At 59.9% G+C, this 57,671-nt stretch carries 56 protein-coding genes (2 of these 56 running past the window's edge); 49 read left to right on the top strand and 7 right to left on the bottom strand.

Going from position 1 to position 57,671, the window contains the following annotated elements; genetic code table 11:
* From QP994_RS02635 to QP994_RS02570, 14 genes are all read left to right on the top strand, one after another.
* Positions 1 to 1,221 carry the 3' portion of a replication-associated recombination protein A gene (locus tag QP994_RS02635; RefSeq protein ID WP_284865272.1) on the top strand. The gene continues 150 nt to the left of window position 1, outside the view, so 1,221 of the gene's 1,371 nt are visible here — the last part of the coding sequence; the start codon falls outside the window, past its left edge; its stop codon occupies positions 1,219 to 1,221.
* Between the two features lie 100 nt (positions 1,222 to 1,321).
* Positions 1,322 to 3,991 carry an alanine--tRNA ligase gene (gene alaS, locus QP994_RS02630; RefSeq protein WP_284855640.1) on the top strand — a complete coding sequence of 890 codons (2,670 nt, stop codon included), beginning with the start codon at positions 1,322 to 1,324 and terminating at the stop codon, positions 3,989 to 3,991.
* Between the two features lie 153 nt (positions 3,992 to 4,144).
* A complete protein-coding gene (gene ruvX / locus QP994_RS02625) occupies positions 4,145 to 4,675 on the top strand; it encodes a Holliday junction resolvase RuvX (protein ID WP_284855638.1) in 531 nt (176 codons plus the stop codon).
* 18 nt (positions 4,676 to 4,693) lie between these two features.
* Complete coding sequence (mltG, locus tag QP994_RS02620; RefSeq protein ID WP_284855637.1) at positions 4,694 to 5,848, top strand: endolytic transglycosylase MltG; 1,155 nt, start codon at positions 4,694 to 4,696, stop codon at positions 5,846 to 5,848.
* A 17-nt stretch (positions 5,849 to 5,865) separates the two neighbouring features.
* Positions 5,866 to 6,738 (top strand): shikimate dehydrogenase, encoded by an 873-nt coding sequence (locus tag QP994_RS02615; protein ID WP_284855635.1) that lies wholly within the window; start codon positions 5,866 to 5,868, stop codon positions 6,736 to 6,738.
* A 39-nt stretch (positions 6,739 to 6,777) separates the two neighbouring features.
* Positions 6,778 to 7,233, top strand: coding sequence for a prepilin peptidase (locus QP994_RS02610; RefSeq protein WP_284865271.1), 456 nt, complete (start codon positions 6,778 to 6,780; stop codon positions 7,231 to 7,233).
* A 31-nt stretch (positions 7,234 to 7,264) separates the two neighbouring features.
* Positions 7,265 to 8,485: a chorismate synthase gene (gene aroC / locus QP994_RS02605; protein WP_284865270.1), complete on the top strand. Its 1,221-nt coding sequence runs from the start codon at positions 7,265 to 7,267 to the stop codon at positions 8,483 to 8,485.
* Positions 8,478 to 9,080, top strand: coding sequence for a shikimate kinase (locus tag QP994_RS02600; protein ID WP_284855631.1), 603 nt, complete (start codon positions 8,478 to 8,480; stop codon positions 9,078 to 9,080). Before aroC ends, QP994_RS02600 begins: the two co-directional genes overlap by 8 nt.
* An 81-nt stretch (positions 9,081 to 9,161) precedes the next feature.
* Complete coding sequence (aroB, locus tag QP994_RS02595; RefSeq protein ID WP_284865269.1) at positions 9,162 to 10,232, top strand: 3-dehydroquinate synthase; 1,071 nt, start codon at positions 9,162 to 9,164, stop codon at positions 10,230 to 10,232.
* A gap of 14 nt (positions 10,233 to 10,246) precedes the next feature.
* Positions 10,247 to 10,678, top strand: coding sequence for a type II 3-dehydroquinate dehydratase (gene aroQ, locus QP994_RS02590; protein WP_284865268.1), 432 nt, complete (start codon positions 10,247 to 10,249; stop codon positions 10,676 to 10,678).
* Complete coding sequence (locus tag QP994_RS02585) at positions 10,678 to 11,769, top strand: M24 family metallopeptidase (protein ID WP_284865267.1); 1,092 nt, start codon at positions 10,678 to 10,680, stop codon at positions 11,767 to 11,769. The genes aroQ and QP994_RS02585 overlap by 1 nt, the downstream gene beginning before the upstream one ends.
* Before the next feature lie 90 nt (positions 11,770 to 11,859).
* Positions 11,860 to 12,423 carry an elongation factor P gene (efp, locus tag QP994_RS02580; RefSeq protein ID WP_284855627.1) on the top strand — a complete coding sequence of 188 codons (564 nt, stop codon included), beginning with the start codon at positions 11,860 to 11,862 and terminating at the stop codon, positions 12,421 to 12,423.
* Between the two features lie 79 nt (positions 12,424 to 12,502).
* Positions 12,503 to 13,102 (top strand): transcription antitermination factor NusB, encoded by a 600-nt coding sequence (gene nusB, locus QP994_RS02575; protein ID WP_284855626.1) that lies wholly within the window; start codon positions 12,503 to 12,505, stop codon positions 13,100 to 13,102.
* Between the two features lie 22 nt (positions 13,103 to 13,124).
* Positions 13,125 to 13,973, top strand: a complete 849-nt coding sequence (locus QP994_RS02570; RefSeq protein ID WP_284865266.1) for a PPK2 family polyphosphate kinase — start codon at positions 13,125 to 13,127, stop codon at positions 13,971 to 13,973.
* Between the two features lie 16 nt (positions 13,974 to 13,989).
* Here QP994_RS02570 and QP994_RS02565 read toward each other — a convergent pair whose 3' ends face one another.
* Positions 13,990 to 14,160: a hypothetical protein gene (locus tag QP994_RS02565; protein WP_284865265.1), complete on the bottom strand. Its 171-nt coding sequence runs from the start codon at positions 14,158 to 14,160 to the stop codon at positions 13,990 to 13,992.
* 197 nt (positions 14,161 to 14,357) lie between these two features.
* Between QP994_RS02565 and QP994_RS02560 the strand changes: the two genes are divergently transcribed.
* From QP994_RS02560 to QP994_RS02540, 5 genes are all read left to right on the top strand, one after another.
* Positions 14,358 to 15,050: a hypothetical protein gene (locus tag QP994_RS02560; RefSeq protein WP_284865264.1), complete on the top strand. Its 693-nt coding sequence runs from the start codon at positions 14,358 to 14,360 to the stop codon at positions 15,048 to 15,050.
* A 79-nt stretch (positions 15,051 to 15,129) separates the two neighbouring features.
* Positions 15,130 to 16,128 (top strand): substrate-binding domain-containing protein, encoded by a 999-nt coding sequence (locus QP994_RS02555; protein ID WP_284865263.1) that lies wholly within the window; start codon positions 15,130 to 15,132, stop codon positions 16,126 to 16,128.
* Positions 16,125 to 17,177, top strand: a complete 1,053-nt coding sequence (locus QP994_RS02550; protein WP_284865262.1) for an ABC transporter permease — start codon at positions 16,125 to 16,127, stop codon at positions 17,175 to 17,177. The genes QP994_RS02555 and QP994_RS02550 overlap by 4 nt, the downstream gene beginning before the upstream one ends.
* Positions 17,178 to 17,180: 3 nt before the next feature.
* A complete protein-coding gene (locus QP994_RS02545; protein ID WP_284865261.1) occupies positions 17,181 to 17,939 on the top strand; it encodes an ATP-binding cassette domain-containing protein in 759 nt (252 codons plus the stop codon).
* 195 nt (positions 17,940 to 18,134) lie between these two features.
* Complete coding sequence (locus tag QP994_RS02540; protein WP_284865260.1) at positions 18,135 to 21,590, top strand: Cna B-type domain-containing protein; 3,456 nt, start codon at positions 18,135 to 18,137, stop codon at positions 21,588 to 21,590.
* A gap of 265 nt (positions 21,591 to 21,855) precedes the next feature.
* Here QP994_RS02540 and QP994_RS02535 read toward each other — a convergent pair whose 3' ends face one another.
* Genes QP994_RS02535 through QP994_RS02525 form a run of 3 tightly spaced genes read right to left on the bottom strand, consistent with a single transcriptional unit; the run spans position 21,856 to position 23,128 of the window.
* Positions 21,856 to 22,176, bottom strand: a complete 321-nt coding sequence (locus tag QP994_RS02535; protein WP_284865259.1) for a hypothetical protein — start codon at positions 22,174 to 22,176, stop codon at positions 21,856 to 21,858.
* 15 nt (positions 22,177 to 22,191) lie between these two features.
* Complete coding sequence (locus QP994_RS02530) at positions 22,192 to 22,656, bottom strand: YbjN domain-containing protein (protein ID WP_284865258.1); 465 nt, start codon at positions 22,654 to 22,656, stop codon at positions 22,192 to 22,194.
* Position 22,657: 1 nt separating this feature from the next.
* Positions 22,658 to 23,128 (bottom strand): YbjN domain-containing protein, encoded by a 471-nt coding sequence (locus QP994_RS02525; protein ID WP_284865257.1) that lies wholly within the window; start codon positions 23,126 to 23,128, stop codon positions 22,658 to 22,660.
* Between the two features lie 199 nt (positions 23,129 to 23,327).
* Between QP994_RS02525 and pyrR the strand changes: the two genes are divergently transcribed.
* The 13 genes from pyrR to metK all read left to right on the top strand — a co-directional run bounded on the left by pyrR (position 23,328) and on the right by metK (position 37,619).
* Positions 23,328 to 23,879 (top strand): bifunctional pyr operon transcriptional regulator/uracil phosphoribosyltransferase PyrR, encoded by a 552-nt coding sequence (pyrR, locus tag QP994_RS02520; protein WP_284865256.1) that lies wholly within the window; start codon positions 23,328 to 23,330, stop codon positions 23,877 to 23,879.
* Positions 23,879 to 24,826 (top strand): aspartate carbamoyltransferase catalytic subunit, encoded by a 948-nt coding sequence (locus tag QP994_RS02515; protein ID WP_284865255.1) that lies wholly within the window; start codon positions 23,879 to 23,881, stop codon positions 24,824 to 24,826. Before pyrR ends, QP994_RS02515 begins: the two co-directional genes overlap by 1 nt.
* Entirely contained in the window at positions 24,804 to 26,114 is a 1,311-nt protein-coding gene (locus tag QP994_RS02510) for a dihydroorotase (RefSeq protein ID WP_284865254.1), read from the top strand. The genes QP994_RS02515 and QP994_RS02510 overlap by 23 nt, the downstream gene beginning before the upstream one ends.
* A 2-nt stretch (positions 26,115 to 26,116) precedes the next feature.
* On the top strand, positions 26,117 to 26,620 hold the full coding sequence (locus QP994_RS02505; protein WP_284855610.1) for a carbamoyl-phosphate synthase domain-containing protein: 504 nt from the start codon (positions 26,117 to 26,119) through the stop codon (positions 26,618 to 26,620).
* Between the two features lie 23 nt (positions 26,621 to 26,643).
* Positions 26,644 to 30,015: a carbamoyl-phosphate synthase large subunit gene (gene carB, locus QP994_RS02500; RefSeq protein WP_284865253.1), complete on the top strand. Its 3,372-nt coding sequence runs from the start codon at positions 26,644 to 26,646 to the stop codon at positions 30,013 to 30,015.
* The gene (gene pyrF, locus QP994_RS02495) at positions 30,016 to 30,852 is read left to right on the top strand and encodes an orotidine-5'-phosphate decarboxylase (protein WP_284855608.1); all 837 of its coding nucleotides are present in this window, start codon (positions 30,016 to 30,018) and stop codon (positions 30,850 to 30,852) included.
* A 236-nt stretch (positions 30,853 to 31,088) separates the two neighbouring features.
* Positions 31,089 to 31,409, top strand: a complete 321-nt coding sequence (gene mihF, locus QP994_RS02490) for an integration host factor, actinobacterial type (RefSeq protein ID WP_284855607.1) — start codon at positions 31,089 to 31,091, stop codon at positions 31,407 to 31,409.
* Positions 31,410 to 31,421: 12 nt separating this feature from the next.
* Positions 31,422 to 32,003, top strand: a complete 582-nt coding sequence (gmk, locus tag QP994_RS02485) for a guanylate kinase (RefSeq protein WP_502869994.1) — start codon at positions 31,422 to 31,424, stop codon at positions 32,001 to 32,003.
* Positions 32,004 to 32,009: 6 nt separating this feature from the next.
* Positions 32,010 to 32,318, top strand: a complete 309-nt coding sequence (gene rpoZ, locus QP994_RS02480; RefSeq protein WP_284855603.1) for a DNA-directed RNA polymerase subunit omega — start codon at positions 32,010 to 32,012, stop codon at positions 32,316 to 32,318.
* 387 nt (positions 32,319 to 32,705) lie between these two features.
* Positions 32,706 to 33,338 carry a DUF3558 family protein gene (locus QP994_RS02475; RefSeq protein WP_284865252.1) on the top strand — a complete coding sequence of 211 codons (633 nt, stop codon included), beginning with the start codon at positions 32,706 to 32,708 and terminating at the stop codon, positions 33,336 to 33,338.
* Positions 33,339 to 33,449: 111 nt separating this feature from the next.
* Complete coding sequence (locus QP994_RS02470) at positions 33,450 to 34,964, top strand: hypothetical protein (RefSeq protein WP_284865251.1); 1,515 nt, start codon at positions 33,450 to 33,452, stop codon at positions 34,962 to 34,964.
* 33 nt (positions 34,965 to 34,997) lie between these two features.
* Positions 34,998 to 36,314 (top strand): bifunctional phosphopantothenoylcysteine decarboxylase/phosphopantothenate--cysteine ligase CoaBC, encoded by a 1,317-nt coding sequence (gene coaBC, locus QP994_RS02465; protein WP_284865250.1) that lies wholly within the window; start codon positions 34,998 to 35,000, stop codon positions 36,312 to 36,314.
* Positions 36,315 to 36,404: 90 nt separating this feature from the next.
* Positions 36,405 to 37,619, top strand: a complete 1,215-nt coding sequence (gene metK, locus QP994_RS02460; RefSeq protein WP_284855598.1) for a methionine adenosyltransferase — start codon at positions 36,405 to 36,407, stop codon at positions 37,617 to 37,619.
* A 3-nt stretch (positions 37,620 to 37,622) separates the two neighbouring features.
* Here metK and QP994_RS02455 read toward each other — a convergent pair whose 3' ends face one another.
* From QP994_RS02455 to QP994_RS02445, 3 genes are read right to left on the bottom strand one after another with little or no spacing between them, the layout of a single operon-like run.
* Positions 37,623 to 38,528 carry a hypothetical protein gene (locus QP994_RS02455; RefSeq protein WP_284855596.1) on the bottom strand — a complete coding sequence of 302 codons (906 nt, stop codon included), beginning with the start codon at positions 38,526 to 38,528 and terminating at the stop codon, positions 37,623 to 37,625.
* A 2-nt stretch (positions 38,529 to 38,530) separates the two neighbouring features.
* Positions 38,531 to 38,917 (bottom strand): hypothetical protein, encoded by a 387-nt coding sequence (locus QP994_RS02450; RefSeq protein WP_284855595.1) that lies wholly within the window; start codon positions 38,915 to 38,917, stop codon positions 38,531 to 38,533.
* A gap of 54 nt (positions 38,918 to 38,971) precedes the next feature.
* Positions 38,972 to 39,826 carry a polysaccharide deacetylase family protein gene (locus QP994_RS02445; protein ID WP_284865249.1) on the bottom strand — a complete coding sequence of 285 codons (855 nt, stop codon included), beginning with the start codon at positions 39,824 to 39,826 and terminating at the stop codon, positions 38,972 to 38,974.
* 147 nt (positions 39,827 to 39,973) lie between these two features.
* Between QP994_RS02445 and QP994_RS02440 the strand changes: the two genes are divergently transcribed.
* The 17 genes from QP994_RS02440 to tpiA all read left to right on the top strand — a co-directional run.
* Entirely contained in the window at positions 39,974 to 41,995 is a 2,022-nt protein-coding gene (locus tag QP994_RS02440) for a primosomal protein N' (RefSeq protein WP_284865248.1), read from the top strand.
* Positions 41,996 to 42,026: 31 nt separating this feature from the next.
* Entirely contained in the window at positions 42,027 to 42,536 is a 510-nt protein-coding gene (gene def, locus QP994_RS02435; RefSeq protein WP_284865247.1) for a peptide deformylase, read from the top strand.
* A 39-nt stretch (positions 42,537 to 42,575) separates the two neighbouring features.
* The gene (fmt, locus tag QP994_RS02430; RefSeq protein ID WP_284865246.1) at positions 42,576 to 43,502 is read left to right on the top strand and encodes a methionyl-tRNA formyltransferase; all 927 of its coding nucleotides are present in this window, start codon (positions 42,576 to 42,578) and stop codon (positions 43,500 to 43,502) included.
* Positions 43,499 to 44,917, top strand: a complete 1,419-nt coding sequence (locus QP994_RS02425; RefSeq protein WP_502869993.1) for an RsmB/NOP family class I SAM-dependent RNA methyltransferase — start codon at positions 43,499 to 43,501, stop codon at positions 44,915 to 44,917. Before fmt ends, QP994_RS02425 begins: the two co-directional genes overlap by 4 nt.
* A gap of 109 nt (positions 44,918 to 45,026) precedes the next feature.
* A complete protein-coding gene (gene rpe / locus QP994_RS02420) occupies positions 45,027 to 45,689 on the top strand; it encodes a ribulose-phosphate 3-epimerase (protein WP_284865244.1) in 663 nt (220 codons plus the stop codon).
* On the top strand, positions 45,690 to 46,709 hold the full coding sequence (gene ribD, locus QP994_RS02415; protein WP_284865243.1) for a bifunctional diaminohydroxyphosphoribosylaminopyrimidine deaminase/5-amino-6-(5-phosphoribosylamino)uracil reductase RibD: 1,020 nt from the start codon (positions 45,690 to 45,692) through the stop codon (positions 46,707 to 46,709). It begins immediately after the preceding gene.
* Entirely contained in the window at positions 46,709 to 47,311 is a 603-nt protein-coding gene (locus tag QP994_RS02410) for a riboflavin synthase (protein ID WP_284865242.1), read from the top strand. Before ribD ends, QP994_RS02410 begins: the two co-directional genes overlap by 1 nt.
* The gene (locus tag QP994_RS02405) at positions 47,308 to 48,555 is read left to right on the top strand and encodes a bifunctional 3,4-dihydroxy-2-butanone-4-phosphate synthase/GTP cyclohydrolase II (RefSeq protein WP_284865241.1); all 1,248 of its coding nucleotides are present in this window, start codon (positions 47,308 to 47,310) and stop codon (positions 48,553 to 48,555) included. The genes QP994_RS02410 and QP994_RS02405 overlap by 4 nt, the downstream gene beginning before the upstream one ends.
* A 26-nt stretch (positions 48,556 to 48,581) precedes the next feature.
* Positions 48,582 to 49,079 (top strand): 6,7-dimethyl-8-ribityllumazine synthase, encoded by a 498-nt coding sequence (ribH, locus tag QP994_RS02400; protein ID WP_284865240.1) that lies wholly within the window; start codon positions 48,582 to 48,584, stop codon positions 49,077 to 49,079.
* An 89-nt stretch (positions 49,080 to 49,168) separates the two neighbouring features.
* Positions 49,169 to 49,705, top strand: coding sequence for a PH domain-containing protein (locus tag QP994_RS02395; RefSeq protein ID WP_284855580.1), 537 nt, complete (start codon positions 49,169 to 49,171; stop codon positions 49,703 to 49,705).
* A gap of 4 nt (positions 49,706 to 49,709) precedes the next feature.
* Positions 49,710 to 51,794 carry an excinuclease ABC subunit UvrC gene (gene uvrC / locus QP994_RS02390; protein ID WP_284855579.1) on the top strand — a complete coding sequence of 695 codons (2,085 nt, stop codon included), beginning with the start codon at positions 49,710 to 49,712 and terminating at the stop codon, positions 51,792 to 51,794.
* A gap of 39 nt (positions 51,795 to 51,833) precedes the next feature.
* A complete protein-coding gene (gene rapZ / locus QP994_RS02385) occupies positions 51,834 to 52,709 on the top strand; it encodes an RNase adapter RapZ (RefSeq protein WP_284855578.1) in 876 nt (291 codons plus the stop codon).
* 66 nt (positions 52,710 to 52,775) lie between these two features.
* A complete protein-coding gene (locus tag QP994_RS02380) occupies positions 52,776 to 53,777 on the top strand; it encodes a gluconeogenesis factor YvcK family protein (protein ID WP_284855577.1) in 1,002 nt (333 codons plus the stop codon).
* A 35-nt stretch (positions 53,778 to 53,812) separates the two neighbouring features.
* The gene (gene whiA / locus QP994_RS02375; protein ID WP_284865239.1) at positions 53,813 to 54,784 is read left to right on the top strand and encodes a DNA-binding protein WhiA; all 972 of its coding nucleotides are present in this window, start codon (positions 53,813 to 53,815) and stop codon (positions 54,782 to 54,784) included.
* Between the two features lie 139 nt (positions 54,785 to 54,923).
* Complete coding sequence (gap, locus tag QP994_RS02370; RefSeq protein WP_284865238.1) at positions 54,924 to 55,934, top strand: type I glyceraldehyde-3-phosphate dehydrogenase; 1,011 nt, start codon at positions 54,924 to 54,926, stop codon at positions 55,932 to 55,934.
* Between the two features lie 136 nt (positions 55,935 to 56,070).
* Positions 56,071 to 57,291, top strand: coding sequence for a phosphoglycerate kinase (locus QP994_RS02365; RefSeq protein ID WP_284865237.1), 1,221 nt, complete (start codon positions 56,071 to 56,073; stop codon positions 57,289 to 57,291).
* Positions 57,292 to 57,319: 28 nt separating this feature from the next.
* Positions 57,320 to 57,671, top strand: partial view of a triose-phosphate isomerase gene (tpiA, locus tag QP994_RS02360; RefSeq protein ID WP_284855572.1) — the beginning only. 434 nt of this gene lie beyond the right edge of the window; the window shows 352 of its 786 coding nt (coding positions 1–352); it begins with the start codon at positions 57,320 to 57,322; its stop codon lies off the right edge, out of view.

The raw sequence follows: 57,671 nt of genomic DNA, 5'->3' as shown, positions 1-57,671 counted from the left end.
CAGCATTTGCTAGGCCCGGGCCGTCCGCTACGCCGTTTGGTGGAAGGTTCCGGCGATGCGTCGGTAATTCTGTACGGCCCGCCGGGAACTGGTAAGACAACGATTGCTTCGCTCATCGCGCAGGCAATGGGGCAGAATTTCGTAGGCTTGTCCGCATTGTCCTCCGGCGTCAAGCAGGTCCGTGAGGTCTTGGACGCTGCGCGCCGTGATCTCGTGCGTGGCCAGCACACGGTGTTGTTCATCGATGAGGTCCACCGCTTTTCTAAAACTCAGCAGGATGCGTTGCTCGCCGCGGTGGAGAATCGCACGGTTCTGCTCGTTGCGGCCACGACGGAGAACCCGTCGTTTAGCGTGGTCGCGCCGTTGCTCTCACGTTCGTTGCTGTTGCGCCTGGAATCGCTGTCCGACGCAGACATTGCCACAGTGCTTGAGCGCGCAGTCACGGATGAGCGAGGGCTCAAAGGGGCAGTGTTGCTTGACGACGCGGCACGGGACCAACTCGTCCTCCTCGCCGGCGGCGATGCCCGCCGGGCGCTGACTTACTTGGAGGCTGCGGCCGAAGGCGCAGAGGATGGCCGTATCACCACCGAGGTGATTGAGCGCAGCGTGGACCGTGCTGTTGTGCGCTATGACCGCGATGGGGACCAGCACTATGACGTGATCTCTGCCTACATCAAGTCCATTCGCGGCTCTGACGTAGACGCAGCGTTGCACTACCTTGCCCGCATGATTGAGGCGGGGGAGGACCCGCGCTTCATTGCCCGACGTTTGGTCATCCACGCGTCGGAGGACATCGGCATGGCTGATCCTACGGCACTGCAGGTGGCCACGGCAGCGGCGAACGCCGTGCAGTTTATCGGTATGCCGGAAGGACGCCTACCCCTGGCGCAAGCCACCATTCACCTTGCTACCGCGCCGAAATCCAATTCCGTGTACACAGCAATTGATGTCGCGCTGGCGGATATCCGCAAAGGTCACGCCGGTACTGTCCCACCGCACTTGCGCGATGGACATTATGAGGGGGCGAAGGCCGCGGGCAACGCGGTTGGCTACATCTACCCCCACGATGATCCGCGCGGTGTGGTGCAGCAACGCTACATCCCCGAAGGTTTGGATGACGCCCGCTACTACACCCCCAGTGGCCACGGCGCGGAAAAACGCATCAGTGAATACGCCGAACGCCTGCGCCGAATGGTGCGGGGTGATGGGGCTGGGCAGTAGGCGCGCACAAGCATTACGGGCAAAGCGGGTAAGGTGATGCGCGTTAAGTTTTGCCCTAGCCAACGTTTTAACGTTCATTGCATCTTGTAAGGATTCTTTCGTGCAAACTCATGAGATCCGCGACCGGTTCACACAGCACTTCGTCGATGCGGGCCACGTGCCCGTCCCCAGCGCATCGTTGATTCTGGACGACCCGACGTTGCTGTTTGTGAACGCCGGTATGGTGCCCTTCAAGCCGTACTTCCTGGGCCAGCAGAATCCGCCTTTTGAAAGCGGAACCGCAACCTCCATCCAGAAGTGCGTGCGCACCCTGGATATTGAGGAAGTGGGTATTACCACCCGCCACAACACCTTCTTCCAGATGGCCGGTAACTTCTCCTTCGGCCAGTACTTCAAGGAAGGCGCTATCACGCTGGCGTGGGAGCTGCTGACGAAGCCACTGGACAAGGGTGGCTTCGCACTCGATCCGGAGCGCCTGTGGGTGACTGTGTTCACTGAGGACGATGAGGCAGCGGAGATCTGGGAGAAGAAGATCGGTGTGCCGGCTGAGCGTATTCAGCGCCTGGGCATGGAGGACAACTTCTGGTCCATGGGTGTGCCGGGCCCGTGTGGTCCGTGCTCCGAGATTTACTACGACCGTGGCCCTGAGCACGGTAAAGAGGGCGGCCCGATCGCTGATGACAACCGCTACATGGAGATTTGGAACCTCGTGTTCATGGAGTCCATCCGCGGTGAAGGCGATAAGAAGGGTGGCTTTGATATTCTCGGCGAGCTGCCGAACAAGAACATTGATACCGGCTTGGGCATTGAGCGCCTGGCTTGCATCCTGCAGGGCGTGGACAACGTCTACGAGACTGACTTGCTCGCCCCGGTGATCGCCACCGCGGAGAAACTCACCGGAACGAAGTACGGTGCGAACCAGGAATCGGACGTCCGCTTCCGTGTCATCGCTGACCACTCCCGTACCGCGATGATGATCATTCTTGATGGTGTGACCCCGTCCAACGAGGGCCGTGGTTACATCCTGCGCCGCCTGCTGCGTCGCATCATTCGTTCCGCGCGTCTGCTGGGTGCACAGAGCCACACCATTGAGCAGTTCATAAACACGATCATGGACACTATGACTCCTTCCTTCCCGGAGATTGCGGACAACCGCGAGCGCATCCTGCGCGTGGCCGTGGCGGAAGAGAAGACCTTCCTGAAAACCCTGGAGTCCGGCACCCACCGCTTCGACGAAGCAGCTGCACACGTGAAAGAATCCGGTGCTGCGGTTCTGTCCGGCGAGCAGGCCTTTGAGCTGCACGACACCTATGGTTTCCCCATCGACCTCACCCTGGAGATGGCAGCTGAGGCTGGTCTGGACGTGGACATGGATGCCTTCCATGCCGCGATGGAGGAGCAGCGTAACCGCGCGAAGGCCGATAGCAAGGCGAAGAAGACCGGCAACATCGACGAGTCCCTCTACCGCGAGTGGGTTGATGCGCACCCGACCGAGTTCGTTGGCTTTGAAGAACTCGAGCACGAGTCAAAGGTCCTTGGCCTCGTCCGTGGTGGCGAGAAGGTCGGCGAGGTTGCCCAGGGCGATGAGGTTGAGGTCATTCTGGATGTCACCCCGATGTACGCCGAGGGCGGCGGACAGCTGGCTGACCGTGGCCGCATTGTCATCGGTGACACCATTCTGACGGTCCACGACGTGCAGAAGGTGGGTAATAAGAAGCTCTGGGTGCACAAGGCAACCGTGGAAAACGGTGGCTTGGATGTGGGGCAGGTTGTGCGTACGGAGGTAGATCCGAAGTGGCGCCACGGCGCACGCCAAGCGCACACCGCTACCCACCTGATCCACGCTGCTCTGCGTCAGGTGCTGGGCCCCACAGCTGTCCAGGCTGGTTCCATGAACAAGCCGGGCTACCTGCGCTTTGACTTCAATTACACCGAGCAGCTCAGCCCGGCGCAGTTGGAGGAGATCTCCCTCATTGCCAACCAGGCAGTGGACGCGGACTTTGCCGTCAATACCTTTGAAACCTCTTTGGCGCAGGCTAAGGAGATGGGAGCGTTGGCACTGTTCGGCGAGAACTACGGTGACCAGGTGCGCGTGGTGGAAATCGGTGGTCCGTTCTCCATCGAGCTGTGTGGTGGTACTCACGTGGAGCACTCCTCCCAGATCGGTCCGGTGGCAGTGCTGGGTGAATCCTCCGTTGGCTCCGGTGCGCGCCGTATTGAGGCGTACTCGGGCATGGATTCCTTCTCCTACTTTTCCAAGGAAGCCGCCATTGCCAACGCATTGGCAGGGGAGATGAAGGCCCCGTCCGATCAGCTGCCGGAGCGCATTGCTGCACTGACTGAGCGCCTGCGTGCTGCTGAGAAGGAAATTGAGAACCTGCACAAGCAGCAGCTGGCCAACCAGACCGGTGAGTTGATTAACAACGCGGAGACCATCGGTGACGTGAAGTTCTTGGGTGTCAAGCTTCCGGATGGTGTTGGCGGCGGGGACTTGCGCACCATGGCGCAGGATCTGCGTGGCCGCTTCGGTGAGACCGCAGCTGTCATCGTCCTGGCTTCCGACAACGGCGGCAAGGTCCCGTTCGCAGTGGCAGCAACCCCGGCGGCCGTGGATAAGGGCATCAAGTCCGGTGCTTACGTTGGTCTTTTCGGTGGCTACATCGGCGGCAAGGGCGGCGGCAAGCCGGACCTGGCACAGGGTTCCGGGTCGGATGCTGCTGGCATTGATGCCGGTTTCAACGCTGTGCGCGAGGAGCTCAGCCGGCTCTAACCGGTTTTAAGCTAGAGTGCTTCCAAGGTCACGAAATGATTACGTGACACGCCCTACAACGGGTCTGTGACAGTGCCTTCACCAACTACCGTGGGTGAAGGCACACGCGCAGGTGCCACACATCCGACACACAGTTGAGGTTCACGCGAGTAAATGAAGGTACATCCTGATACGCCTGGGGTTGATGATCCCGGGGTTGGTCGCCGCATCGGCATTGATGTGGGCACCGTGCGTATCGGCGTGGCTTCCTCTGACCGCGATGGGCTTCTAGCCACGCCCGTGGAAACTGTGCCTCGCGTGACCGGTTTCAAAGACCGTGATGGTGAGGATATTGAGCGGCTGCTGGAGATCATTGAGGAGTATGAGGCCGTTGAGGTTGTCGTGGGGCTTCCGCGGGACCTCAAGGGCAACGGCTCTGCGAGTGTGAAGCATGCCAAGGAGATCGGGTTCCGTATCTCCCGCCGCAGTGATGTTCCAGTGCGCTACGCAGATGAACGTTTGACCACGGTCGCTGCAACCCATGCCTTGCGTTCCTCCGGTGTATCGGAGAAGGCAGGCCGCGCGGTGATTGACCAAGCAGCTGCGGTGGCCATTCTGCAATCCTGGCTTGATGGCCGCGCCAACGCGCTAGCCACGCAGCAGGACCAGCACCCAACGACCGCTGACCCCTGTTCAGTTGAATAACCCCAAGGAGATCTAATCGTGAGCACGGCACAAACCTCGCAAGGCCGCACCCGCGGTGTCGCGGTACTCATCGTGTCCATTCTTCTGATCCTCGGAGCAGTGGTGTACATCGGCGTTGCCCGTTCGACCTCCTCGGGGGCGGATTTTAGCGGTGACGGTAACGGTCAGGAGCAGATTGTTGAGATCCCGGAGGGCTCCAACCTGACCGCGCTAGGCCCGACACTGGAGGAGCTGGAGGTTGTGCGGTCGAACCAGGCATTCCAGTCTGCTTTAGCGTCCAACCCGGATGCGGATAATATCCAGCCTGGCTTTTACCGCCTGCAGAAGAAAATGAGCGCGAAGTCCGCGGTTGCTGCGCTGCTGGATCCGGCCACTCAAATTGAGATGTTGAAGATTCCAGGTGGGCAGACGCTTAACGACGTCCGCGTGGTCGGCGGCGACGTTCGCTTTGGCATCTTCTCTAGCATTTCCCGCGTGACGTGTGGTGAGGATGGCAAGGCCGAGGGCTGCATTCACGTTGATGAACTGCAGGACGTCGCGGCCCAGACGGATCCGTCTGAGCTTGGTGTGCCGGAATGGGCACTGGGCCCCGTTAGCGCACGCGAGGGTGACCCTAAGCGCCTTGAGGGTTTGATTGCCCCGGGTGAGTACGTGGTCAACCCGAATGCTGATGCGAAGGCGATTTTGACTGATCTGATTACGCGTTCGGCGAAGAAGTACAACGCCACCGACATCGTCGGCCGTGCACAGGCCATTGGCGTGAGTCCGTATGAGCTTCTTATTGCAGCATCCCTTGTGGAGCGTGAAGCGCCGGCAGGGGAGTTTGACAAGGTGGCCCGTGTGATCTTGAACCGCCTTGACGCACCCATGCGCCTGGAGTTTGATTCCACCGTGAACTACGACCTTGAGTCCGTTGAGGTGGCTACCGGCGATTCGGACCGCCAGCGTGAGACCCCGTGGAATACCTACGCCAAGGATGGTCTGCCTGATACGCCGATTGCTTCGCCTTCGGAGGAAGCGATCCGTGCGATGGAGAACCCTGCTGAGGGTGAATGGCTCTTCTTCGTCACCATTGACAAGGACGGCACCACGCTGTTCACCAACACCTTCGAGGAGCACCAGGAAGCAGTCCAGCGGGCGTACGAATCCGGGATTCTGGATTCCCAGCGCTAGACAAGGAGCTTGCTGGCATGACCGTGATCAATCACCGCGCGGCGGTGCTGGGCAGCCCGATCGCGCACTCACTGTCACCGGTGCTGCACTCAGCCGGCTATGAGGCGGCTGGCCTTGATGGCTGGGAGTATGAGCGTATTGAGTGCACAGCTGAGCAGCTGCCAGACATCGTTGGCAATGCCGATGAGAGCTACCGTGGCTTTTCTGTCACCATGCCCGGCAAGTTCGCAGCGCTGGAATTTGCGGATGAAGTCACCGATCGTGCCCGCGCGATTGGCTCGGCCAACACCTTGGTGCGCGAGACTCGCGATGGAAAGACCTTCTGGCGTGCTGATAATACGGACTGCGAAGGCATCTCCGGTGCACTGAACGAACTCGTGGGGCCGGAGAAGAAGCTCGGCCACGTGCTGCTCATCGGCAGTGGCGGCACCGCCCGCCCGGCACTGTGGGCGCTCACCCAACGTGGCGTGGATAAAGTCACGGTTCTCAACCGCTCCGACCGCTCCGAAGAACTTGCCCCGCTGCTGGAGAACACCGGCGTGGAAGCGGACTTCATCAATTTCGAGCGTGATCTTCGGGATCTGGCATTGAGCGTTGACGCAATCATCTCCACGGTGCCAGCAAAGGTTCTGGAAACACGCTTCGCTGAGCTTGGCCACGCGCCAGTCCTCGATGTGATTTATGACCCCTGGCCGACACCGCTGGCCACGTGTGCTGCCTCCAACGGGCACATGACAGTGGGCGGGTTGGTCATGTTGGCATGCCAGGCGTATTCACAGTTTGAACAGTTCACGGGTGTGGACGCCCCACGGGAAGAGATGCGAGAGGCATTGTTCCGTCACGTCGGCTGGGTATCGCCGACCGGTGTGACGCGACAGAATCGCATGTAGGCTTAAGCCCCACAACGTGATCTGGGGGGGTGGATCAACATGTTTGGGGGAAATACCAATGCCGCGCATCCAGTAGCGCTGGTTCTGGCAGTGCTCCTAGCGCTCGCGTGGACGGTGACACTTGTTGTGTGGGATGTGCGCGAGCAACGTCTGCCCAATGCGCTCACTCTTCCCGCAGCAGCCGCAGCTGTAGTGGCGTGCTTCGTGTATCCCACCGGGTGGTGGGGGATGCTATGGCCCGGAATGTATCTGGTCACAGCGCTGGCCACGCCCGTGAATAGACCTGGTATCGGTGGCGGTGACATCAAACTCGCTGTGCCACTTGGGGTTGCCGTCGCGCTTTCAGGTGGCGTGATGGGTGTGTTAGGGGCGATGCTGTTGAGCAGCATGATCACGGTATGCGTCCTCCTTGTTGCCCGACAATCCGGCATGGCGCATGGTCCGTCGATGCTCACTGCAGCCTGGCTGGTGGTCATTGCGTGCGCCCTTACGTGAGACTGTGTGGCCAATGTGAGACAATGCCTCCATGCTTCGATGGACTACTGCAGGTGAATCCCACGGTCAGGCGCTTATCGCGATGGTTGAGAATATGCCAGCCGGGGTCACTGTCTCCACTGAGGAGATCGGCCACCAGCTTGCTCGCCGCCGCCTTGGCTATGGTCGTGGTGCGCGCATGAAGTTTGAGCAGGACGAGCTCACGGTTCTCTCCGGTGTGATTCACGGGAAGACGATTGGTAGCCCGATTGCCGTGATGATTGGCAATACGGAGTGGCCGAAGTGGACCACCATCATGTCCCCGCATGAGTTGGACATGGAAGACCCAGAGGTGGCTAAGGCCATGAGCTCTGGTCGTGGTGCGTCACTGACTCGCCCGCGTCCAGGTCACGCCGATTTCGCCGGCATGATCAAGTACGGCTTTGATGCGGCGCGTCCGGTGTTGGAGAGGTCGTCGGCACGCGAAACTGCCTCGCGCGTGGCGGCCGCAACGATCGCGCGTTCCTTCCTGCGTGAGGTCCTCGGTGTTGAGGTTCTCTCGCACGTCATCTCCATCGGTGCGTCCGAGCCGTATACCGGACCGCTTCCGAAATTCGAGGACATTGAGCGTATCGACGCCTCCCCGGTCCGCGCGTTCGGCATCGAGGCCGAGGCGTCCATGATCACTGAGATTGAGGCGGCGAAGAAGCAGGGTGACACTCTCGGCGGCATCGTTGAAGTCATCGTGGAGGGCCTGCCGATCGGCTTGGGTTCCCACGTGTCTGGTGATGCCCGTCTTGATGCGCAGCTGGCTGCAGCCCTTATGGGCATCCAGGCAATCAAGGGCGTTGAGGTCGGCGATGGCTTTGAAGAAGCACGACGTCGTGGCAGTGAAGCCCACGATGAGATGGTGCGTGATGGTGATGGCGTGCGCCGTGAGACCAACCGTGCCGGTGGCCTCGAAGGCGGCATGACCAATGGAGAAGCCCTGCGTGTGCGTGCTGCGATGAAGCCGATTTCCACTGTCCCACGCGCGCTCAAGACCGTGGATATGTCCTCCGGCGATCCTGCAACCGCGATTCACCAACGCTCGGACGTGTGCGCTGTGCCGGCTGCCGGTGTGGTTGCGGAAGCGATGGTGGCACTCGTGCTGGCACGCGCTGTGCTGGAGAAATTCGGTGGTGACAGCATCGAGGAAACAAAGCGCAACGTGGAGGCGTACAAGCAGTACGTTGCGGAGCGCCTCGCTTTCGAAGGAAACAGCGATGACTAGCCCGGGGTTCCCTGTGCCAAAACCTGGGCCGCGTCGTCCAGCCACACCGCAAGAGCCGGTGGAGACCCTGGGGGAGCAGGTCGTGCACGGATCCCCCCGCGTTGTTCTTGTTGGCCCGCCCGGTGCCGGCAAATCCACCATCGGCCGTCGCCTTGCGCGTGCGATGAATCTGCCACTGGTGGATTCAGATGAGCTCATTGCTAAAGGCGAAGGCAAACCCACCGGCGAGGTCTACTCGGAGCTCGGTGAGGAACGCTTCCGCGAAGTCGAAGCTGATTACGTCGCGCAATCCCTGGCATCTGGTGGCGTGGTGAGCCTGGGTGGTGGGGCAGTGGTCACCGAGTCAACCCGCAAGCTCCTCCAAGCGCACACCGTGGTGTGGATTGATGTATCCGTGGAGGAAGGCGTGCGCCGGACGTCCGGCAATGACTCCCGCCCGGTACTCAACGCCGAGGATCCGGTGGCGCATTACCGTGCGCTGCTGGAAGCACGTGAGCCGTTCTACCGTGAGGTAGCCATGCACCGCGTGCGCACCGATTCACGTCCCCCGCAACGCCTCGTGGCGGAGATTCTCAACCTCATTGAATCCGGCTAAGCCACGCTCAACCACGGACAGCAATAATCAAGCAGTACAAAACCAGTAGCAACCAGCAAGCAGCACAGAAAGCATTTCACCATGGCGGTTATCAGTGTCACTGGCCCGAACCCGTATGACGTGCACATTGGTGCGGGTCTGGATGAGAAAATTGCTACGCGCGTAGCGGACACAGGTGCGCGCCAAGCGGCGATCATTCACCAGGGGCCACTGACCCCCATCGCGGAGCGGCTGCGTGAGCTCATTACGGCGAAGGGCGTGGAGGTCACCCTAGCGGAAATCCCGGATGCGGAAGACGGGAAGTCTTTGCCTGTGCTGAGTGGCCTGTGGGATCTCTTCGGTGAGAAGAATTTCTCCCGCCAGGACGTCGTGCTGGGTCTTGGTGGCGGTGCGACAACAGATCTTGCTGGTTTCGCCGCCGCAACGTGGATGCGTGGAATCAAGGTCATTCAGGTTCCTACGACGCTGCTTGCCATGGTCGATGCCGCAGTCGGTGGCAAGACCGGCATCAACACGGATGCCGGGAAGAACCTCGTCGGTGCCTTCCATGAGCCGGATTCCGTTTTCATTGACTTGGACCGCCTGGACACCCTCGCGCACGAAGAATTCGTTGCCGGCTCCGCCGAGATCATCAAGACCGGTTTCATCGCCGACCCCGTGATCCTGGATATCTATCAGCAGGGCGATGATGTGCCGAAGAACAAGATCGCGGAGCTCATTGAGCGTTCCGTGGCGGTGAAAGCCCGAGTGGTGAGTGAGGACCTGAAGGAGTCGTCCCTACGCGAAATCCTCAACTATGGGCACACGCTCGGCCACGCGCTGGAGAAGCGCGAGGATTACCGCTGGCGTCACGGCAATGCCGTCGCTGTGGGCATGATGTTCGTCGCGTTGCTGGCAAAGAATAGGGGGCTTATTAGCGATTCTGTGGTTGCCCTCCACCGCGACATCCTGACCAGCGTGGGGCTGCCGGTGACCTACGACCCGGCTGCTTTCGACGAGTTGTACGAAGGCATGACGCACGACAAGAAGAATCGTGACGGGCGCATCCGCTTCGTTGTGCTTGAAGGCATTGGCAAGACATCTCGCCTGGAAGATGCGACGATCGAGGAGATGCGTCAGGCGTACACTGAGCTCACGCGACCAACGCAGTAAACAAGGAGGGTGACGTGAAGGTTTATGTGCTCAACGGGCCAAACCTGAACCGGTTGGGAAAGCGCCAGCCGGAGATCTACGGCGCGACGACACTGGCGGATGTGGAGCAGCGCCTGTGCGCGCTCGCCGGTGACAAGGTGGAGCTCATCTTCCGCCAGTCCAATCACGAGGGCGAGCTTATCGACGTAGTGCATGAGGCTGCCGACAATGGCGCCGCCGTGATTATCAACCCCGGTGGCTTTACCCACACCTCCGTTGCTTTGCGGGATGCGTTGGCAGAAATAAGCGATGGCGCCGGCTTCATTGAAGTGCACATTTCTAACGTGCACGCGCGTGAGGAGTTCCGCCACCACTCGTACTTGACTCCTATTGCCATTGGCGTGATCGCTGGCCTGGGTGTTGAGGGTTATGAGCTCGCGCTTGAGTACTTCTTGAGGAGGTCCTGATGAGCTTCGCTGATTCCCGTTTCCTCACCCGCCGGCGCACCTTGTCCGCACAACTAGCGGGCAAACGCATTGACTCTTTCTTAGTCACTCATCCGACCAATGTGCGCTACCTGTCTGGCTTCACTGGTTCTGCGGGAGCTTTGCTGGTGAACAAGGATCTTTCCGCCGCCATTGCCACGGATGGCCGCTACACCACGCAGATCGCCGATGAAGTCAAAGACATTGAGGCCGTGATCGTGCGCAATGGGGCAGAAGCTCTGCTTGCCACTGTGCCGGAAGGCTGGCGTGTGGGCTTTGATGCAGCGCGCACTACCGTGGCTGAACTCGAAGCCATGAAGAAGGCATGCCCGGATGGTGTGACCCTCGTTCCCGTCGATGGGGCGATTGAGCAGATCCGGCTGCGCAAGGACCGCTATGAGCTGGCCCGGCTGGAAGAGGCAGCACAGATTGGTACGGATGCGCTGACGGGCCTGATCGAGGCAGGAGAACTGCGTGCCGGACGCACGGAGCGTGACGTGGCAGCTGACCTTGAATACCGCATGCGCCTGCTGGGGGCGGAGCGCCCGAGCTTTGACACCATCGTGGCGTCTGGCCCGAACTCGGCGTTGCCACACCATGGGGCAGGTGAGCGAGTGATTGAGAGTGGGGACATTGTCACCATTGACTTTGGTGCCCATTACCGTGGCTTCAACTCGGATATGACGCGCACCTTCATCATTGGGCATGTTTCAGACTTCGCGCGGGAGATCTACGAGACAGTGCTTGAAGCCCAAAAGGCAGGTGTCCGCGCAGCCACAGCTGGGCGCGCGTTGGTTGAGGTGGACAAGGCGTCCCGCGACATCATTGAGCAAGCTGGTTATGGCGAATACTTTGTTCACTCCACCGGACACGGTATTGGCCTGGATGTGCACGAAGGTCCTGCCGCGTCCACGCGCGCGAAGGGTTCACTCGAAGAGAACATGACCCTGACCATTGAGCCAGGCATCTACGTGCCAGGTCATGGGGGAGTGCGCATCGAGGACACAGTGGTGATTACCGGTGGTGCTCCACGCGTGATCACCACATTCCCGAAGGAACTCACTGTCCTCTAACGGGCCACGCTGCCTTAAGCATGTGCTGATCAGTGGTGTAGCATGGGCTTGTTTTAAAAGAGCCAGATCTACTTCAAGGGAGATTATTTCGTGGCAACCACCGCTGATTTCAAGAACGGCCTTGTGCTCAAGGTTGACGGCAAGCTCCAGCAGATCGTCGAGTTCCAGCACGTGAAGCCGGGCAAGGGCCCTGCTTTCGTGCGTACGAAGCTGAAGGACGTTGTCTCCGGCAAGACCGTGGACAAGACCTGGAACGCAGGCGTCAAGGTGGAAACCGCAACGGTTGACCGTCGCGACATGACCTACCTGTACAACGATGGCCAGAACTACGTGGTCATGGATGACAAGACCTATGAGCAGTACGAGCTGCCGGAGGATAAGTTCGGCGACGCTGCTCGCTTCCTCCTGGAGAACATGCGCGTGCAGGTTTCCTTCCATGAGGGTGAGGCACTGTTCGCTGAGCTGCCGATCTCCGTGGATCTGACCATTGAGCACACCGATCCGGGCCTGCAAGGTGACCGCTCCACCGGCGGCACCAAGCCGGCCAAGCTGGAGACCGGTGCTGAGATCCAGGTTCCGCTGTTCCTGGAAACTGGCAACGTAGTCAAGGTGGACACCCGCACGGGTGAGTACCTGTCTCGCGTGAACAACTAGGCACTAGTTCTAGTTTCTTCCAATGAAGCGGGCTCAAGCTGGGCCCGCTTCACCCAACTTTTCTTCCTTTCTGAAAAACATGCCTGATTACAAACGTCATGGTGCGCGTTACCGTGCACGCCGTCGCGCTGTAGATATCCTCTTCGAAGCTGAGACCCGCGATGTGGACCCGGTGGCCATCGTGGAGGACCGCATCAAACTGGCCGAAGACCCTGCCAATGCTGTGGCCCCTGTTGCTGATTACACCCGTGAGATCATCTCCGGTGCCGCTGAAAGCCTCGACGAGATTGATGATGCGATTGCACGCTTCCTCTCTGAGGATTGGGAGCTCAACCGCCTACCTGCCGTTGACCGCGCCATTTTGCGTGTCTCTACGTGGGAGATTCTCTACAACCCCGCTGTGGAACCCTCCATCGTGATCTCTAACGCAATGGAGATGTCCGTGGAATACGCCGGCGACAAGGCCTCGCCATACATTCACGCGGTACTCGATGACATCATCCAGGCAAACTCCGCTGACGCCCCCGACATCATCACTGGGGAGACCGGCCTGATCGGCTTCGCCGAGGAAGACGCCACCGATGCGTTGGCAGGGCCCGGCGCCGAAGTAGAAGCACCTAAAGTGGCCGAAACGACTACCGAATCCGTTCAAGAAACCCCTGTGCAAGAGCAGGACTAGGGAACACTAGGAGTAGCTCATCATGGCAAAGGTATCTATCAAAGAAGCAGAAGAACTCCGCGTTGGCTCGGACTTTGTGCTCGCGGACGTCGATCCGGCGTCAACCCCAGGCGTGAGCGAAGACAACGTCGATGATGCTTTTGATGAATTCGACGATGAGCTGGATGAACTCCAGGAATGCCTGTACGCCAATGGTCGTGCGGGCAATGAGAACGCCGGTTCCATTCTCCTTGTCCTGCAGGGCATGGATACTGCTGGCAAGGGCGGGATCATCCGCAACGTTGTGGGTGAGACGATGGACCCGCAAGGCGTACACATCAAGGCCTTTGGCAAACCAACGGAGGAAGAGCTCAAGCACGACTTTCTCTGGCGTATTGAGCCGCACCTGCCCAAGCCCGGCATGATCAGCGTTTTCGACCGTTCTCACTATGAGGACGTGTTGGTGCAGCGTGTGAAGCAGATGGCTCCGCCGGAGGGAATTGAGCGCCGCTACGGTGCCATCGTTGACTTTGAGGCGAAAGCCGCTGCCAACGGCACGAAGATCATCAAAGTCATGCCGCACATCTCCAAGGAATTCCAGGGGGAGAACCTGCGCAAGCGCATCGAACGCCCGGACAAGCACTGGAAGTACAACCCGGGCGATATCGACGATCGCAGGCTCTGGGACGAATTCCAAGAAGCATATGAGATTGCGCTCAAGCGCACATCCACCGATGTTGCCCCGTGGTACTGCATCCCCTCCGATAACAAGGCCTACTGCCGCACGGTGGTGAAGACTCTCTTCGTCCAAGCCCTGCGCGACCTCAACCTGGAATGGCCCAAGGCTGAATTCGATCCCGAGGTTGAGCTCAAGCGTCTCGCGGAGTCCTAGACACCGCTCCTAGCCACTAGTCCCACCAGATGCCGGCGATCACGTCGCGGTACACAGCGGAGACTCTGTCCACGGTCTCGATTTCGTAGCGATTCATGGGCACTCTGTCTTGGTCGATGAGTCGCTTGGAGGCCGGTGAAATCTGGTCAGAGGAGTCAACCGCGAGCACCCAATCCGACGTGGACATGCCTTGCAGCTCCCTTAAGGTGATTGAACCTTTTTAGGGGAACGAAAAGAAAGCAACAGTGTCACTTATAGCGGCAGGCAGATGAGCATGAAAAACTCCGGCCGCAAAAGAGCACCGCGTGTAGCCTTGCGGGCACACGATTATTCCGGCACCTGGTACGACTGAGACGACGAGACATTGCGAGGGAAGTGGAGCGAATGCGCAAGGCCAAAACGATTGCGACGGTACTAGCGGCAACGGCGCTGACAGTGGCTGGCTGTTCAGGGAACGCTGAAAACGGCGAAGGAGAACCAAACACCACACAGAACAGCGCCGTGCGAAGCGATGCTGACACAAGCGACGCCCAAGACCAAGCAGATCCCGGTGCCTGTGCCACTGAAGTGAGCATCAAGGCACTCCTGGACGAAATGCCGAATGAGCTCGTGGGGTTGCCGTATGACCCGGACTACAGCACGGTGATGGATGAGGGGTGGAATCACTACTACCAAAACGGCCCGGAGCAATTCTCCGTCGGCGTTTCGTACTACGACGAAGAGCTGGGGCAGGATCCATGCCCGAGTGACCCCAAGAAGGCTGCCCAAGACGAGCGCAAGCTGCACATGGAAAGCTACCAAGAACAGCAGAAGCGTGACGGGGAGGCAGTACTGCCGTGGGATGAGTTCGAGTTCACGGTGGGGGACCGCTCCTTCGCGTGCGCCAAGCACCCGGAGGCAGACCTGCGCCAGTTCTTCTGCTCAACGAGTTTCGGCAACGCTGCGGCAACCACGTACATGTTCCGCCACTCGCAAGGCGACTCCCAGGATGTTGAGGACATGAAGGAAGCCATGGCTGAACTGACACCGCTGTTGGACAAGCAGCCCGTAGGCCCAGGATTATCCGACCTCAACTAAGGCCCAATGCCCGGCTACTTAATCGGTAAAGAACGATTGGGATGCCGGGTTTTCCGCTGTGACGGGGCACACTGGGTGAATGAAAAGTTTCTCTAAGCTGTACAAAGTCGCGGCAGTGGCGGCCGCGGTGGGTCTCACTCTTGCGGGTTGCTCTTCCACAGGTGGGGCTCAGCGTGAGGGTGAGGCTGGCGGCACGGGTGGCGGTGGGGTAGACACCCCGCGCTACGTCGTGTCAATGGTTACTCATGGTGCCCCGGGTGATACGTACTGGGACCTCGTGCGCAAGGGTGCGGAGGATGCAGCGAAGAAGGACAACATCGAGCTGCGTTACTCCTCTGACCCGCAAGCGCCGAACCAGGCGAACCTGGTTCGTTCCGCGGTGGACTCGAACGTGGACGGCATCGCGGTGACGCTGCCGAATGCGGAGGCTATCGGTCCTGCCGCGAAGCTCGCTACGGAGGCAGGCATCCCGGTTGTGGGATTGAACTCTGGCATGAAGGAGTATGACAAGTACGGGATCACCGGCTTTTTCGGCCAGGACGAAACGGTGGCCGGCACGGCAGCGGGTGAGCGCCTGAAGGAAGAGGGCAAGTCCAAGGTTCTTTGCGTGATCCATGAGCAGGGTAACTCCTCCCAGGAAGCGCGTTGTGCTGGTGTGAAGGAAGGCCTCCAAGGCGAGGTTGAGCTCCTCTACGTCAATGGTCAGGACCTGACCTCGGTGCAGTCCACGATTAACTCCAAGCTGTCCCAGGACAAGTCCTTCGATACCGTTTTTGCGCTGCAGGCCCCAGTGGCAATGCGTGCAACGGAGGCTGTGAAGCAGTCTGGTTCCAAGGCGCAGGTGGTTACGTTTGATACGAACGCTGAGCTGGTGGACGCCATTGCGGATGGTCGCGTGGCGTGGGCTGTGGACCAGCAGCCGTATCTGCAGGGATACCTCGCAGTGGATTCTCTCTGGGTTGCTAAGCGCAACGGCGGCACCTTCGGTGGTGGCCAGCCGGTATACACGGGCCCGAGCTTCGTTGACAAAGACAATGTGGAGAAGATTGCTGAGGCCGCCAAGGCAGGCCTTCGATGAGTCAGACAATCACAGACGAATCGACTGAGAGTAACTCGGACGATCGGCTACGTACCCACACCGGCCTCGCCAAACTGATCCGTCGCCCGGAACTAGCTAGTCTGCTCGGTTTCCTGGTGATCTTGAGCCTCTTCCTGGCGGTCGCCCCGGCGTTTCGTTCGTTTGAGGCGATGGCCACGATTCTGTATGCCAGCTCTACGCTCGGCATCGTGGCACTCGCCGTGGGGTTGCTCATGATCGGCGGGGCGTTCGACTTGTCTTCTGGTGTTGCGGTGACCACCGCGGCGCTGGCGGCATCGATGCTCAATTACAACCTGCATTTGAACTCGTGGGTGGGTGCGGGCCTCGCGCTCATCATCGCGCTGGCTATTGGTGCACTCAACGGCATTCTTGTCACGCGCACCGGCATTGACAGCTTCCTCATCACGCTCGCCGCATTTCTCATGCTGCAGGGCCTCAACCTCGCCGTGACCAAGCTCGTCACCGGCCAGGTGGCCACACCATCCATCGCGGATATGGAGGGCTTCGCCTCCGCACACACCTTCTTCGCTGGCAGCTTCCACATCGGCAACGTTCGTATCAGCGTCACGGTGATCTGGTGGTTGCTGTTCGTCGCGATTGCGTCGTTCGTGCTTTTCCGCACGAAATTCGGTAACTGGATCACCGCCGTCGGTGGCGATGAAGATGCCGCGCGTGCTGTGGGTGTTCCCGTCCGCCTGGTTAAAATTGTGCTGTTCATGACTGTCGGCTTCGCTGCATGGTTTGTGGGCATGCACACGCTGTTCGCCTTCGATTCGATTCAGGCGGGCCAAGGCGTGGGCAATGAATTCTTGTACATCATCGCCGCTGTCATCGGTGGTTGCGCGATGAAGGGCGGCCGCGGCACGGCGATCGGCACGATGATCGGTGCGCTCATCTTCGGTATGACCAACCAGGGCATTGTCTACGCGGGCTGGAATCCTGACTGGTTCAAGTTCTTCCTCGGTGCGATGCTTTTGTTCGCGGTGCTCACCAACACTTCATTCGCCAACATCACGAAGGGGCGGTAGGCCATGTCCATCATTGAGTTGCGTGACATCACCAAGTCATACGGCACCTTCGACGCCTTGCGCGGAGTGGACCTCACCATCAACGCGGGCGAAGTCACCTGTGTGCTCGGCGATAATGGCGCGGGCAAATCGACGCTCATCAAGATTCTTGCGGGTTTGCACGCCCCAACGAGTGGGCAAGTGCTTATCGACGGCTCCCCTGTCACCTTCACATCCCCCCGCGACGCCCTGGATGCGGGTATTGCCACGGTGTACCAAAACCTCGCCATTGTTGATGAGCTGAGCGTGTGGCGGAACTTCTTCTTAGGTCAGGAACTGACCGGTGTGCTCGGCACGCTGAAGCAGGAGGAGATGAAGCGCATCTGCTCCGAGCAGCTTCTGGAGATGGGCATTGACATCCCCGATGTGAATGTGGAGGCCGGCAACCTGTCTGGTGGCCAGCGGCAAGTCGTCGCCATCGCCCGCGCTGTCTACTTCGGTGCCCGGGTCATCGTGCTTGATGAGCCCACCGCGGCACTCGGCGTGAAGCAGTCCGGCGTGGTGCTGAAGTTCATTGCTGCAGCCCGTGACCGTGGCGTCGCGGTCGTTCTGGTGACCCACAACCCACACCATGCCTATCTGGTGGGCGACCATTTCATGATTCTGAAGCTCGGCCGCCAGGAGCTCGACGCCTCCCGCGACCACGTCACCCTAGACGAGCTCACGCGCGAAATGTCGGGCGGTGCTGAACTCGAGGCACTTAGCCACGAGTTGAACAGCTAGGAGATAGCGCTTGCGCTACCTCCTCGTGCTTTGTGCATTGGAGTCGAGTTTTTGCAGCATAGCGAGTATGTTGTTAGCTATTCATCGTCTGGCATTGAGCTGGTTATAGGTTTCGGATTGAGTAAAGGTTTTGCAGTGACAGGGTTGAAAGCTTTTGGGCGTGGACTACAAAGCACAGTGGTAGTGCTCATCGCCATGCTTCTTGCAGTGTTCATGGTGCTTGCACCGCAATCTGTGTACGCGACTGAAACTGGGAGCGCCGCTACTGGCACACCTGGCAGCGACATGGCGACGGCCACGGAGACCGCCGAGGGAAATAACGCCCCAGCGGAGGAACCTGCACCTGCTGCAGATTCCAATGGACTAACCGCCGGTGGCGGCACCAAAGCATATGAGCTCATTGGTGAGTGGAAACAGCAGCCGAATGAGGTGACCTCCGGCCTTGATGTGCTGTCGATGGTGTGGTGGCTGGACATCAATGATTCAGCAGCGGCGCCAGGCAACAGGCCGACGAAAGACAACTTGCTCACGGTGAGCGTCGAAAATGCTCATTTCGGTGCGATTCCCAGCCAGTGCTTGAGTGGGGACAAGGGCGCTTCGAAGCTTTCTGAAGATAAGCGCACCCTGACCTGTGACATCGGCGAGCGTGATGAGGGAACCGCTCAAATGGTGCTGTCAGGTGTGAAAGTGGACGGACCGGGCAAGTCGAAAGTCAAAGCCACGGCAACCTTCCGTGGGCTTGAGGCGGAGCTGCCTGAGATTCCTGTGATTGCGCCTTTCCTCATGGACGCCAAGTTCGATGGTGGCGCGGCGACGTCGCTGACCGGTGATCCGGACACCTTCCAGTTCATGAATTTCCCCTTCTCGCTGGCTCACGCAAAAGGCTCTGCGAAGGGGCCGGACACCGTCAGCTATGACATCACCATCAACGGCGTGAACGACGAGGATATTACGCTGCAGGATGTCGCCTGCGCACCGATCGATCGCGTGCAGCCGGGCTACCCATTCTCGGCTTCCGGCAAGCCAGAAAATCAAACCACGAAGTTCCCTACGTGTGAGTTCACAGCGGTGGAGGGAAAGAAGAACACGTTCCGCTTAACGTTGTCTGATTTGGATTACACGTCCAAGCGCGCGGAGTTGGATTCGAATGGTGTGCTTCTGCCACAGGTGCAGCCCAAACACCCGCGTGAGGTCATTGCTGCTGGTGAACTTCGCGTGAAGGTGCCATACGTCACCTCCGGTCCAAATAAGAATGAGGACACCAACATTCACCTGGAGGCATCTGCGCCGACGTATACCGCCGAAGATGGCTCAACAGCTCAGGATGACCCGTCCAATAATGAGAACAAGGCGCCCTTGGTTCGTGGTAACTGGACTGGTGCATGGGTGGTTGCTTCACAGTGGCCTAAGGCTTACCCAGGTATTGGTTGGTCCGATACTTCTCGTGCGCCTGCTGGTGCCACCGTCATGTCGGTGTCGGGTATTGGCCCACGCCGGCCGGGTAACTCGTTTAATCATTCAGGCGGCTTTGCAGACACCTGGATCTGCAACACCTTAGATACGAAGCGCGTTGATTTCGTCGATGCCCGTGTGGTGGCTGATCCAGAGGCGAAACCAAATGTTTATTACGGTGAGCACATCGAGGACCTGAAGATCCTGTACTACACGGGTGAGGTGGAAGACCCGAACCTGTTCAAATGCGGAACGAAGGAAACTCCGTTTGATGAAGGGAAGGATGAAAAGGACGGCTGGAGTTACACCAAGCCGGCCGATCTATCCACGGTTAAGGCCCTTAAAGTACGTATTCCACACGACAAGGCTTACCTGTCCAAGCTCCCCAAGTCTCGCTTCTACCTGACTGTTGAGCAGCGGATCCATGATGACGCTCAACCTGGTGACGATGTGTGGACGTTTACATCGGTGTTGGAGGAAGACAACACCGAATGGAATATGGATCTTAACGCTAAGCGTTACTTCCAGCGTATTACCGATGAAGAAGAGATCACGCCTTCCTATGCCAGTCCTGGTGTGGTGACTGACGGGGTGCGTTACCCGTACACCGGTCCTGGCCGCGATTTGCTGCGTGTGGTGGGTTCCTTGCCGGTTGTAGCGAAGGACGCAGCGCAGCCGGAGTACGGTCCGGGTGAGGAAGCAGATTTCACCATCCGTTACGGCCTGGAATCTGAGATTGCCAATATGCCTAATGCTCAGGTGGTAATCAAGGACACTCTGCCGAAGGGTATGGAGTATGTCGCGGGCAGCGCTGATGTTGAGCCTGAGGTGTCAACGAACTCCAAGGGCGAGCAGGTGCTGACGTGGACGAAGGAAAACGTTGAGCCGAACCTCCGCGTTTTGGAGGACGGGAACCCGGGCATCATCAACTATAAGGCCATCATGCCGAAGGATGCGAAGCCCGGTGATGTTCTGACGAACGAAGTAACAGCGACGAGTCAGAGGCAAACCCGCAAGGCGCAGGCGAAGGTGACAGTGCCGCAGGCCGGCTACACGTCACTGAAGAAGAATGTGGCTGAGTCTGTCATTGAAACCGCGCCGAATGGTGTGGCTGCCAATGAGTGGACGATTGAACTCACGTCTAAGGATCCAACGAAGTCGAACCTGACGGATGTTATTGATGTGCTTCCTGCCAACGGCGATGCCCAGGGCTCGAAGTTTGAAGGCAAGTTCAAGGTGACAGGCGTCGAAGGCGCTGCAGGTGCCAAGGTATACAGCACCACCGTCGATCCGGCGAAGGTTGATGAGGATCCGAATGCCACAATCAATGGTGCAACGGGTAAGCCATCTAACATCTGGACAGAAGGCGTGAAGGAAGACGCCACAGCAGTGCGCGTGATTACGAACGCTCCTTTGGCCTACGGTGATGTGCAGAAGATCACCATTAAGACGGAACTGCATAACGCTAAGAGTGGCGACGTTGTGGTGAACAAGGCCGTTGGCCGCGCTGAAAACACCAAGCTGCGTATGCGCACCTCTGCTCAGTTCACTGTCCGCACCCCGGTGGACGTCACTGTTGAGAAGGTATGGAAGGACGACAAGGGCGCAGATCTGACGGACACGCCGAAGTCCGTGAAGGTCCAGCTCATCCGCAAGCAGGGCGAGGAGAGCACCCCTGTGGGGGACAAGGTTGAACTCAATGCTGACAACGAGTGGAAGCACACGTTCACTAACCTTCCAGCCGTAGTGGATGAGGAACCGGTCACTTACACGGTGAAGGAAGACGAGATCGAGGGATTCACATCCAAGGTTGAGGTGAAAAATGTCGACGGCGACTACCAGGTCACGGTGACGAACACCCGTAAGCCGGAGCTGACTCCAAGGCCGACCCCCACACCCACACCCACATCAACTCCAACCCCGAAGCCGACGCCGACTCCAACCCCGAAGCCGACACCGACACCAACCCCGGGAACGTCTGGAACCCCGACACCGACGCCAACCCCGTCTGGCACTCCGACGCCGACCCCAACACCGGGTACCTCCGAAACCCCGACGCCAGGCCCCACACCAGGTCAGCCGAGTGGGCCTAAGAAGGACCTGGCTAGCACCGGTGCCGCTGTCACGGGATTGGTGGCATTGGCACTCGCCGCGATTGCCGGCGGAGCGCTACTGATGGTCAGGTCGCGGAAGCAGTAATCCCACTGCGCTGACAGCGCCACAAAACTAATGGGTCCGACTGGTTCAACCAATCGGACCCATTAGGTATTTAGGGCATGTAACCAACAACTTGAGTGGCGTAGGGATGAAGGCCTCTGGTTACTCGGCGCGAGTCATTTCAGGAAATTTGCCCCATAATTAGAGTGCCCAGCTGGAACAATCGCCGTACTCCTTTTTGTTTTGGAGAAATTGCTCGAATGTAGGACTCGACAATCTTTCGTCCAATCTTTGGTAAATACGCAGATCACACAGCGAACAGGACGACTAACACGCCGATGGCAAGCGCAATGAAGGTACCAATCAAGATGAGCAGAGGGAGCCCCAGTGTGACGGCCGTGAAGATGGTGGACAGGATCCCGCCAGTGGAGGAGTCGTTCTTGTCCATTGCCTGGTACGGGTTGGGCTGGCCGTAGGGCTGTTGCCCGTAGGACTGCTGACCGTACGGCTGTTGTTGTTGCCAGTAGGACTGTTGCTGGTACTGCGGGGCGCCTTGAGGTGGGGTGCCGTAGGGCTGGTTGTCCTGCGGCTCCTGGGGTGGGTAGGTGTTGCCGTAAGGGGTGGTCATGGTGGGGCCTCCTGGTTATGGGGTGTCGTCGGCAAGCTTGGCTTGGGCTTCGCTGATCTGCTCGGAGAGGGCGGACATGGCATTGTGTGCGTTGACAACAGCCTTGACAGCGCGGTCGGAGGCGGAGCGGAGTTGCTCGTCGGTCATACCAGCGGCAACGGAAACTTCGGCCTCGGTGCGGATGACGAGGTTCTCTGACTTGTTGCCCACGATGGCGCGAGCGCCGATGAGGGTGGAATTCACCTCATTGGCGGCGAGGTAGTAATTCGCGTCAGGGGAGTCGGCGGCGGTGTCCGTGGCGGAATCAGCGCGGACGATGAACACGGAGTCAAGCAGCACAACGAGGAGTTCCAGGTTGTCGTGGGTGCCCTGCGCCACGCGGCCGGTGGAATCAGCGGTGACGCCCACGCCGGACTGGGCGAAAGCATCAACGATGCGGTCAATGGTGACCAGGCTGGGGGTTGAATTCGCGGTAGTCAATTTAGTTCTCCTCCCACGTCACGGCTGTTGGGAAAGACTCAGCCAAGAAATTGAAAGCCTGCATGGTTGCGTTGATGGAGGTGATGATGAAGGCGCCCAACTGGTTCGTCGATAAGCCACGACTTGCATCAAGCGACCGAATACCCGTGATGGCCAGGGTGTTCTCCTCACTCTGGAAGAAACGCAGAGTTGGCGTGAAATGTGACTGGTTGTACTCATTCGTGGCGTAAAGGAGCGAGGACACATCCTCCGGCGCGAACTCGCCGCGCCACACAGATTCGAAGACGAGCGTGCCGTCGTCGAAGGTGAACACCATCGCGGCGTTGATGAAGCCGGTGCGAACGACGGGCTCTTCCAGGCGGTATTCCAAGCCCTCGCCCTCAAGTACGGCGGCGATGTCGGCGAGGCCGACCTCGCGGACACGATCGTCCTCGGTGAGCTCCGGAGGGTGGTTCTCATTGGGTGTGGTCATGGCATCCAAGGTTACCTGTGTTGGTTGTAGGCTTGGCGGGTTAGTTTGCACTGGGGGTTAAGTGGGCGGTGATGTGGTCTGCGATGTGGGGTGAACGAGTGGAAAAAGTGCTAGTGTTGCAAGCGTCTACCAAGCATTGGCAGGCGCTAAAAAGAAGCATCCTTTAAATTCCGCACAGAGAGGCGGGGAAGGAGGTTCGATGAGTGCCACGAAGTTGCTTGACGCCAGTGACGTCTCGCGCACGATTGCACGCATCGCGCACCAAATCATCGAGAAAACAGCGCTCGATTCACCTGGTGCACCAACGGTGATTCTGTTGGGCATCCCATCTGGGGGAGTGCCCTTGGCCCAGCGCATCGGCGCGGCGATTGAGGAATTCGCGGGGGTGAACGTCCCTGTTGGAAGCCTGGATGTCACCCTCTACCGCGATGATCTGCGCCGCCGCCCGCACCGTGCATTGAGACCCACGGACATTCCAGGTGATATCAACGGCGCGACCATCGTGCTGGTTGATGATGTGCTGTTTTCCGGCCGCACGATCCGCGCCGCACTCGACGCCTTGAGCGCTATCGGCCGGCCCGACATTATCCAGCTCGCCGTCCTCGTGGACCGCGGCCACCGCGCCGTGCCTATCCGCGCGGATTACGTGGGCAAAAACATCCCAACGGCACTGAGCGAGGACGTCACTGTGACGCTCACGCCTATCGACGGTGAAGATGCCGTCCTCCTGATGAAAGAGGGCGAGGAATAATGAAGCACCTGATCAGCATCGCGGACTTGAGCCGCGAAGAGATCATCGGGCTGATGGATGAGGCAGACCGTTTCCGTGAAGCCCTGGATGGCCGTGAGATGAAGAAGCTGCCCACCCTGCGCGGGCGCACCATCTTCACGCTGTTTTACGAAAACTCCACCCGCACCCGTTCCTCTTTTGAGACGGCGGGCAAGTGGATGAGCGCGGACGTGATCAACGTGTCTGCATCCAGCTCCAGTGTGAAGAAGGGCGAGTCCCTCAAAGACACCGCCGCCACTTTGAAGGCCGTGGGCGCGGACGCGATCATCATGCGCCACCCGTCTTCCGGTGCGCCGAATCTGCTGCGTGAGTGGGTGCCGGGTGCTGCGATTATTAATGCGGGCGATGGCTCGCACCAGCACCCGACGCAGGCACTGCTTGATGCCGTGACCATGCGCCAGCACATTGGTTCCGTCGAAGGCAAGAAAGTGCTCATCGTCGGTGACATCTTGCACTCCCGCGTGGCGCGCTCCAACGTGGACTTGCTGTCCACACTCGGCGCAGAAGTCGTGCTCGTTGCACCGCCGACTCTGCTGCCCACCGGTGTGGAGAACTGGCCGTGCCGCGTGGCCTATGACTTTGACGCGGAGATCGCGTCTAGTGATAAACCCGCAGTTGTGATGATGCTGCGCGTCCAAGCTGAGCGCATGAACGGAGGCTTCTTCCCGTCCCACCGCGAATACGCCACCTTGTACGGGCTCTCCCAGGACCGCGCTGACAAGCTTGGCGCTGACACCCTGATCATGCACCCGGGGCCGATGTTGCGCGGCATGGAAATCAACTTCAATGTCGCCGACCGCGACAACACCGTGGTCCTCGACCAGGTGACAAACGGTGTGTACACCCGCATGGCGGTGCTGTTCACCCTGCTAGCCAGTGGCGACGATGCGCTGGAAGGAAAGGAGTAGGGCAGTGACAACACTCGCTTTGAATAATGTCCGCCCCTACGGCGAAGACGAAACGAACATCCTCATCAACGTGGAGGCCGGTGTCATCGAGTCCATCGGTGATGCACCCTTCACCGGTGCCTCCGAGGTTGTGGATTGTGGCGGCAACGTGCTGCTGCCGGGTCTTGTCGACGTCCACGTGCACCTGCGTGAGCCGGGCCGTGAAGACACGGAGACCATTGCCACGGGTTCGGATGCTGCGGCGGCGGGCGGCTTCACCGCTGTGTTCACCATGGCGAACACCCAGCCTGTCATCGACCAGCCTTTCCTCGCCGACGCGGTGTGGGAAAAGGGCCAGGCCTACGGCAAGTGCGATGTTTATCCGGTGGGTTCCATCACCAAGGGTCTCGGTGGGGAGACACTCACCGAGATCGGGCTGATGTCCCGTGGTCACGTGCGAATGTTTTCTGATGACGGTCGCTGTGTCAACGACCCGCAGCTCATGCGCCGCGCCATCGAGTACGCGAAGGCCTATGACGTTGTGCTGGCACAGCACGCTGAGGACCACCGCATGACCGAGGGCTCCTGCGCCCACGAGGGTGAAAACGCTGCTCGTCTGGGTCTGCGCGGCTGGCCACGGGTGGCGGAAGAATCCATCGTTGCCCGCGACCTGATCATGACCCGTGACTACGGTGGGCGCTACCACCTCTGCCATGCCTCCACCGAGGGCACCGTATCCCTCCTGCGCTGGGCCAAAGAGCAGGGGATTGACGTCACCGCTGAGGTCACCCCACACCACTTGCTGCTTACGGACGACAAGCTGGAAACCTACGACGGTGTCTACCGCGTCAACCCACCACTTCGTGAGAACAAGGACACGCTCGCGCTGCGCGACGCGCTACTGGACGGCACGATTGACGTCGTGGCCACCGATCACGCACCGCACGGCTCTGAAGACAAGTGCGTCGAGTTTGAAAACGCCAAGCCCGGCATGATCGGCCTGGAAACCTCCCTGGCTATCATCGCCCAGATCTTCGTCGAATCCGGCCTGGCGGACTGGCGCTTCGTGGCCAAGGTCATGAGCGAACGGCCGGCTGAAATCCTCCGTCTGACGGACCACGGGCGACCAATCGCCGTGGGTGAGCCCGCCAACCTCACCCTCATCGACCCGGATTCGCCGTGGACCGCTGATGGCACTGAGATGGCCTCCAAATCCACAAACACGCCCTATGAAGGCTCCACATTCAAAGCCCGCGTCATTTCCACGTGGCTGCGCGGCACCACAACCTACTCCGCAAAGAAGGCATAACAGTGACAACAACTAACCAAGCTTCCCAGTCACAGAACACCCAGACCACCTCGTCGATAAGCAATCGCACGCGCGCGAATCTCGTGCTGGATAACGGTGCAACGTTCCCGGGCTTCCTCTTCGGCGCAGCGCCGGCCGCAGACATTGCTGGTGAGGTGACATTCACCACCGACATGTTCGGCTACGAGCAGCAGATGTGCGTCCCGGAGCATTCGGGTCAGATCCTCGTCTTCGCTACCCCGGAGATCGGCAACGTTGGTTGGACAGGTCAAGGTGCCGGCGAGGGTAGGACGGACATCACCGTCTCCGCAGTGATCATCCGTGACCTCTCACGCATCGCTTCGAACCATGAAGCGAAGCGCAGCCTCGAGGAAGAAATGACCGCACAGAACGTCACCGGCCTGTGGGGCGTAGATACCCGCATGCTCATCCGCGCCATCGCGGACGCCACCCGCAAGGGTGAGACCGTGCGCGGCCAGATCATCGCAGAAAAGCAAGAAGCCTAAGAGAAACCAGGGAGAAGAAAAAAATGAAGCGAGAAGATCTTAATCACGTCCTGGTTATCGGCTCCGGCCCGATTGTTATCGGCCAGGCCTGCGAGTTCGACTACTCAGGCACCCAGGCATGCCGTGTGCTTAAGGCTGAAGGCCTGCGCGTCACGCTGGTGAACTCCAACCCGGCCACCATCATGACCGACCCGGAATTCGCCGACCACACCTACGTCGAGCCGATCGAGCCGGAATACATTGACCGCATCCTGGCCCGCGAGAAGGAGCAGGGTCACCCGGTGGATGCGATTCTGCCAACCCTGGGTGGGCAGACCGCGCTGAATGCCGCGATCAAGCTGGATCGCTTGGGCATCTTGGACAAGCACGGCGTTGAACTCATCGGCGCAGACATTGACGCGATTGAGCGCGGTGAGGACCGCCAGAAGTTCAAGGACATCGTGGAAAAGATCGGCGGCGAATCCGCTCGCTCCCGCGTGTGCTTCACCATGGAAGAGGTCGAAGAGACCGTCGCTGAGCTTGGCTTCCCGTGCGTTGTCCGCCCGTCCTTCACCATGGGTGGTCTGGGTTCCGGTCTGGCATACAACATGGATGACCTGCACCGCATTGCCGGTGATGGCCTGACGGCTTCGCCCGAGGCGAATGTCCTCATCGAGGAATCCATCCTCGGTTGGAAGGAAATCGAACTGGAGCTCATCCGGGACAAGGATGACAACTGCATCACCATCGCCACCATTGAAAACGTGGACGCGATGGGCGTGCACACCGGTGACTCCGTCACTGTGGCGCCGGTGCTCACCATGACTGAGCCCGAAGTAGCCACGATGATTGAGCAGGGCAAGGCCATCATCCGTGAGGTAGGTGTGAGGACCGGTGGCTGCAACATTCAGTTCGCCATCAACCCAGTGGATGGCCGCATGATCACCATTGAGATGAACCCGCGCGTGTCCCGCTCCTCCGCGCTGGCATCCAAGGCAACCGGCTACCCGATTGCAAAGGTGGCAACCCTCCTAGCCATTGGTTACACGCTCGATGAGATCCCCAATGACATGACCGGCGGCGCCATCACTGCACTGGAAGAGCCAACCCTGGACTACATCATTGTGAAGATGCCGCGCTTCGCCTTTGAGAAGTTCCCGGGCTCCGATGAGACCCTGGGTACTTCCATGAAGGCAGTGGGTGAGGCCATGGGCATTGGCCGCAACTACATCCAGGGCCTGAACAAGGTCATGCGTTCCATGGAGGACAAGCCGAACGGTTTCTGGACCAAGCCGGATGAGTACTTCGCCGGCGAGCGCGCCACGGATGTCGCCGCTGTGCTTGAGGATCTCAAGGTGCCTACGGACAAAAGGCTTTACGACGTCGAGTTGGCCCTCCGCCTCGGCGCCACCGTCGATGAGGTGTACAAGGCCTCTGGCATTGACCCGTGGTTCCTCGAGGAGCTCGTTGCACTGATTGAGTTCCGCAATGTGCTTGTAAGCGCCCCGGTGCTCGACGCCGAACTGCTCCGCGAGGCCAAGGTCTTCGGCCTGTCCGATGCCCAGATCGCTGCTCTGCGCCCTGAGCTTGCCGGCGAAGACGGTGTGCGTTCCTTGCGCTGGTCGCTGGGCATCACCCCGACCTTCAAGACGGTAGACACCTGCGCTGGTGCCTACGAGGCGAAGGTGCCGTACCTGTACTCCGCGTATGAATATGACCCGAATGCGGAAACCGAAGTGCGCGTTGCAAGCTCCGCGCAGGAAGAAAAGGAGAGCGAGCGCGAGAAGGTCATTATTCTCGGCTCAGGCCCGAACCGTATTGGTCAAGGCATTGAGTTTGACTACTCCTGTGTTCACGCCGCCCTCGAGCTCTCCCGCGTGGGCTATGAGACGGTGATGGTCAATTGCAACCCGGAGACCGTGTCCACCGACTACGATACCGCTGATCGTCTGTACTTCGAGCCACTGACCTTCGAAGACGTGATGGAGATCTACCGCGCTGAGGCAGCCACCGGCACCGTCGCCGGCGTGATCGTCCAGCTGGGTGGCCAAACCCCGCTCGGCCTTGCACAGAAACTTGCGGACGCGGGTGTGCCCGTCGTGGGCACCACCCCTGAGGCCATCGATCTGGCTGAGGACCGTGGCGAGTTTGGCAAGGTCTTGGAAGCCGCGAACCTGCCTGCCCCGGCCTACGGCACCGCAACCTCCTTCGAAGGCGCCCGCGAGGTGGCGAACCGTATTGGTTACCCGGTGCTGGTCCGCCCGTCCTACGTCCTGGGTGGCCGCGGCATGGAGATCGTCTACGACGAGGAGAACCTGCGCGACTACATCAACCGCGCAACCGAACTGTCCCCGGACCACCCGGTGCTGGTGGACCGCTTCCTGGACAACGCCATTGAGATTGACGTGGATGTGCTTTGCGACGGCAAGGATGTTTACCTCGGCGGCGTGATGGAGCACATTGAGGAAGCCGGCATTCACTCCGGTGACTCCGCGTGTGCACTGCCGCCCATGACTCTGGGCCCAGACGACATTGACAAGGTCCGCCGTTCCGCCGAAGCGCTCGCGCATGGCATTGGTGTGAAGGGGCTGATGAACGTGCAGTTCGCCCTCAAGGATGACATCCTCTACGTCATTGAAGCCAACCCGCGTGCCTCCCGCACCGTGCCGTTCGTATCCAAGGCCACTGGCGTCCACCTGGCCAAGGCTGCTGCGCGCATCATGCTTGGCGCTACCATCGCCGACCTACGCGAGGAGGGCATCATTCCGTCTACTTACGACGGTGGTTCCCTGCCACTTGATCACCCAATTGCGGTGAAGGAAGCTGTCCTGCCGTTCACCCGTTTCCGTCGCCCGGACGGTGCCGTGCTGGACACCATCCTCGGCCCGGAGATGAAGTCCACTGGTGAGGTCATGGGCTTGGCACCGTCCTTCGGCGTTGCCTTCACCAAGGCTGAGGCCGCTGCCTTCGGTGAACTTCCCACAGAAGGCACTGTCTTCGTGTCGCTGGCCAACCGCGACAAGCGCACGCTGATCTTCCCAATCCAGCGCCTGTCCACCATGGGCTTCAAGGTCCTGGCCACGGAAGGTACTGCACAGATGCTGCGCCGCAACGGCATCGAGTGTGAGGTCGCTCTCAAGGCTTCTGCCGTCCGCGCTGGTGCTGAGGGCAAGTCCATCGTCGACCGCATTTTGGACGGCGAGGTTGATTTGGTGCTCAACACTCCGGCTGGTTCTGCCGGTGCACGCCACGACGGCTACGACATTCGCGCCGCCGCAGTGGTGTCCAACGTGCCGATCATGACCACGGTGCAGGGTGTTACCGCGGCTGTCCAGGGCATCGAATCCCTCCGTGACAATGAGATCACTGTGACGAGCCTCCAAGAGCTCGAGCACAACGTTCAGGCAGGGGAGTAGATGAGCCAGGGGAGCACTGGGCGAGGCTTTGGCGCACGCCTAGTTGATGCAGGCGTGGACTACGGCCGTCTGTGCGTAGGAATCGACCCGCACGAGCAGCTTCTTGCTGCCTGGGGGCTGAGCAATGACGCAGAGGGCTTACGCGAATTCTCGCTGCGCTGCGTGGAAGCCTTTGCGGGCCACGTGGCCCTGATCAAGCCACAGGTGGCGTTCTTTGAACGTTTTGGCTCCAAGGGCTTCGCAGTATTGGAGGAGGTTATCGCCGCCGCTAAGGGTAGCGGCTCCCTCATTGTCGCTGATGCTAAGCGTGGGGACATTGGTTCCACCATGGCTGGCTATGCGGCGGCCTGGCTCGATGATGCCTCACCGCTCTGCTGCGATGCCGTGACTCTCACCCCGTACCTCGGCGTCGGTTCCTTAGACCCCGCCATTGCGCTGGCGGGGGAGAAGGGCCGTGGCGTGTTCATCATGGCGGCCAACTCCAACCCGGAGGCCGAAGCCTTCCAGGAGCAGCAGCTAGGCAGCACTGGTGGCACCGTCGCCCAGCACATGGTTGATGAGTGCGCTCAATACAACAAGACCGACATCGGCCATGTGGGCCACGTTGGGGTTGTCGTTGGTGCCACGGTGAAGAACCCGCCGCGGTTAGAGCACCTCAACGCGCCGGTGCTTATGCCTGGCGTGGGGGCGCAGGGTGCAACGATGTCTGATGTCGCTCGCATTGCGGGCGCAAACAGCCATCTTGTTTTCCCGAATGTTTCCCGCTCCGTGCTCTCCGCTGGCCCGAACGTTGAAGACCTGCGTAAACGGGCAAAAGAACAGGTTTCATCAACCTAATCGAACCCTAGTTAGCGAAAAACCTAAAACTGCTGGTAGGTTGAAAACGTCGACGCGGTGACATGCCGAAACACTGGTAGTGTTACCGCGTTATGCAAGGGCCAGTGTTAAACTGAACCGCGATCGGCCAATCACACGGTTGTAATTAGAAAAGCAGCTGTGCAATAGTGTCGAGTCGGTTCAAATGCTGGACTGTCAAAAACTAACTAACCCCTACTATTTATGGAGGAACCGAAGTGGCCCTTCCCCAACTGACCCCGGAGCAGCGCCAGGAAGCTCTGGCTAAGGCTGCAGAGGCACGTAAGCAGCGCGCAGAGCTGAAGGCTTCCCTGAAGCGCGGCGAGACCAACCTGAAGGAAGTTCTCGCGAAGGCTGAGTCCAACGAGATCATCGGCAAGACCAAGGTCTCTGCTCTCCTGGAGGCTCTGCCGAAGGTGGGCAAGGTCAAGGCACGCGAGATCATGGAAGAGCTGGAGATCGCTCAGACCCGTCGCCTGCGTGGCCTCGGCGAGCGTCAGCGCCGTGCACTGCTCGAGCGTTTTGGCTTCGCGGACTAATCGGTGACAACCGTGAATAAGAAGGGTCGGCTTGTTGTTTTGGCTGGCCCTTCTGCCGTTGGTAAGTCAACTGTGGTTCAGCGCCTCCGGGAGTCAGTGGAAGATCTGTACTTCTCCGTCTCCATGACCACGCGTGATCCACGTCCGGGAGAGGTTCACGGCAAGGATTACTTCTTTGTCACACCTGAGGAATTCCAGGACAAGATCGACGCGGGTGAGATGCTCGAGTGGGCTGATATCCACAGCGGGTTGCAGCGTTCAGGCACTCCAGCGGGTCCAGTGCGTGAGGCTATGGAAGCCGGCCGTCCTGTGCTCGTAGAGGTTGATCTTGCTGGCGCTCGCAACATCAAGATGCTCATGCCGGAAGCAACGACTGTTTTCCTTGCTCCACCGTCATGGGAAGTGCTGGTTGATCGTTTGACCGGCCGCGCGACAGAATCTCAGGATGTCATTGAACGTCGCCTTGAAACGGCGCGTGAGGAGCTTGCCGCCCAGGATGAGTTCGACACAGTCATTGTGAACAAGGACCTGGATGAGGCGGTTTCAGGGATTAGTGATATTCTTCTGTCCGTTAATCGTCCGACCAATGAATAGGTGTAAGTGAGCAACGTGACCAACGATCTGGCTACTTCGGCTGATGTCGATGTCAACGAGCAGGTGTATGACACACCTGAAGGCATCACGGCACCGCCTATTGATGAGCTGTTGACCAAGGTGTCTTCCAAGTACGCTCTGGTGATCTTCGCCGCTAAGCGCGCGCGTCAGATCAACAGCTACTACCAGGAGCAGGATGAGGGTGTGTTCGAGTTCATCGGCCCCCTGGTCACTCCGGAGCAGGGGGAGAAGCCTCTGTCTATCGCTCTGCGTGAGATCGAGCACGGTCTCTTGGAGCATGAGGAAGGCCAGTAAGCCTCAACTCATCAGTTTTAGCGCGGGTCTCGGTGTAAGCCGGGGCCCGCGTTTTGCCGTTCGAGCGCGCTCAATTTTCTAAGAGTTTCTCAATCGCTTATCGACGTCCCCCTTCTCGACCCGCCCTCCCAAGTCGCCTTGACATGGTTATTTGTTTCACCTATAACAATTATTTCCCCCTGAACGGGGGTATTACTCTAAGGAAGCATTCAGGAATATTTAAGAGAAAACTGCTGGTCAGCGCGTTGCGTCGTTGAATGTCCACTTTAGTGGACAGTTTGGTGTTCCGAATCTGAGGAAACCATGCCATATTCAAAGGGCAGCCGGTCAGTGCCGGGGCAAACGAAGATGTGAGGATCCACCTAGAAATCCGGGGGGTAGGCGGATATGAAGCACAGGGGCTTCTCCTACATCACGGGGGTCATGTTGACCGTGGCACTGACTGGTTGCACACCTTTCCAGGACACCGGAGAAACCACCGCCGAACCTCACGGCACGATCGACACAGCAACACCAGCTGAAGCCTCCGAGTCCCACACTGCATCCCAGACCGGCGCTCCAGCCTTCCACTTCGCCAGTGGCGACCTCGTCCTCGGCGACTTCGACTACAACGCCATCAAGGACAACCTCTTCAACCCTTGCACCGAAATCTCGGCGGAGGAGTTCGCGGCGGTGGGGCTGGAGCCTTTGGAAGGCCAACGCGTTCTGGATGGTGGGGGCGTTGGCTGTGGCCTCGTTGGGCGAGATATCCAGAGGGCATACTCCATTGTCACTTCGTCAGCCACTACCGATTACTTAGGGACCGTGCCGGACTTGGTGATCAACCCATCGGCTTCAGAGGTTATCCCCGGTCTTATTACTTACAAGGGCCAAGGTGACTGGGGGCTTGGGTGTGTGGCGGCGGTAGATACGGTTCGCGGGCAGTTGTCCTTGATCGTCGATGAAGGATTTCAGTCAGCCGAGCTTGATGAATTGTGTGACTCGGCAGTTCAGATTGTTGAAGAGTTTTACCAAAATTAAACAAATAATCGGGGGTTAAAAATGGGGATGTACTTCGACGCACAAGCTGTTAAAGACGGTGCTGGATTGCTTGCGTCGGCAGCCCAAAAGCTAGGAGGAGATCTTTCAGTCGTGCACGGAGTCGGTCTGGGCGCGTTCTCGACTGTCTCCGGCTTCGATCAGGCCGGGCAGATGCACGGCTCGATTAGTGCGGTGAGTCAGCCTGAGGCGACGCGGGGGTTGGGTACGTTGCTGGCCAATGCGGCTAAGCTGCTGTCGGAGCAGGCTGATGGGTTTACAGCGGTGGATGTGGGGATCGGGGAGTCCTTTAATTCGCCGGGTGGGGATGTTTCAGGTGGGTTGGTTACGTCCACGTTGGAGCAGCCCCTGGTTAATCCTTTTAGTGTTATTACTCCCATCGCGGGGAGGCCACTGAATTTGGAGTGGTTGGTATCCCAGTTGGCCGCGACGGATGTGGCGTCGATGATGGGGGTGTCGCAAAACTGGTTCTCAACCGCCACGACGCTGAGTCAAGCGCTTGAAAAGGTGCCAGAGGCCTTGAGGCTGCTGGCAGGGTCCGCGGAGACGGAAGCGGTGAGTACGGCCATGGGCCATGTGGAGTTGGTTGCTTTGGCAGGTGCACGCTATTTGACCAACTCTGAGGTGCTAGGCGTTCATACTGGCGGACTTGTGACGCTGAGTGAGGCTAGTGCGATTCAGGCGGCATCAGTGCTGGCGGCCTCACGGGCAACGGCGCATCCTTTAGCGGCTAAAGGGATCGAAGAGGCCTATTTGAATACGTATGGGCCACGCCTCACCACGGAGTTGCATCCGACGGTGCCGAGCTTCCATCAGCTGCTGCCCTCTCTGGATTCAGCCAAGGGGGGATTGATGGATGAAGGTGGTTCAGGTGCTGGGATACCGGACTTCACCCAGCAGGCATTGCCACAGGTGGTAAGTCAGGCCTTGACTGAGGCTGGGTGGCAAGATCTTGCGCATGCGTCGACACCGGCCGAGATCATTGAGCAGGTAGGTCGCCCCAATCCGGAGATGTTGGACTTCATTGCCTCCGGAGCGACACCCACGCAGGTCGCTAGTGCCACGGCGCCTACCTTGCCACCGGTAGGAGCGATGGGTGGTGCACCCCTGGGTGGCACCATGACGCCAGCTGGTGCCGGTGGTCTCGGAGGTGGGTTTGGCTCACCGGGCGGACTGGGAGGTTTCGGTGGAGCTGCACCGATGCCGTTTGCCGGTCGAGGAGCCGCTGGCTTTGGTGCCGGTGCGGGATCAGGTTTCGGTGCTGGTGCAGGCCGTTTTGGTGGCGGTGTGGGGCCGGGTATGTCCGGTGTGGGAAGCAACGGTTTTGGTTCCGGTGCTGGCGCTGGCGCTGGTGCGAACGGCATGATTGCTGGTTCGTCCGGTGCGGGGGCGCGGGCTGGAGGGCCTGTTAATGCAGCGAGTGGCGCCGGTGGGTACGGTGTGGCGCCCGGGATGGGAGCACGTGGAGGCAAGCAGCAGAAGCGTGGCCGGGTGCAAGCGGTGACATCGGCGGTAGAACGCGAAGGTAACTTGAAAGCACTTCTAGGGGAAGCGCCTGAGGTTGTGCCTGGTGTTATTGGTGCCTGGGTGCGTGAGCCTCGCCGCTAGCCGAGGATGCGGTGGCAGGTAAGCTCGGGGGCCATGAGCGACATGGCTGCACAGAACCTGGACACTGCTGAGACTACCGGTGCTGATACCGGGGTTGGTGGAGATAAAAAAGAGGCCCTTAACGTAGTTGTGGGTGTTTCCGGGGGAATTGCTGCATACAAGGCATGTCACTTGGTGCGTGAGTTCACAGAAGCGGGGGACAGTGTGCGCGTTGTGCCGACCCCGTCGGCGCTGAATTTCGTGGGTGCTGCCACCTTCGAAGCGCTGTCCGGCCACCACGTGGACACTGGTGTGTTCAGTCGCGTGGATGAGGTGCAGCACGTCCGCGTGGGCAAGGAAGCTGACCTGATTGTTATTGCGCCGGCTACGGCGGACACCATTGCCCGGATCGCAGCCGGTCGTGCAAATGACCTCCTCACTGCGACGGTGCTCGTGGCTACATGCCCGGTGGTGCTGGCGCCCGCCATGCACACGGAGATGTGGGAGAATCCAGCTACACAGGACAATGTAGCAACGCTGCGTCGCCGGGGCGTCATTGTGCTGGAGCCCGCTCATGGGCGTTTGACCGGCACGGATACCGGTCCGGGCAGGTTGCCAGAGGCATCCCAGATTGCAGCGATGGCGCGCACGGTTGTGGAAGCTGGAAGATTCACACGCTCACTTGAAGGCAAGAAGGTTGTGATCTCCGCAGGGGGTACGCAGGAGAACATCGATCCAGTGCGCTTCATCGGCAACCGTTCCTCCGGCAGGCAAGGTTTTGCGCTCGCTGATATTGCGGTTCATCGCGGTGCGGATGTGATCATCGTTGCGGGTGACACCGATGAGTTGGAAACGCCTCCTGGTGCACAGATCGTTCGTGTACGTTCCACCCGCGACATGAAGGAAGCGGTCGACGCCGCTACGGTGAACGCCGATATCGTGATCATGGCAGCTGCTGTCGCCGATTACCGCCCTGAAAACGAAGCCGACTCCAAGTTGAAGAAAGGGCAGGCGGATGATGCTTTATCGACGCTGCGGTTGGTGGAGAATCCGGATATTTTGAGGGGGCTCGTCGATAAGCGAGAAGCCGGAGAGACTTCCGCGACGATCGTGGGTTTCGCGGCCGAGACTGATGATCCACTAGAGAATGGCCGGGCGAAGTTGGCGCGCAAGGGTGCGGACATGCTCATGGTGAATTCCGTGGCAGGCGGCAAAGTCTTCGGTGAGCTATGCAACAGTGGCTGGCTGCTTGGTGCGGATGGCTCGACAGAAGAGATTGCGGATGGGCCGAAACACGTGGTTGCGGCACGCATCTGGGATGCGATTGAGAAGATCACGTCAGGTGCTGGAGAGTCGATTCGACAGAATTAGACAGCTTGGTCTATTCTTGGGTGCGCACAGTCGCCGTAAAGGCGCGCATTTCTTTTGACAGCCGTCTCACCTGTAAGGACCTGCAATCCCATGACCGACCCGTTCTACCGCCTGTTCACCAGTGAATCCGTCACTGAAGGCCACCCGGACAAGATCTGCGACGCGATCTCGGACACCATCCTCGATGACATGCTCGCCCAAGATCCGCTGTCGCGCGTGGCAGTGGAAACGATGGTGACCACTGGTCAGGTCCACGTTGTGGGCGAGGTGACCACTCAGGCGTACTCCAACATTGCCAAGCTTGTGCGTGACAAGCTCGTTGAAATTGGTTTCACCTCTTCTGAGGTCGGCTTTGATGGCCGCACCTGTGGCGTGAACATCGCGATTGGTGATCAGTCCGCTGAGATCTCCGACGGTGTCACCGATTCGCTTGAGGTTCGCACCAACGAGTCGACTGGTGAGGAAGACCAGTCCGGTGCTGGTGACCAGGGCCTGATGTTTGGTTACGCCACCAATGAGACCCCGGAGTTTATGCCGCTGCCGATCTCCACGGCACACCGTTTGGCCCGTCGCCTGACGCAGGTGCGCAAGGAGGGCATTGTTCAGGGGTTGCGCCCAGACGGCAAGACCCAGGTGACCTTTGCCTACGACGGGGATAAGCCGGTCTACCTGGACACCGTGGTCATCTCCTCCCAGCACGACCCGGACTTCACCGGCCAGGCGCTGGAGGACGCCCTGCGCACGCACGTGCTGGAGTGGGTTATCGAGGACGCTGGCCTGGGCCAGTACTACAACGAGGACACCACCTTGCTGGTCAACCCATCCGGTTCCTTCGTGCTCGGTGGTCCGATGGGCGACGCTGGTCTGACCGGCCGCAAGATCATCGTGGACACCTACGGTGGCATGTCCCGTCACGGTGGTGGCGCGTTCTCCGGCAAGGACCCGTCAAAGGTGGACCGCTCTGCTGCATACGCGATGCGCTGGGTAGCCAAGAACATCGTCGCTGCTGGCCTGGCACGTCGGGTTGAGGTGCAGGTTGCGTACGCCATCGGCCGCGCAACGCCGGTGGGCCTCTATGTGGAGACCTTCGGTACGGCTGCTGAGGGCCTGACCAATGAGTCGATCCAGCAGGCAGTGGACAAGGTCTTTGACCTGCGCCCAGCAGCCATCATTCGTGAGCTGGATCTGCTGCGCCCGATCTACTCCGCAACGTCTGCATACGGTCACTTCGGTCGCACCGATGTTGCATTCCCGTGGGAGGAGACCAACAAGGTCGACGACCTGCGTGCGGCAGCAGGCCTCTAAGGCTTACTGCGTAAGGGGCCGGGCATCGTCGGAAAGCGTTTCGACGCCTTCTTGCTCGGCCCATTTTTCTTTTTCGGCCTCTGATTTGCGGTGATTGCGCAGCGCAATGATCCCGAGCGCGATGCCGATGAGCACCGGCACCCAGATTTTGGAGTACTCAGCTAGCAGCGCAACCCACTCGGGGATCTCAGGCAAGGGGATGTCTGGGAACCTGATGTTCGGCGTGGGCAATGTCAGCTGCGGAAGTTGCGGCACAGGCAGATCAAGGTGTGGCAAGGTGATATCCGGCAGTTCCCAATCTGGCACGAATTGAAGCAGCCAATCGAGAAAGCGGGACAGAATCGGGCCGAGCACCAACAGGAGAAGCGCCCAACCGCCCTTGCCGATCCCTTCGACGATGGGGATTGCCGTGCGCCGAAATGAGCTGGACTCCATTGACTGTCTGCGTTTCTCGCCCCGCGAACCCTGTGGCGGATCAAATTCAACGACGGACGATCCCTCGCGGAAATCCACGTGCAAGATTTCCTTAAAGGGGCTAGCCACAATTTTCACGTGGGGCTTGGAGCGGTCCACGCCCAGGGAGATCATCGGCTCGAGCTTGTCTGGGGCCTTTGCAGAAAACACGCTGTACCGACCCGACTCAAGCTGGTCGAAGCGGTATTGGGGGACTCCGTCCACGAGGATCTCAACACGCGTTTGCGGGTTAGTTCGTCGGGCGTTGATGCGCTCTTTCAAACTGCTTTCGGCAGAGAGGTGGTGGCCTGCTCTTTCCTTGCCCGGCCAATCGTCGTGGATGCGGGCGAAATCAGGATCAAAACCCGCGCGAATTTCAATGAGTCCATAGCGGGGATGGTGCAGGGACCAGACCTCTACACACGAGAGGTCGGCGCAGTGTTCTTGACGGTCCATGCTTAGGCGCTCACCTGTGGTTCTTTACGCAATGCCTGCCCGGCGAACATCGCGATAGCTGCCGTCACGGCACATCCCAATGCATAGATGAAAGTGCCGTCATTGAAATAGAGCACTTTGGCAACCCAGAACCCCACGCCAGCGAGAATGGGTAAGGGGAACGTGTTGCGGAACGTCCACCCGTCGATAAAGCCGGCGACGGCAGCATTGCCAAAAAGAAAAACCAGAACCGGGATGAGTGCTTTATCGGAGCCGAAAGCGGGGATGAGAATCAGTGGGACCAGAACATACGCCAGAACCATGATGATGGGCGTTGCTTTCTGCCAGCCTGACCGGTCTAGCTGCTCGTCTGTTTCGGTGTCGGCGGGGACATCCTGGTTGCTTTGCATGGCCACAAACCTAACAAACAGATCCGTGTGTTCCGCGGTGGGGCTTAAGTGGCATTAGCCATCGTTGGCGGTGGTGTAGGTGACGCCGGCTTCGGGCTCCTCAAACAGCTCTGCCAGGCTGACGGGGTGAAGGCCTTTGGCCCGAAGACCGTCGATAATGCACTCGGCCGCATTGACGGTGCTTGGGTGAATATCGTGCATGAGGATGATGGAGCCTGCTTGCGCATGGGCAACGGCGATTGAACATGTCTTTGCTGTGCTGCGGTGGCGCCAATCAACCGTGTCTACATCCCAGAGGGCCACTGCCTGGTCGCGGGAGCCGATGACGGAAGCAACACGGTTATTAGTCGCGCCGTAAGGTGGGCGCATCCACTTCGGGTAACGCCCACCGGCCTCTTTGATAGCCGTATTTGTGGAATCGACCTCGTACGCCACGCGGGCATTGCTCAACGCGGTGAGCTGCGGGTGGTTCAATGTGTGATTGCCAATGTCATGCCCCTCGTTATGCAGCCGCTTCACAATCTCCGGATAAGCTTTCGCATTACCGCCGACGAGGAAGAAAGAGGCGTGGACGCGCTTCTTCTTCAGCACGTCCAAGAGCACATTGGTGTTGGGTACCGGGCCATCGTCATAGGTGATGGCCACGCAGTTTTCGCACCACACCTGCTCAAACTCATTGATCTCACCCGGGGCAGGCGGAATCAGCGGGGCAATCGGTTTCAGCTTCAGCGGCAAGGGGGACCTGCCAATGCGGAACGATGGCGCAGGGTCCTGATCCAGGGGGTGTGACACACCCGAACCCGTGCCCACCAATATTGCCTTGGGCTCAGCATGACACATGCCCGTGCCAGCAAGCATGGACAGTGCAGTGAGAACAGCAGCGGCGCCCGAAGTGAGCAAACGTTTCATAGTTAAACGCAGACTCCAACTAAATCGCACCGGGTGCGCATGGGCAGACGGTGAAGCAGAAACAGGAAAATAAGACGCATAGATTATGCCCTCTGCCTTGGTAAAAAACGAACCACGAAGGGGGTGTCGTGGGTGCCCGCTAGGATCATGTCCATGCCAGAAACGCTCGCCGCCAAACTCCCTGTGGTGCGCGTGCTGCCGCTTCTTGGATTGCCGCACTTAGATAGGCCTTTTGATTACCTGGTCACCGAGGAAGATTCAGCAGCCGCGCAGCCGGGGGTTCGTGTGCGCATTCGTTTCGCTGGCCGGCTGGCGGATGCGCTGGTGCTGGAGCGCGTGGCCACATCCGATCATGAAGGCAAGATCCGGTTCATTGAGCGTGTGATTTCGCCTGAGGTTGTCTATCCGGAGCAAATCCGGAGCCTGGTGGATAACTTGGCCGACCGTTACGCGGCGGTGCGTTCGGATATTCTTCGCACCGCTATTCCGCCGCGCCACGTGAAGGCGGAGCAGACCGACACCACCTCGCCATGGGAGGAGCAGGGGGAGGCCACAGAGCCGGACCTTTCCGCGTGGAGTGCCTATGAGTACGGCGAATCTTTCGTGGATGCCGTGGTCACGGGGACACTCGCACGCGCCGCATGGCAGGTCGCTCCCGGTGATGATTGGGCAGCAGCGCTCGCGGCATTGGCAGCTAAGGTTGCTATCGACGGTGGCGGGGCCCTCATCGTCCTACCCGACCAGAAGGACGTGGACCGGATGGCCGCGGCGTTGGCAGAACACGTTGGTCCGAAGCAGATCACCACATTGACGGCCTCTCTTGGGCCGCAGGCACGATACAGCCGATTCTTGTCAGTGCTGCATGGGCAGGGGCGGCTGGTTATTGGGACGCGCTCTGCTGCTTTTGCGCCGGTGAAAAACCTGAAGCTGGCGGTGGTCATGTTTGATGGGGACGATTCCCTGGTGGATCCCCGCGCGCCCTACACCCACGCGCGGGAGGTGTTGACTACGCGGTCAGCAGTGGAGAAAGCTTCCCTCATCATCGGTGGCCACGGCCGGACAGCGGAGACACAACTACTGGTGGAGTCTGGCTGGATGCACTCGTTGGTGGCTGCCCGTAATGCGCTGCGCACTCGCTCGCCGCACATCCATGCAGCGGGGGATAGTGATTTTGAGCTGCAGCGGGACCCGCGTGCCGGTGCCGCGCGCGTGCCCTCTGTTGCCTTTGCTGCGGCCCGCCGCGCCTTGGCGGAGAACAAGCCCGTGCTGTTTCAGGTTCCTCGTGCGGGTTATGTCCAGGCGTTGGCCTGCGGTATCTGCCGCACTCCGGCGCGTTGTCGTGCGTGTAATGGCCCGTTGGGATTGCCCAGTGGTGGGGAAGCAGCAGCACCCACCTGCCGGTGGTGTGGGCGGATTGATAGTGCGTATTCGTGTCCCTCGTGCGGTTCGCACCGTCTGCGCGCCGTCGTCCTCGGCACGCAGCGCACCGCTGAGGAACTCGGCCGGGCTTTTGCCCCTGCCACCGTGATTTCTTCGTGGGGTGAGCGCATTCACGCAGAGATCCCGGATAAAGCCGCCGTGGTGGTGGCTACACCGGGCGCGGAGCCCCGCATTGAAGGAGGTGGCACGTATGGTGCCGCGGTCCTGCTGGATACGTGGGCGCTGTTGGGGCGCCCTGACCTGCGCGCGACAGAGGAGACGATGCACAAGTGGATGGCGGCGGCCACGCTTGTCGCCCCGCATAGCAAAGGCGGGGATGTCGTGGTTGTGGCGGATCCGAGCCTTCCCGTCGTGCAGCATTTCATTCGTTGGGACGCGCCTGGCCACGCGGCGTTGGAACTGGCCGCCCGCCGCGAGGTGCGTTTCCCGCCAGCGGTTCATATGGCGGCCGTCGATGCGCCGCGTGAAGCGCTGACTGATTTCTTGGAGCACATCGATCTGCCTGATCAGGTGGATATTCTTGGGCCGGTTGATCTGCCGCCCGGTGTGGATCTGCCGGGTGAGTGGGACCGCGCAACGTTGGGGGAGGCGCAGCGCGTGCTCATTCGCACGCCGCTGTCATCCCGCAATGCGTTGGGCAAGGCGTTGCGCGCTGCGAATGTGAACCGGGCAACGCGCAAGCAGGATGCGCCGCTGCGGATTCAGGTCAACCCGATGCACATCGGCTAGGCCACCCCTGCACCTAGGTAGACTCGCGCCCATGACAGTTCGCCCCATCCGGATTTTCGGTGATCCGATCCTTAATACCGAAGCGCAAAGCATTGAGCTTTTCGACGACGTCCTGGCCACCCTCGCCGCCGACATGCTCGAAACCATGGATGATGCTGGTGGTGTGGGCTTAGCCGCTAATCAGATTGGTCTGGCACAGCGCATCTTCGTGTATGACTGCGATGGGCTGCGCGGCGCGTTGGTGAACCCGGAGTGGGCGCCGGTGGGTGATCTGGTCCAGATTGGTATGGAGGGCTGCCTGTCTATCCCGGATGTGCAGGCGGAAGTAGTGCGGCATGATTCCGTGATCGCCCGTGGTTTTGATGTGATGGGCCGTCCGGTGACCATCAGTGCCAGTGGTTTGCTGGCCCGGTGCATTCAGCACGAGACGGATCATTTGGATGGTGTGCTGTATCTGCGCCGCCTTGATCCAGAGGTGCGGAAAGAAACAATGGAAATCATTCGCGGTATGGACTGGTTCCGGTCCGACGAGCAGCAGTAGTCGAGGGCTTGGGAAAGCTAGGGAAGAGGAGAACAGATAATGCGTCTTGTGTTTGCTGGCACGCCTGAGCCGGCGGTTGTTGCGTTGGAGAAGCTCATTGCTTCTGACCATGAGGTTGTTGCAGTGCTGACCCGCCCCGATGCGAAGCGGGGCCGTGGGCGTACTCTGCACCCCTCGCCGGTGAAGGCTTTGGCGTTGGAACACGGCATTGAGGTTCTTACCCCGACCACGTTGAAGGGGAGCGAGGACGTGAAGGCCCGACTGCAGGAGCTTGCCCCGGATGCCATCCCAGTGGTCGCCTACGGCAACCTCATCCCAGAGAACTACCTGGACATTCCCACACACGGATGGGTGAACCTGCACTTCTCCCAGTTGCCGCAGTGGCGCGGTGCCGCACCTGTTCAGGCAGGAATTTTGCACGGCGATGAATTCAGCGGCGCCACCACGTTTCGCATTGACACCGGTCTGGATACGGGCGACATCATCTGCCAGTTGTCGGAGCCGATCCGTCCCACTGATACGGCGGATGACCTGCTCACGCGCCTGGCCTACGACGGTGCGGATCTCCTCGTCCGCACCATGGATGAACTCGCTGCCGGCACAGCAACGCTGACGCCGCAGGCGGGGGAGGCCAGCTACGCGCCGAAGATCGAAAAAGATGATGCCCGGATTGATTGGTCTGCACCCGCAGTAAACATCGACCGTGCGATCCGCGCCTACACCCCAGGCCCCGGCGCGTGGACAATGCTCGACGGTCAACGGGTCAAGGTCGGACCCGTGCTTATCAGCGACTCCTTGGCCCCCGCCAGCCCCGGCCACCTAACCGTGACCAAGAACTCCGTGACGGTGGGCACCGGGACGACTCCGGTGGTGTTGCAGATGATCCAACCACCAGGAAAGAAGATGATGGCCGCCGCCGACTGGGCCCGTGGTCTGCAGAGTGCTGAGGGAGTGGTGTTCGAGTGAGCGGTGGTTTTCGGTCCCGCACCAAGAGTGCGCAGCAAAGGAAGTCGTCCCAACCAGCGCACCAGATTCAGAGCATGGGGGATAAGGCGCGTGAGGCAGCCTTCGACGTTCTGCTCCGGGTGGAGGTGGAAGACGCCTACGGGAACCTTGTTCTGCCCCAGTTGCTCCGCGAGCGGAAGATCAAAGGCCGTGATGCGGCTTTTGCCACGGAGCTTGCCTACGGCGCACTGCGTTCCCAGGGTGTCCTGGACGCGGTGATCGGGGAGTGCTCCTCGCGCCCACTGTCTGACCTTGATCCGAACGTTCTCACCGCTCTGCGCTTGGGCGTTTATCAGCTGTTGTACACCCGCGTGGATGCGCACGCTGCTGTGGATACGTCTGTCCGTCTCGTGGAGGCTGCTGGTCAGGCCAAAGCAAAGGGCTTTGTCAACGGCATCCTGCGCACTGTCACTCGGACCCCAGCGTCACAGTGGCTGCAGAAGGTCAGCCCTACCGAGCCGCTCGCTGCTGTTGCTTTCCGCACAGCGCACCCGGAGTGGATTGCGCGCTCTTTTGCTACCGCACTCGGCGTCGATCCCGAGGGCGCGGGGGCCGAGGAACTCGAGAAGGCACTCCTCGCCGATTCGGAGCGCCCCGTGGTGCACCTGGTTGCACGCCCGGGTGAGCTTTCCGCAGAAGAACTGGCCCTGACGACGGGTGGGGAAGAAGGCCGCTACAGCCCATACGCGGTGTACCTCGACAGCGGTGATCCCGGCGCGCTGCAGCCGGTCCGCGATCGCATGGCAGCGGTTCAGGACGAGGGCTCTCAACTCATTGCCCGTGCAGTGACGGAAGCTCCCGTCAATGCGGACAGCAGCCGCTGGTTGGATCTGTGCGCTGGCCCGGGTGGCAAGGCAGCTCTCATGGGTGCCATCGCCGCCATTGACGGCGCCCACGTTGACGCCGTGGAGGTCAGCGAGACCCGAGCCGACCTCATCCGCAAGACCACTCAAGACCTCCCCGTCACCGTGCACGTCGGCGACGGCCGCAACCCAGGTTTGGAGCCTGGCTACGACCGCGTCCTCGTTGACGCTCCCTGCTCCGGCCTCGGTGCTCTGCGACGCCGCCCGGAGGCCCGCTGGCGCAAGTCCGAGAGCGACATCAAGGAGCTCAACACTCTCCAGGAGGAGCTGCTGACCTCCGCCATCGAACTAACAAAGCCCGGCGGGGTTGTCGTGTACTCCACGTGTTCGCCGGATGTGAGGGAGACGCGGGGGATCGTCGATAAGCTTCTTGCTTCTGGTTCTGTCGAGGAACTCAACGCACACGAGTTCGCCTGCGGCATGGAGAACGTGGGCGCTCACCCAAGCGTGCAAATGTGGCCACACCGCCACGGTACGGACGCGATGTTCTTTGCCGTATTACGCAAGCGGTGAAGGATTTCGCACTCCACCCTTAGTGCCAGGCCACCGTGGACCCGCGTTCCTGCAGGTCACCAAAAACGGGCATGTTAAATCCTTCACCCGCACGAAGTAGAGTGGGGGCATGATCTACATTGCCCCGTCAATCTTGGCCGCTGACTACGCCGCGCTCGGCGCGGATGTGAGAAAGGTTCCTACCGCTGACCTCATCCACGTGGACATCATGGATGGACACTTCGTGCCTAACCTTTCTTTTGGTCCGGACGTGACCAAGGCGGTTGATGGCGTGACGGACCAGTTCCTTGATATTCACATGATGATTGAGGAGCCGGAGCGCTGGTTCGAGACCTATATCAAGGCTGGTGGTGACCGCCTGGTGTTCCATATTGAGGCCACGGATGATCACATCGCTGCGGCTAAGCAACTCCACGACTTGGGTGTCCAGGCAGGTTTTGCCATTAAGCCGGGCTCGCCGATTGAGCCGTACCTCGACGATATTGAGCACTTTGAGCAGGTGATGGTGATGAGTGTGGAGCCGGGCTTCGGTGGTCAAAAGTTCATGCCGGAGGTGCTGAGCAAGGTCGCTACCTTGCGGGAGCGCATTGAAGAGGCTGGGTTGTCCACGATCATCGGCATCGATGGCGGCATTTCCTCATCCACGATCGAGCTGGCAGCCGAAGCGGGTGTGAATGCATTCGTGGCTGGTTCCGCTGTCTTCGGTGCTGAGGATCCGGCTGAGGCAGTTGAAACCTTGCGCGATCTGGCCACTGTCGCCGCAAACCGCTAAATGGTCCACGACATCCCCGAGGCGGTGCAGTCCGCCCTTATCGCGGCGCGTAATGCTGGTCAGAAGGTGCGCGGTACCACCAGCCCGAACCCAGCGGTGGGCTGTGCTGTCTTTGATCAGCGTGGCATCATTGCGACGGGCGCCACCGAACCACCCGGTGGCCGGCATGCGGAAAGGGTCGCGCTCGATCAGGCTGCAACCGTTTACCCCGATCGCTTGAACGGGGCATCCCTGGCCGTGACTCTTGAGCCGTGCAATCACACCGGCAGGACGGGGCCGTGCACTGAAGCGATCGTGGCTGCCGGTATTAGCCACGTGTACTACGTCAACGATGACCCCAACCCCCAGGCAGCCGGTGGCGCGGACTACCTTCGCGCGCACGGGGTCCAGGTAACGCAGGTGGATTTTCCTGTTGAAGGGCTCGAACCGTGGCTGGACTCAGTGCGGTACGGACGTGTGTCTGTGACCGCGAAGTTCGCGTCAACTCTGGATGGCTTCACGGCTGCGCCCGACGGGACAAGCCAGTGGATTACGGCGCCAGAAACACGCCAGTACGTGCACTACGACCGGGCGATGCGTGATGCCATTGTGATCGGTACCGGCACCGCAATTGCGGACAATCCATCGCTCACTGCTCGTGACAGGGATGGTGCGCTCTTAGCTAACCAGCCTCGTCGCATCGTGGTGGGTACGCGCGAGGTGCCGGAAGGCAACCTGACCAGGCTGGGATTCGAGCAGTACGCAACACCGGAAGAAGCTTTTCAGGCGCTGTATGAATCCGGCGCACGAGATGTCCTCGTGGAGGGCGGACCAACGCTTATGCGCAGCGTGTTTCAACTCGATGTCGTGGACCGCATTACCGCCTACGTCGCGCCGATGCTTTTCGGTGCTGGACGCAGCCTCCTGGATGGGCCCCTAGTAGACACGATCGGTGACGCGAAGCGCTATCAACTGTATGACGCATTCTCCTTCGGTGAAGATGCCGTCATTGAACTATGCAGGAAGGACAGGAACGACTGATGTTCACGGGTTTAGTTGAGGAAGTGGGCTGCGTCGAAAAGCTGGAGCAGCTCACCGATGCTGTTCGTCTGACCGTGCACGGACCAATGGTCGCCAGCGATGCTGCCCCCGGCGATTCGATCGCGGTGGACGGTGTATGCCTGACGGTGGTGGACAAGCTCCCCGAGGGTTTCACCGCGGATGTCATGCAAGAAACCCTGAATCGTTCCCGCCTGGGCAGCTACCAGGTCGGATCCCGCGTGAATCTGGAGCGCGCACTCGCTGCTGGGGCTCGGCTGGGGGGCCACATTGTTCAGGGCCATGTGGATGGTGTCGGCGAGCTGATCAGCCGCACTCCATCCAAGCACTGGGAGGTGTTGCGCTTTTCCTTGCCTGCGGATTTGGCACGCTATGTGGTGGAGAAAGGCTCCATTGCTATCAATGGCACCTCACTGACTATTTCCGCTGTTGGGGAGGATTTCCTTGAAGTCTCCCTTATCCCCACGACACTGGTGGACACCACGTTTGGGGACATGGCGGTGGGGGACCCGGTGAACCTCGAAGTAGACGTGGTGGCCAAGTACGTTGAGAAAATGGTTGGGGGCTACCATCTAAAGCCATGATGGACTCGCTGCGCCTTGATTCTGTGGAAGATGCTGTGGCGGCCATCGCCCGAGGTGGTGCGGTGGTCGTGGTGGATGATGAGGACCGTGAGAACGAAGGTGACCTCATCTTCGCCGCGCAGCATGCGACACCGGAAATGGTGGCGTTCATGGTGCGGTATTCCTCCGGCTACATTTGCGTGGCCATGGAAGATGAGGCGGCTACTCGCTTGGATCTGCCACCGATGGTTGCGCAGAACGAGGATGCCCGTGGCACCGCTTATGCGGTCACGGTTGATGCTGCGACGGGAACGACGGGTATTTCCGCAACCTCGCGTGCGGAGACGATTCGCCGTCTTGCCAATCCGCAGAGCACCCCGACGGATTTCACTCGCCCCGGCCACATCGTGCCATTGCGTGCACGGGCCGGCGGTGTGCTGGCGCGCGATGGGCACACAGAGGCTTCCGTTGATCTTGCCCGGATGGCTGGCTGTACGCCGGTGGGTGTGTTGTGTGAGCTGGTGTCTGAGAAGGATCCGACGGACATGGCGCGTGGACCGGAACTGCGTGAATTCGCTGATGCGCACAATCTGCCGTTGATCTCCATCGAGCAGCTCATCGCGTACCGCCGTCGCACGGATCGCATCATCGAGCGTGCAGTCACGACCACGTTGCCTACAGAATTCGGCGTGTTCACGGCGTACGGTTATCGCTCGCTTGTCGACGCGACCGAGCACATCGCCCTCGTATGCGGCGATGTCACGGACGGGCAGGATGTTCTTGTCCGCGTCCACTCTGAGTGCCTGACTGGTGATGTGTTTGCTTCGCAGCGCTGTGACTGTGGGCCACAATTGCATGAATCCATGCGCCAGATCCAGGCAGCTGGCCGTGGCGTGATCGTGTACGTCCGTGGCCACGAAGGCCGCGGCATTGGTCTCGTGGCCAAACTGCACGCTTACCGGCTGCAGGAGGATGGTCTGGACACCGTCGACGCCAATCTAGAGCAGGGATTGCCTATCGACGCCCGCGAGTACTCCGTCGCCGGCCAGATCATCGCCGACTTGGGTATCGCCTCCGCCGAAATCCTGTCGAATAATCCGGAGAAGGTAGAAGCCTTGAGTGGTTACGGTCCGATTATCTCCGGTCGCACGCGCATCGAGATCGCACCGAATAACTGCAACATCCACTACCTGCGCACGAAACGTGACCGCATGGGGCATGACTTGCCACTCGTCGCCGAGTGGGAACAGGTTCAGGGACAATAGGTTCAAAGCGAAGGGAAGGACCATCAATGGCAACGACTGGAGCACCAGCACCACGCCGCATTTCAGCTGAGGGTTTGACCGTGGCTGTGGTGGTGACGGAGTGGAATGCGGAGATCGTCGATAAGCTGCGCGATCGCGCATTGGCGGCAGCGCGTGAGGCTGGCGCGAAGGCCGAGCTTTTTAGCGTGGCTGGTGCGCTCGAACTTCCCGTGGTTGCTCAAGCGTGCGCACGACGTTTTGATGCTGTGGTTGCATTGGGGTGCGTCATTCGTGGAGAGACCGCGCATTTTGATTACGTGTGCGATTCCGTCACGGAGGGTTTGACGCGCGTGGCACTCGATGAGCAAGTCCCGGTGGGTAATGGGGTGCTCACCGTGGAGAACGTGGAGCAGGCCCTCGCGCGCACGGGTGGGCCGGGCACCAAGGAGGACAAGGGGGCGGAAGCGATGGACGCCGCATTGGGTACTGCGCTGACTCTCGCGCGCGTGCGGGCGTTTGCTCCGCGCACCCACGACCACTGGTGATGAATCTTGTCGCCCACGTGACAGCGTGGGTAGGATGACGTGAGAAAACCCAGCGAATAATCGCCGAACAACAACCACGGAAGAGTGCAGTGACTAACACAAACAGCGCACCGGGACGAAGCATCAGCGACCGGGACCTGGCTTATTACAACGCGTTGGACCCGCATGCGGTGACGTCGACGAAGCCGTGGGAGCTGGAAATCACCTCGCCGGCGTTGAAGCGCGTTGCCCTGATGTTGGTTGTGTTGATCATGGCTGTGCACATCTTCATGGGTGCTGTCGTGGATATTGAATTTACGGGCGCGGCTGTCACAACCATTGACAAGTTTGCCTTCCCCGGTATTGGCCTGATTCTGTCCGCTGCAACGTGGATCGGGTTGTCCCGTCCGCGCGTCCGCGTGAATGAAGATGGGGTGGAGGTGCGCAATATTATTGGCACCCGCTTTTATCCGTGGTTGGTTGTCTACGGTCTTGCGTTTCCGCAGGGTTCCCGCATGGCGCGGTTGGAATTGCCAGAGTTCGAATATGTTCCACTGTGGGCCATCCAGTCCGCGGACAAGGAACGAGCTGTGGCTGCGGTGAAGGACTTCCGCGCGCTGGAAGCCCGATACATGCCTGAGGACTAGCCCCTTGGCTAATCCAGCAACCTACCGTCCCGCCCCAGGCAGCATCCCAACGGAGCCTGGCGTGTACAAGTTCCGCGATGCCTCTGGGCGCGTGGTGTATGTGGGCAAAGCAAAGAACCTGCGTGCCCGCCTGAATAACTATTTCCAGCCACCAGAGCAGCTGCACCCGCGCACCCGCCAGATGGTGTTTACCGCCGCGAAGGTGGAGTGGACCGTTGTAGCCAGCGAAGTGGAAGCGCTCCAGTTGGAATACACGTGGATCAAGCGCTTCGACCCGTGGTTCAACGTCATGTACCGCGACGACAAGACGTATCCCATGCTCGCGGTCAGCGTGAAAGAGGATTACCCGCGGGCCTTCTTCTACCGCGGGCCACGTCGTAAGGGCGTGCGTTATTTCGGCCCCTTCTCCCATGCGTGGGCGGTGCGCGAAACTTTAGATCTGCTCACTCGCGTCTTTCCCATTCGGACCTGTTCTAACGGCGTGTTTAACCGCCACGAGCAGTTGGGGCGGCCGTGTTTGTTGGGGTACATCGATAAGTGTTCCGCCCCCTGCGTTGCGCGTGTGAGCGAGGAAGAATACGCGGACATCGTCGACGGCTTCATGGGGTTCATGTCTGGTCGCACTGATGCGCTGGTCAAAGCGTTGACCAACCAGATGTTGGAAGCCAGTGAGAACCTGGAGTTTGAAAAAGCAGCGAGGCTTCGGGATGACCTCGGGGCCGTCAACAAAGTCATGGAACGTCAGACCGTCGTGCTGAGCATGGACACGGACGCGGACATCATCGCCTTTGATACGGATGAGCTGGAAGCCGCCGTGCAGATCTTCACTGTCCGTGAAGGTCGTATCCGCTCCCAGCGTGGCTGGGTCGTGGAGAAAACAGGTGATGAGCCCGGCAGCATGGAACGCCTTGAAGAGGGCCAAGCCGATCCTGCGTTGCCGGTGTTGATGCAGAACTTCCTCGTGCAGTACTACTCCGACGCCGTGGAGCGTGTTGAGCAGGAACGTATCGAAGATGAGCGGTTGGCGGCGAAGAAGGTGCGTCGCCGTGGTGTGGACCAAGAATCCCACGCAGCGCAACGTGCCCCGATGCCGGTTCCCCGTGAGATCCTCGTGGAAGTCATGCCCGCAGAACCAGCGGAGACCAAGGAGCTCCTCGAGAAACTGCGTGGTGGTCCTGTGGATATTCGGGTGCCGCAGCGAGGCGATAAGAAATCGCTCATGGAGACCGTTCACCGCAACGCGAAGGAATCCCTGCGTCAGCACAAGCTCAAGCGGGTAGGGGATCTCACCGCGCGGTCGCAGGCGCTGCAGGATATTCAGGATGCGTTAGGCCTCGACGAGGCACCTTTGCGTATCGAGTGCACTGATATTTCCCATATCCAGGGCACGGATGTGGTCGCCTCCCTCGTTGTCTTCGAGGATGGCCTGCCCAAGAAATCGGACTACCGGCGCTACCGCATCAAGGAAGCAGCAGGGGATGGGCGCAGCGATGATGTGGGCTCCATCGCCGAAGTCACTCGCCGTCGATTCAAGCGCCATACCCAGGACAAGCTGGCCAATCCGGAGGACCCGGAGCTGGACAATACTGCCTTCGCCGATGAGGAAACAGATGACGCGGTGGAAACAGCAAGCAACAAACGCTTTGCCTACCCGCCGCAGCTGTTCATCGTCGACGGCGGCAAACCACAGGTCAATGCGGCCCAAGCAGTTTTCGACGATCTCGGGGTCGTCGACGTCGCCCTCATCGGCCTAGCCAAGCGGCTCGAAGAGGTGTGGGTGCCATACGATGATGAGCCGCTCATTCTGCCCCGCAACTCCGAGGGTATGTACCTGCTCCAGCAGATCCGTGATGAAGCACACCGTTTTGCCATCACCTACCACCGCCAGCAACGCTCCAAGCGCATGCGCGCCTCGGCTCTCGACGGAATCCCAGGACTCGGGCCAGCGCGCCGCAGTGACCTGGTGAAGCACTTCGGCAGTGTGAAGAAGCTCAAAGCTGCCAGCGTCGAGGACATCACCGAGGTCCCAGGTATGGGGCCAAAGCTCGCGCAGAAGGTGTATGACCATTTGCAGGGGGAACGTCGATAAGCAGCTACATGCTTTGTCTCTTTGGATACGATGGGGCACATGACTTCCTCTTCCGCACCGCGCCCCGTGATCATCACCGGAATGTCCGGCGGCGGGTTGTCCAGCGCAGCAAACGTCTTTGAAGACAAAGGCTACTTCGTCTCTGAGAACCTCCCACCGCAGCTCGGCCTCGAATTGATGGACATGGCTATGGCCGAAGATTCCCCGGTGGACAAACTCGCCGTGGTGACAGACGTGCGCGCACGCATCTTCCGCGGGTCGCTCATGGACTTCATCGAGCAGGCGCGTGAACGCGGCTACAACCCCTTCATTCTCTTCCTTGAAGCCCGCGACGAGGTGCTGATCAAACGCTTTGATAGCGTGCGTCGCACCCACCCGCTGCAGGGCGACAACCCGCTGCACGTGGGTATCGCGCGTGAACGCGCTGAGCTCGCGCGCGTGCGTGAAACAGCGGACGTGATCATCGATTCCTCGAACCTGTCCATTCATGATCTGCGTCGTGCGATCGAGGCCTCCGCCGGTGATCTTGGCTCGACGAAACAGCATGTGACCGTCGAGTCCTTCGGTTTCAAGCATGGCTCCCCGCGTGATGCTGACCTGATCTTTGACGTGCGCTTCCTGCCCAACCCTTACTGGATTGAGGAGCTCCGTGACTTCCGCGGTGTGGACAAGCCCGTCAGCGATTACGTGCTGTCTCGGCCTGGCGCGGACGAGTTTATCGACGGGGTTGTGGACCTACTCAGCTCCATGATGGCTGGCTACAAACACGAGGGCAAAGACTTTGTCACCGTGGGCATTGGCTGCACGGGTGGGCACCACCGCTCCGTGGCGGTCTCCGAGGAAATCGGGCGACGGCTTGGTGCGCGTGGGGAAGTGGACGTTGCTGTGATGCATAGGGATCTGAAGCGGCACTAGTCTCCGTGCGCAGTGCGCAGACGGTGATACGGCAAGCCCCTTTGAGCAAGAGAAAGACTTCCCATCATGAACGCCCCTCACATCAACGTAGCCAGCCTTGGTGGCGGCCACGGACTCCACCAGACGCTTCTAGCGGCGAAGCAGATCGCGGCTCAGGATCCTGGTCTTGGTGATCCTAGTGATTATCACGTGAACGCCATTGTCACCGTTGCCGATGACGGTGGTTCGTCCGGTCGCTTGCGCCGTGAGCTGGACATTGTGCCGCCAGGAGATCTCCGCATGGCGCTGGCGGCGTTAACACCGTCGACCGAGTTCGGGGAGGAATGGAAAGACATCATCCAGCACCGTTTTGGTGGCAACGGCGCCATGGCGGGCCACGCGGTGGGCAACCTCATCATCGCTGGAATGGCGGAGGCGTATGGGGACTTGCAGCGGGCGTTGGACACAGTGGGGCAGTGGACGCAGACCGTCGGTCGGGTTCTGCCGGTGGCCTTGGAACCGCTCGACATTGAAGCGGACGTAGCGGGGCTAGATGATGACCCGCGGGTGGTCCGGTCTGTGCGCGGCCAGGTGGCGGTGGCCACCACCCCAGGATCCGTTCGCCGCGTTCGAATCCTTCCCGCGAAGCCACCGGCCAACCCCGCTGCGGTAGAGGCGATTCTCAACGCTGATGTGGTGACCATTGGGCCGGGTTCCTGGTTCTCCTCTGTGATCCCGCACCTGTTGATTCCAGAGATTGTGCAGGCCCTGACTGAAACAAAGGCCACCGTCATTGTCATCCTGAACCTGTCCCCAGAGGCAGGGGAGACCCCAGGATTCACTACGGAGCGCCATATCCACGTGTTCAACCAGCATGCGCCGACCTTAAAAGTCGACCACTTTTTGGCTGACTCGGGCATCATGTTGTCGCAAGGAGAGAGGGCCTACCTCCAACGGGCCGCGGCGAATGCCGGAGCCGATGTGACGTTTGCGGATCTCGCCGAGGTTGACGCGGCAGGACAGCGGACGAGCAGGCACAATCCAGAAAAACTGGCAGCTGCCATCACAACGCTTGTGCGTGGAAACTAAGCTGATGTGAGCAAACGGAAAGGATGAATGGGAACGTGGCATTGACGTCGAAAGTCAAAGACGAACTCCTGGGTGTGGCCCCCACTGGTGCGGATGCCCGGATCGCTGAGGCGACCGCAATGCTGCGAGTAGCTAGCGAGTTTGAACAAGGCCTACGCGGACTTGAGATCCGCGCGGAATTCGCAGAGCGTGCCGTGGCGGACCACCTTGCCGCAACAATCCGGGACGTCTGCGACATTGACGTTGAGGTCAACAGCATCAACGCCGGCACCCAATCACGGGAAGCCTGCTTCGAAGTGAAGGTCACTGATGGTGCGAAGGATGTGATCCGGCGCTTCCGTCTGGTCACCGCATCAGGGCACCCGGTTGTTGGTCTGCCGCGCAACATCATTTCCGGCACGATCGGCGAAGTGGAAGCCGCCTGGCGTGGCGCCTTTTTGGCGCGGGGTTCCCTGACTGAACCAGGCCGCACCGCTGCACTTGAGGTTATCTGCCCACGGCAGGAGACTGCGCTGGCGTTAGTTGGTCTGGCGCGCCGTTTGTCCGTGGCCGCTAAAACCAAAGAGACCCGCGGCACCGAACGTGTCTTCCTGCGTGATGGTGATGGCATTGGCATCCTCCTGTCCCGCATGGGCGCACCGCGCGCGCGACTGGAATGGGATGAAAAACGCATCAAGCGCGAAGAGCGGACCAGTGCAAGCCACCACGCGAATTTTGACGATGCCAACCAGCGCCGCTCCGCCCAAGCCGCCGCAGCAGCTGCTGCCCGCGTTGACCGGGCAATGACAATTCTCGGCGATGATGTTCCAGAACACCTGGCTGACGCCGGGTTCCTCCGCGTCAAGCACCGCCACGCTTCCCTGGAAGAGCTTGGCCGCCTGGCTGAGCCCCAGATGACTAAGGACGCCGTGGCGGGCCGTATCCGCCGTCTGCTGTCTTTGGCCGATAAACGGGCAAAGGAACTGGGCATACCGGATACGCATGCAGCGGTGACTGAAGAGGATTAAAGCCAGGTTTTGGTAATTCCGCGTGCCCCTGCGACTACGGGTTCAATTCTCTACACTGGGAGTAAGAGGCCGCGGGTTGACGTTGTAATCGGTTCACGGTCTGGACAGAACACCTAGATAAGTACAAGGAGTCTTTTCAGTGACCACTCGCATTGGTATCAACGGTTTTGGCCGCATTGGTCGTTCGGCCTTCCGCATCATCTTGGACAAGTTCGCGGATGAACTCGAAGTTGTGAAGATCAACGACCTGACCGACAACAAGACGCTGGCTCACCTAGTCAAGTACGACACCGCTTACGGTCGCCTGGGCCGTGACGTTGAATTCGACGACAACTCGATCACCGTTGACGGAAAGCGCATCGAGGTCACCGCTGAGAAGGACCCGGCAAACCTTGCTTGGGGCGACGCAAACGTTGACATCGTCCTTGAGTGCACCGGCATTTTCACCGATGGTGAGAAGGCGAAGGCACACATCGATGCTGGCGCCAAGAAGGTCATTGTGTCCGCACCGGCCAAGAATGTGGACGGCACCTACGTGTGGGGCGTGAACCACCACGACTACACCAATGACAAGAACATCATTTCCGCCGCATCCTGCACCACTAACTCCCTCGCGCCAGTAGCGAAGGTCCTCAACGATGCATTTGGCATTGAGAACGGTCTGATGACCACGATCCACGCCTACACCGGTGACCAGCGCATCCAGGACGCACCGCACAAGGATCTGCGCCGTGCCCGCGCTGCTGCGCATAACATTGTGCCCACCACCACCGGTGCTGCTCGTGCCGTGGCTCTGGTTCTGCCTGAGCTGGAAGGCAAGCTCGACGGTTTTGCTATGCGCGTGCCCACCATCACGGGTTCCGCTACGGACCTCACGGTGAATGTGTCTAAGGAAGTCACGGATGAGGAAGTCAACGCCGCAGTTAAGAAGGCTGTCCAGGATCCGGAATTCGGTCAGGCCCTCGAGTACACGGAGGATCCGATTGTGTCCTCCGACATCATTGCGAATGAGCACGGCGCGATCTTTGACGCTGGTATGACGCGTGTGATCGACGGCAAGCTGGTGAAGATCATTTCTTGGTACGACAACGAGTACTCCTACACCTCCCAGTACATCCGCATGACCAAGCACGTCGCGGATAACCTTTAAACCGGCAACTTCCGCGCCCCGCGCGTGCCTGAGCAAAAGCCCGGGGGAGTGCCACGCACATTCCTCCGGGTTTCGCGTATGCGCATACTCACGTTTTCCCGCCACAATCCAATAACTCTTGAAGGAGACAACCACAATGGCTGTACGTTCTATTGATGAGCTGCTGAAGGAAGGCGTTGACGGCCGCCACGTGCTCGTCCGCTCGGACTTCAACGTTCCACTCGATGATGACGGCAACATCACGGACGCTGGTCGTATCGATGCTTCTCTGCCAACCATCCAGGCGCTTATCGACGGGGGAGCGAAGGTCATCCTCACCGCCCACCTCGGCCGCCCGAAGGGTGAGGTCAACCCGAAGTACTCCCTGAAGCCGGTTGCGGAGGCATTGTCTGAGAAGCTCGGCCAGTACGTCGCCCTGGCTTCTGATGTCACGGGCGAGGATGCACACGAGCGTGCCAACGGCCTATCCGAGGGCGACGTGTTGCTCGTGGAGAACGTGCGTTTCGATGCGCGCGAGACCTCCAAGGACGATGCTGAGCGCGGCTCGTTTGCCGATGATCTTGCGGCTCTCGCCGCTGACGACGGCGCTTTCGTGTCCGATGGTTTCGGTGTGGTCCACCGAGCCCAGGCTTCCGTCTACGACGTGGCCAAGCGTCTCCCGGCTTACGCGGGTTACCTGGTCCAAGCTGAGGTAGAGAAGCTGGCTGCGATCAAGGACAATCCGACGGCGCCGTACATCGTCGTCCTCGGCGGCTCCAAGGTGTCCGACAAGCTCGGTGTGATTGAAGCACTGGCGGAGAAGGCCGACAAGGTCATCATCGGTGGTGGCATGTGCTACACCTTCCTCACCGCCCAGGGCCACAACACCCAGGCGTCCCTGCTCCAAGAGGAGATGGTGGACACCTGCAAGGAGCTCCTGGCTAAGTACGGTGACAAGCTCGTATTGCCAGTGGACCTCGTTGCTGCTTCCGAATTCGATAATGATGCGGACCGTAAGGTCGTGGACCTTGACGGTATTCCGGAGGGCTGGCTGTCCCTGGATATCGGCCCGGAGACCGCAAAGAAGTACGCGGAGATCATTGCTGATTCCAAGACCGTGTTCTGGAACGGCCCGATGGGTGTATTTGAGAAGCCGAACTTCGCCGACGGCACCCGCGCTGTTGCCCAGGCAATGATCGATGCAACCGCCAACAACGGTTCCTTCACCGTCGTTGGTGGCGGCGACTCTGCCGCGTCCGTGCGTACGCTTGGCCTGGATGAGAACGGTTTCTCCCACATCTCCACCGGTGGCGGCGCCTCCCTCGAGCTGGTTGAAGGCCAGGAGCTGCCAGGCGTGGCAGTGCTGGAAGCTAACTAATCCCGCTTACCTGAAGAAAGGATTTCTCATGGCACGTAAGCCGCTCATCGCCGGTAACTGGAAGATGAACCATGACCACCTTGAGGCGATCTCCCAGGCGCAGCGCCTCGCCTTTGCTCTGCCGAAGGATTACTACGAAGACGTGGACGTAGCCCTCACGGTGCCGTTCACCGACCTACGCTCCCTGCAGACCCTGGTACAGGGTGACAAGCTGCAGATCACTTACGGTGCGCAAGACGTTTCCCAACACGAAGCGGGCGCATACACCGGTGAGGTATCCGCACAGATGCTGGCCAAGCTCGACTGCACCTGGGCAGTGGTGGGCCACTCCGAGCGCCGTGAATACCACAATGAGTCCGATGAGCTGGTGGCCGCGAAGG

Source organism: Corynebacterium sp. MSK044 (assembly GCF_030232825.1).
Classification (GTDB): domain Bacteria; phylum Actinomycetota; class Actinomycetes; order Mycobacteriales; family Mycobacteriaceae; genus Corynebacterium.
The sequence above is the reverse complement of the archived record's forward strand: the minus strand, read 5'-3'. Positions and strand labels throughout refer to the sequence as shown.

Excerpts from the sequence above, each read along its gene's own strand:
- QP994_RS02555 (WP_284865263.1), top strand. The coding sequence starts at position 15,130 with ATGAAAAGTTTCTCTAAGCTGTACAAAGTCGCGGCAGTGGCGGCCGCG.
- QP994_RS02550 (WP_284865262.1), top strand. The coding sequence starts at position 16,125 with ATGAGTCAGACAATCACAGACGAATCGACTGAGAGTAACTCGGACGAT.
- ruvX (WP_284855638.1), top strand. The coding sequence starts at position 4,145 with ATGAAGGTACATCCTGATACGCCTGGGGTTGATGATCCCGGGGTTGGT.
- QP994_RS02510 (WP_284865254.1), top strand. The coding sequence starts at position 24,804 with ATGCGCTGGAAGGAAAGGAGTAGGGCAGTGACAACACTCGCTTTGAAT.
- QP994_RS02440 (WP_284865248.1), top strand. The coding sequence starts at position 39,974 with ATGTCCATGCCAGAAACGCTCGCCGCCAAACTCCCTGTGGTGCGCGTG.
- QP994_RS02475 (WP_284865252.1), top strand. The coding sequence starts at position 32,706 with ATGAAGCACAGGGGCTTCTCCTACATCACGGGGGTCATGTTGACCGTG.
- QP994_RS02610 (WP_284865271.1), top strand. The coding sequence starts at position 6,778 with ATGTTTGGGGGAAATACCAATGCCGCGCATCCAGTAGCGCTGGTTCTG.
- QP994_RS02560 (WP_284865264.1), top strand. The coding sequence starts at position 14,358 with ATGCGCAAGGCCAAAACGATTGCGACGGTACTAGCGGCAACGGCGCTG.
- pyrF (WP_284855608.1), top strand. The coding sequence starts at position 30,016 with ATGAGCCAGGGGAGCACTGGGCGAGGCTTTGGCGCACGCCTAGTTGAT.
- QP994_RS02405 (WP_284865241.1), top strand. The coding sequence starts at position 47,308 with ATGATGGACTCGCTGCGCCTTGATTCTGTGGAAGATGCTGTGGCGGCC.
- QP994_RS02565 (WP_284865265.1), bottom strand. The coding sequence starts at position 14,160 with ATGTCCACGTCGGATTGGGTGCTCGCGGTTGACTCCTCTGACCAGATT.
- QP994_RS02570 (WP_284865266.1), top strand. The coding sequence starts at position 13,125 with ATGGCAAAGGTATCTATCAAAGAAGCAGAAGAACTCCGCGTTGGCTCG.
- QP994_RS02525 (WP_284865257.1), bottom strand. The coding sequence starts at position 23,128 with ATGACCACACCCAATGAGAACCACCCTCCGGAGCTCACCGAGGACGAT.
- QP994_RS02450 (WP_284855595.1), bottom strand. The coding sequence starts at position 38,917 with ATGCAAAGCAACCAGGATGTCCCCGCCGACACCGAAACAGACGAGCAG.
- QP994_RS02410 (WP_284865242.1), top strand. The coding sequence starts at position 46,709 with ATGTTCACGGGTTTAGTTGAGGAAGTGGGCTGCGTCGAAAAGCTGGAG.
- def (WP_284865247.1), top strand. The coding sequence starts at position 42,027 with ATGACAGTTCGCCCCATCCGGATTTTCGGTGATCCGATCCTTAATACC.
- QP994_RS02535 (WP_284865259.1), bottom strand. The coding sequence starts at position 22,176 with ATGACCACCCCTTACGGCAACACCTACCCACCCCAGGAGCCGCAGGAC.
- coaBC (WP_284865250.1), top strand. The coding sequence starts at position 34,998 with ATGAGCGACATGGCTGCACAGAACCTGGACACTGCTGAGACTACCGGT.
- ribD (WP_284865243.1), top strand. The coding sequence starts at position 45,690 with ATGGTCCACGACATCCCCGAGGCGGTGCAGTCCGCCCTTATCGCGGCG.
- rpe (WP_284865244.1), top strand. The coding sequence starts at position 45,027 with ATGATCTACATTGCCCCGTCAATCTTGGCCGCTGACTACGCCGCGCTC.
- QP994_RS02445 (WP_284865249.1), bottom strand. The coding sequence starts at position 39,826 with ATGAAACGTTTGCTCACTTCGGGCGCCGCTGCTGTTCTCACTGCACTG.
- QP994_RS02615 (WP_284855635.1), top strand. The coding sequence starts at position 5,866 with ATGACCGTGATCAATCACCGCGCGGCGGTGCTGGGCAGCCCGATCGCG.
- QP994_RS02455 (WP_284855596.1), bottom strand. The coding sequence starts at position 38,528 with ATGGACCGTCAAGAACACTGCGCCGACCTCTCGTGTGTAGAGGTCTGG.
- QP994_RS02365 (WP_284865237.1), top strand. The coding sequence starts at position 56,071 with ATGGCTGTACGTTCTATTGATGAGCTGCTGAAGGAAGGCGTTGACGGC.
- ribH (WP_284865240.1), top strand. The coding sequence starts at position 48,582 with ATGGCAACGACTGGAGCACCAGCACCACGCCGCATTTCAGCTGAGGGT.
- rapZ (WP_284855578.1), top strand. The coding sequence starts at position 51,834 with ATGACTTCCTCTTCCGCACCGCGCCCCGTGATCATCACCGGAATGTCC.
- QP994_RS02515 (WP_284865255.1), top strand. The coding sequence starts at position 23,879 with ATGAAGCACCTGATCAGCATCGCGGACTTGAGCCGCGAAGAGATCATC.
- QP994_RS02585 (WP_284865267.1), top strand. The coding sequence starts at position 10,678 with ATGAGCTTCGCTGATTCCCGTTTCCTCACCCGCCGGCGCACCTTGTCC.
- QP994_RS02545 (WP_284865261.1), top strand. The coding sequence starts at position 17,181 with ATGTCCATCATTGAGTTGCGTGACATCACCAAGTCATACGGCACCTTC.
- QP994_RS02600 (WP_284855631.1), top strand. The coding sequence starts at position 8,478 with ATGACTAGCCCGGGGTTCCCTGTGCCAAAACCTGGGCCGCGTCGTCCA.
- aroC (WP_284865270.1), top strand. The coding sequence starts at position 7,265 with ATGCTTCGATGGACTACTGCAGGTGAATCCCACGGTCAGGCGCTTATC.
- nusB (WP_284855626.1), top strand. The coding sequence starts at position 12,503 with ATGCCTGATTACAAACGTCATGGTGCGCGTTACCGTGCACGCCGTCGC.
- aroB (WP_284865269.1), top strand. The coding sequence starts at position 9,162 with ATGGCGGTTATCAGTGTCACTGGCCCGAACCCGTATGACGTGCACATT.
- pyrR (WP_284865256.1), top strand. The coding sequence starts at position 23,328 with ATGAGTGCCACGAAGTTGCTTGACGCCAGTGACGTCTCGCGCACGATT.
- QP994_RS02540 (WP_284865260.1), top strand. The coding sequence starts at position 18,135 with ATGCTTCTTGCAGTGTTCATGGTGCTTGCACCGCAATCTGTGTACGCG.
- fmt (WP_284865246.1), top strand. The coding sequence starts at position 42,576 with ATGCGTCTTGTGTTTGCTGGCACGCCTGAGCCGGCGGTTGTTGCGTTG.
- carB (WP_284865253.1), top strand. The coding sequence starts at position 26,644 with ATGAAGCGAGAAGATCTTAATCACGTCCTGGTTATCGGCTCCGGCCCG.
- metK (WP_284855598.1), top strand. The coding sequence starts at position 36,405 with ATGACCGACCCGTTCTACCGCCTGTTCACCAGTGAATCCGTCACTGAA.
- QP994_RS02380 (WP_284855577.1), top strand. The coding sequence starts at position 52,776 with ATGAACGCCCCTCACATCAACGTAGCCAGCCTTGGTGGCGGCCACGGA.